Source organism: Parasphingorhabdus sp., assembly GCF_036964565.1.
Lineage (GTDB): Bacteria > Pseudomonadota > Alphaproteobacteria > Sphingomonadales > Sphingomonadaceae > Parasphingorhabdus.
This window is the reverse complement of the sequence record NZ_JBALTN010000006.1, coordinates 285,966-328,673: the sequence shown is the minus strand read 5'-3', so window position 1 is coordinate 328,673 and position 42,708 is coordinate 285,966. Positions and strand designations below refer to the sequence as shown.

At 58.0% G+C, this 42,708-nt stretch carries 39 protein-coding genes (1 of these 39 cut by a window edge); 16 read left to right on the top strand and 23 right to left on the bottom strand.

Going from position 1 to position 42,708, the window contains the following annotated elements:
- Window positions 1-527: 527 nt before the first annotated feature.
- From V7650_RS11000 to V7650_RS10985, 4 genes are all read right to left on the bottom strand, one after another.
- Window positions 528-1,277, bottom strand: coding sequence for a hypothetical protein (locus tag V7650_RS11000; protein ID WP_335656293.1), 750 nt, complete (start codon window positions 1,275-1,277; stop codon window positions 528-530).
- Between the two features lie 460 nt (window positions 1,278-1,737).
- Window positions 1,738-2,073, bottom strand: a complete 336-nt coding sequence (locus tag V7650_RS10995; protein WP_335656292.1) for a hypothetical protein — start codon at window positions 2,071-2,073, stop codon at window positions 1,738-1,740.
- A gap of 556 nt (window positions 2,074-2,629) precedes the next feature.
- Window positions 2,630-3,478, bottom strand: coding sequence for an NYN domain-containing protein (locus V7650_RS10990; RefSeq protein WP_335656291.1), 849 nt, complete (start codon window positions 3,476-3,478; stop codon window positions 2,630-2,632).
- A gap of 278 nt (window positions 3,479-3,756) precedes the next feature.
- Complete coding sequence (locus V7650_RS10985) at window positions 3,757-4,200, bottom strand: hypothetical protein (RefSeq protein ID WP_335656290.1); 444 nt, start codon at window positions 4,198-4,200, stop codon at window positions 3,757-3,759.
- A gap of 73 nt (window positions 4,201-4,273) precedes the next feature.
- On the opposite strand from V7650_RS10985, the gene V7650_RS10980 reads away from it, so the two are divergent.
- Genes V7650_RS10980 through V7650_RS10970 form a run of 3 tightly spaced genes read left to right on the top strand, consistent with a single transcriptional unit; the run spans window position 4,274 to window position 7,642 of the window.
- Entirely contained in the window at window positions 4,274-5,857 is a 1,584-nt protein-coding gene (locus V7650_RS10980) for a recombinase family protein (protein WP_335656289.1), read from the top strand.
- Window positions 5,854-6,771 (top strand): plasmid partitioning protein RepB C-terminal domain-containing protein, encoded by a 918-nt coding sequence (locus tag V7650_RS10975; protein ID WP_335656288.1) that lies wholly within the window; start codon window positions 5,854-5,856, stop codon window positions 6,769-6,771. Before V7650_RS10980 ends, V7650_RS10975 begins: the two co-directional genes overlap by 4 nt.
- Window positions 6,746-7,642, top strand: a complete 897-nt coding sequence (locus V7650_RS10970; protein ID WP_335656287.1) for a plasmid partitioning protein RepB C-terminal domain-containing protein — start codon at window positions 6,746-6,748, stop codon at window positions 7,640-7,642. The genes V7650_RS10975 and V7650_RS10970 overlap by 26 nt, the downstream gene beginning before the upstream one ends.
- A 214-nt stretch (window positions 7,643-7,856) precedes the next feature.
- Here the strand turns inward: V7650_RS10970 and V7650_RS10965 are convergent, their stop codons facing one another.
- From V7650_RS10965 to V7650_RS10940, 6 genes are all read right to left on the bottom strand, one after another.
- Window positions 7,857-9,032 carry a hypothetical protein gene (locus V7650_RS10965; protein ID WP_335656286.1) on the bottom strand — a complete coding sequence of 392 codons (1,176 nt, stop codon included), beginning with the start codon at window positions 9,030-9,032 and terminating at the stop codon, window positions 7,857-7,859.
- Window positions 9,029-10,057: a PGN_0703 family putative restriction endonuclease gene (locus tag V7650_RS10960; protein WP_335656285.1), complete on the bottom strand. Its 1,029-nt coding sequence runs from the start codon at window positions 10,055-10,057 to the stop codon at window positions 9,029-9,031. Before V7650_RS10960 ends, V7650_RS10965 begins: the two co-directional genes overlap by 4 nt.
- 18 nt (window positions 10,058-10,075) lie before the next feature.
- Window positions 10,076-11,095: a helix-turn-helix transcriptional regulator gene (locus V7650_RS10955; RefSeq protein WP_335656284.1), complete on the bottom strand. Its 1,020-nt coding sequence runs from the start codon at window positions 11,093-11,095 to the stop codon at window positions 10,076-10,078.
- Window positions 11,088-12,464 carry a DUF2779 domain-containing protein gene (locus tag V7650_RS10950; protein ID WP_335656283.1) on the bottom strand — a complete coding sequence of 459 codons (1,377 nt, stop codon included), beginning with the start codon at window positions 12,462-12,464 and terminating at the stop codon, window positions 11,088-11,090. Before V7650_RS10950 ends, V7650_RS10955 begins: the two co-directional genes overlap by 8 nt.
- A gap of 456 nt (window positions 12,465-12,920) precedes the next feature.
- Window positions 12,921-14,987, bottom strand: a complete 2,067-nt coding sequence (locus V7650_RS10945) for an AAA family ATPase (RefSeq protein ID WP_335656282.1) — start codon at window positions 14,985-14,987, stop codon at window positions 12,921-12,923.
- A 300-nt stretch (window positions 14,988-15,287) separates the two neighbouring features.
- The gene (locus tag V7650_RS10940; RefSeq protein ID WP_335656281.1) at window positions 15,288-15,503 is read right to left on the bottom strand and encodes a hypothetical protein; all 216 of its coding nucleotides are present in this window, start codon (window positions 15,501-15,503) and stop codon (window positions 15,288-15,290) included.
- Window positions 15,504-15,881: 378 nt separating this feature from the next.
- Here V7650_RS10940 and V7650_RS10935 point away from each other — a divergent pair, with 378 nt between their 5' ends.
- Together V7650_RS10935 and V7650_RS10930 are read left to right on the top strand one after the other, a co-directional pair.
- A complete protein-coding gene (locus V7650_RS10935; RefSeq protein ID WP_335656280.1) occupies window positions 15,882-16,793 on the top strand; it encodes an IS1595 family transposase in 912 nt (303 codons plus the stop codon).
- 480 nt (window positions 16,794-17,273) lie between these two features.
- Entirely contained in the window at window positions 17,274-17,495 is a 222-nt protein-coding gene (locus V7650_RS10930; protein WP_335656279.1) for a hypothetical protein, read from the top strand.
- A gap of 74 nt (window positions 17,496-17,569) precedes the next feature.
- On the opposite strand, the gene V7650_RS10925 is transcribed toward V7650_RS10930, so the two are convergent.
- Genes V7650_RS10925 through V7650_RS10915 form a run of 3 tightly spaced genes read right to left on the bottom strand, consistent with a single transcriptional unit; the run spans window position 17,570 to window position 20,313 of the window.
- Complete coding sequence (locus V7650_RS10925) at window positions 17,570-18,043, bottom strand: DUF5681 domain-containing protein (protein ID WP_335656278.1); 474 nt, start codon at window positions 18,041-18,043, stop codon at window positions 17,570-17,572.
- Window position 18,044: 1 nt separating this feature from the next.
- Window positions 18,045-19,409, bottom strand: a complete 1,365-nt coding sequence (locus V7650_RS10920) for a site-specific DNA-methyltransferase (RefSeq protein WP_335656277.1) — start codon at window positions 19,407-19,409, stop codon at window positions 18,045-18,047.
- 55 nt (window positions 19,410-19,464) lie between these two features.
- Window positions 19,465-20,313 carry a hypothetical protein gene (locus V7650_RS10915; protein ID WP_335656276.1) on the bottom strand — a complete coding sequence of 283 codons (849 nt, stop codon included), beginning with the start codon at window positions 20,311-20,313 and terminating at the stop codon, window positions 19,465-19,467.
- Between the two features lie 517 nt (window positions 20,314-20,830).
- On the opposite strand from V7650_RS10915, the gene V7650_RS10910 reads away from it, so the two are divergent.
- Window positions 20,831-21,268: an FKBP-type peptidyl-prolyl cis-trans isomerase gene (locus V7650_RS10910; protein ID WP_335656275.1), complete on the top strand. Its 438-nt coding sequence runs from the start codon at window positions 20,831-20,833 to the stop codon at window positions 21,266-21,268.
- 88 nt (window positions 21,269-21,356) lie between these two features.
- On the opposite strand, the gene V7650_RS10905 is transcribed toward V7650_RS10910, so the two are convergent.
- Window positions 21,357-22,187, bottom strand: coding sequence for an alpha/beta fold hydrolase (locus V7650_RS10905; RefSeq protein ID WP_335656274.1), 831 nt, complete (start codon window positions 22,185-22,187; stop codon window positions 21,357-21,359).
- A gap of 39 nt (window positions 22,188-22,226) precedes the next feature.
- Window positions 22,227-23,030 (bottom strand): alpha/beta fold hydrolase, encoded by an 804-nt coding sequence (locus V7650_RS10900; protein ID WP_335656273.1) that lies wholly within the window; start codon window positions 23,028-23,030, stop codon window positions 22,227-22,229.
- Window positions 23,031-23,177: 147 nt separating this feature from the next.
- Between V7650_RS10900 and V7650_RS10895 the strand changes: the two genes are divergently transcribed.
- Entirely contained in the window at window positions 23,178-23,645 is a 468-nt protein-coding gene (locus tag V7650_RS10895) for a MarR family winged helix-turn-helix transcriptional regulator (protein ID WP_335656272.1), read from the top strand.
- 141 nt (window positions 23,646-23,786) lie between these two features.
- A complete protein-coding gene (locus tag V7650_RS10890) occupies window positions 23,787-23,966 on the top strand; it encodes a hypothetical protein (RefSeq protein ID WP_335656271.1) in 180 nt (59 codons plus the stop codon).
- 43 nt (window positions 23,967-24,009) lie between these two features.
- Here V7650_RS10890 and V7650_RS10885 read toward each other — a convergent pair whose 3' ends face one another.
- Window positions 24,010-24,990: a DUF1702 family protein gene (locus V7650_RS10885; RefSeq protein ID WP_335656270.1), complete on the bottom strand. Its 981-nt coding sequence runs from the start codon at window positions 24,988-24,990 to the stop codon at window positions 24,010-24,012.
- A gap of 210 nt (window positions 24,991-25,200) precedes the next feature.
- Here V7650_RS10885 and V7650_RS10880 point away from each other — a divergent pair, with 210 nt between their 5' ends.
- Entirely contained in the window at window positions 25,201-26,310 is a 1,110-nt protein-coding gene (locus tag V7650_RS10880; RefSeq protein ID WP_335656269.1) for a glycosyltransferase family 4 protein, read from the top strand.
- 40 nt (window positions 26,311-26,350) lie between these two features.
- On the opposite strand, the gene V7650_RS10875 is transcribed toward V7650_RS10880, so the two are convergent.
- From V7650_RS10875 to V7650_RS10860, 4 genes are read right to left on the bottom strand one after another with little or no spacing between them, the layout of a single operon-like run.
- A complete protein-coding gene (locus V7650_RS10875) occupies window positions 26,351-28,876 on the bottom strand; it encodes a TonB-dependent receptor (protein WP_335656268.1) in 2,526 nt (841 codons plus the stop codon).
- 56 nt (window positions 28,877-28,932) lie between these two features.
- Window positions 28,933-29,331, bottom strand: a complete 399-nt coding sequence (locus V7650_RS10870; RefSeq protein WP_335656267.1) for a nuclear transport factor 2 family protein — start codon at window positions 29,329-29,331, stop codon at window positions 28,933-28,935.
- Window positions 29,331-29,762, bottom strand: coding sequence for a nuclear transport factor 2 family protein (locus V7650_RS10865; protein ID WP_335656266.1), 432 nt, complete (start codon window positions 29,760-29,762; stop codon window positions 29,331-29,333). The genes V7650_RS10870 and V7650_RS10865 overlap by 1 nt, the downstream gene beginning before the upstream one ends.
- Window positions 29,763-29,767: 5 nt before the next feature.
- Window positions 29,768-30,505 (bottom strand): aspartate/glutamate racemase family protein, encoded by a 738-nt coding sequence (locus V7650_RS10860; protein ID WP_335656265.1) that lies wholly within the window; start codon window positions 30,503-30,505, stop codon window positions 29,768-29,770.
- 90 nt (window positions 30,506-30,595) lie between these two features.
- On the opposite strand from V7650_RS10860, the gene V7650_RS10855 reads away from it, so the two are divergent.
- Window positions 30,596-31,297, top strand: a complete 702-nt coding sequence (locus V7650_RS10855) for a GntR family transcriptional regulator (protein ID WP_335656264.1) — start codon at window positions 30,596-30,598, stop codon at window positions 31,295-31,297.
- A 3-nt stretch (window positions 31,298-31,300) separates the two neighbouring features.
- Here the strand turns inward: V7650_RS10855 and V7650_RS10850 are convergent, their stop codons facing one another.
- Window positions 31,301-32,482 carry a CaiB/BaiF CoA transferase family protein gene (locus V7650_RS10850; RefSeq protein WP_335656263.1) on the bottom strand — a complete coding sequence of 394 codons (1,182 nt, stop codon included), beginning with the start codon at window positions 32,480-32,482 and terminating at the stop codon, window positions 31,301-31,303.
- Between the two features lie 64 nt (window positions 32,483-32,546).
- On the opposite strand from V7650_RS10850, the gene V7650_RS10845 reads away from it, so the two are divergent.
- From V7650_RS10845 to V7650_RS10825, 5 genes are all read left to right on the top strand, one after another.
- Window positions 32,547-33,467 (top strand): hydroxymethylglutaryl-CoA lyase, encoded by a 921-nt coding sequence (locus V7650_RS10845; RefSeq protein ID WP_335656262.1) that lies wholly within the window; start codon window positions 32,547-32,549, stop codon window positions 33,465-33,467.
- A gap of 30 nt (window positions 33,468-33,497) precedes the next feature.
- The gene (locus tag V7650_RS10840; protein ID WP_335656261.1) at window positions 33,498-35,552 is read left to right on the top strand and encodes a hydantoinase/oxoprolinase family protein; all 2,055 of its coding nucleotides are present in this window, start codon (window positions 33,498-33,500) and stop codon (window positions 35,550-35,552) included.
- Window position 35,553: 1 nt separating this feature from the next.
- Window positions 35,554-37,419 carry a hydantoinase B/oxoprolinase family protein gene (locus V7650_RS10835; RefSeq protein ID WP_335656260.1) on the top strand — a complete coding sequence of 622 codons (1,866 nt, stop codon included), beginning with the start codon at window positions 35,554-35,556 and terminating at the stop codon, window positions 37,417-37,419.
- Between the two features lie 85 nt (window positions 37,420-37,504).
- Entirely contained in the window at window positions 37,505-39,133 is a 1,629-nt protein-coding gene (locus tag V7650_RS10830; protein ID WP_335656259.1) for an FAD-dependent oxidoreductase, read from the top strand.
- Between the two features lie 23 nt (window positions 39,134-39,156).
- Entirely contained in the window at window positions 39,157-39,930 is a 774-nt protein-coding gene (locus V7650_RS10825; protein ID WP_335656258.1) for an SDR family NAD(P)-dependent oxidoreductase, read from the top strand.
- A gap of 9 nt (window positions 39,931-39,939) precedes the next feature.
- On the opposite strand, the gene V7650_RS10820 is transcribed toward V7650_RS10825, so the two are convergent.
- On the bottom strand, window positions 39,940-41,256 hold the full coding sequence (locus V7650_RS10820) for a spinster family MFS transporter (protein ID WP_335656257.1): 1,317 nt from the start codon (window positions 41,254-41,256) through the stop codon (window positions 39,940-39,942).
- A gap of 65 nt (window positions 41,257-41,321) precedes the next feature.
- On the bottom strand, window positions 41,322-42,095 hold the full coding sequence (locus V7650_RS10815) for an SDR family NAD(P)-dependent oxidoreductase (RefSeq protein ID WP_335656256.1): 774 nt from the start codon (window positions 42,093-42,095) through the stop codon (window positions 41,322-41,324).
- Window positions 42,096-42,182: 87 nt separating this feature from the next.
- Here V7650_RS10815 and V7650_RS10810 point away from each other — a divergent pair, with 87 nt between their 5' ends.
- On the top strand, window positions 42,183-42,708 hold the 5' portion of the coding sequence (locus V7650_RS10810; RefSeq protein WP_335656299.1) for an SDR family NAD(P)-dependent oxidoreductase. It continues 212 nt past the right edge of the window; the window shows 526 of its 738 coding nt (coding positions 1-526); the start codon lies at window positions 42,183-42,185; its stop codon lies beyond the right edge, outside the window.

Sequence of the window (42,708 nt, the reverse complement as noted above, 5' to 3'; positions counted from 1 at the left end):
GTATCAACCAACCAGATGGAACCAAATACTCGCTTATTTTAAACCGCCATATGTCTCAAATTATCTGACGACGGACAGCCCGGACCGAATCTTGGAATGAGCGACCGCCATAGATTTCTGCAGCCTCATATTCGGCCGACGCCTTGCGCAGAAGCGTGCACCAAGTCTCCGCAACTGACTCAAGATCACCTTCCGACAATTCCGAAAAATGAAGATCATTTGAAATGGACTTCCGCTTCCGGTTTGTGCAACTTGTGATCACTAAATACATAAATTAAGCACTTTCCAGCCTCTATCTATAGCATTTAATTTACACTAATTCATTCCATAAGTCAGCATTTAATTGAAATTAATGAGGTTGAGAATTATGCTTATAGCCACGTCGACTATAGCCCAAATAACAGCATAAAAACGGCTTTAAAGCTCGGAAAGGTGATATTGACAGATCAATTGACGTGATTGGTCGGATCGCCTGCTCTTGCGCCGCTTGCGAGTGCGGATACGCAGGAATGCAATGCTAGTTTGTTTCAACGGACCGCCGTTGGCCTCTCAAAACCATAATCCGCTTCAAGCATTTCGATCACGCGTGTCATGGCTCGGAAGATACTCAATGCGTTTGTATCTAATTCGAAAAGACCATCGACAAGTTTTTCGCGTTGAAGATCAGCAACATCAGATTGATGTTTCTGAGCCTTGCCGTCTTGGATGAATGTTACCAGATCACGGAATGAAGAATGGCCCTTTCCGGATTCATACCATTCCCCCCAGATGTTGTGGTTAGTGCGATAATTCTGGTAGCATTCCCGCCCGATGATTTCTTCCATGCGCACCAAGAGATCGAGGATGGGCCTGACCTTCTCGCGGTCCCGATACACATAGCGATAGCCATCGATCGCTGCATTGAGTTCATCGAGCTCAACATCATAGTAACCCACACCTGAGCAATCCGCCTTACGCTTCATTTCCGCGAAGATTTCAGATGGGATGTCCATTGTGTCTAATGCCTGAATTTCGGAATAGGCCGCAATTTGACCCTGTAACTCAGAAGCCCGCTCTTCCCAGGTTAGGCCGGGGTCCATTGCTCCAGCAACTATTGACGCTTTGGCAGGTTGAGCCGCGCCGAAATCGGCGGAATGGAATGCCAGGTACCCATTCAATTCTGCTTCGATTAATTCATCCTGCAGTTCGCGAATATTGGGCCAGACGGCTTTAGCTGTGGCCCGGATTTCAGCGATAATATCAGCTGGAATCAAAGTTAGATCTATTTTGTTGGTCATTCACAGGTTTCCATTCTTATTATTCGTTCTGACCTTGCTCCCCAACCGGACCTGCAGGAGGATATGAGGAAAATCCGCTACGTGATCCAAGCACAAATCTAACAGATTTAATTGAAGTAACGGCGAGAGCCATTTCCCCTTTTTGTTGGCCTTTGATACTTTCCACAGGTCCAAGGCAATCCGCCCATGAAGGAACTGCGTCGGTCAAGCTTCTGAAGACTATAGAAGCGCTTTGATTTATGACAGCAAGTCCATTACGCAACCAATACCACGACATCTGCAAGAGAATCATATGCGTGCGCCCATTACGCATAAAACTTCGCAAATTCTGTCAGGAAAGGATTACTATACCTTTCATCCCATTTTGAAAGTGGAGTGCTGGCATAGGCGGAGTCTAATGCAATCAGCCAGTCAAACGGATGTTGATCACTCGGAATTTCAACTGATGAAAACTTCACATTCATGGCATCCGCTTGGCATTTGGGACGGCTAGCTGGATCAATCTGGCCAAATCCTCAAGTGAATTAACTGGACAAGAGGAGCCTGAACTGAATTTTTCCCTCGCCACTTTGAGATCATCGTCACTCGGCTTGCCTGCAATTTTCGTGCTTACATCATGGAGCATCATCAATGGGTCAATAAACCCATGAGGGGCTGATGGGTCCTCATTTTGCCAAGCTTCGGTCCAATTTGAATGATCCGATAATTCGGTATCGTCAAATTCCCCGAACTTCACCTCTATTTGCCCCTGCTCAGATGTGACCCAATATCCTGGAAACTTCAAATTGCCCTCCATTTTCCGATTTCAACTCTTTCAAGAACATAAAACAGGAGAGCAAAGCTTGTCTCGATCTATTTTCCGTGCCCCCCCCTTTTTGCTTAATTCACTGCTTCGTCACCTAGGAGGCCGAGCTGAGACTTAACAAGCTTCCTAATGTTATAGATTTTGCAAGCCATCCGAATCGGTAGATCTAAAACCCATTCCGGCAACATACTGGCAAACCCGGATCTGATTGAAGAAGCAAAGGAAGCCGCTTCTCTAGCATTAAAACATTGTAATCGTTATGGAACATTGCAGTAGCGTTTGAGGTCAATTGTGACACACATATTCAACCAAATCGTCGAATAGCTCTCTTTCATCCGCGTCCCGTGGCTTTTGACCGCTTTTTTGCGGCCCTCCATTGCCCTATTAAGCACGCTTGAAGCGGTTCTCATTAGCTGGCTTCCGGACATCATCGATCCAGTCGGTGATTGTCACTTCCGGAGGCTTGCCTTGATCGAGCGTTTCTTTTCCTTGCAACTTAAAAATGGAACGAATGCTCTCGGGCGAAAGCAGAAATGCTGATGTCAATTTAACGGTCTGGACGGGGTAAACGATCAGTGTTGCGTTTGTCCGCAACGTAGCTTTGACCGCTTTCCGCTTTGAAGATTTCGAATAGACCAGTTGCCTCAAAAAGACCGGGAAAGTTCTTCACGCCATAGTTTCGAGGGTCGATCGGCGCCTGTCGTTTCACAGCGCTCCCCGCTGCCGACATTGCGGCCCAACCATCGTCATGAGCAGAAGCTTCGACGGCTCCGCGCAAGATGGTGACAAGCGTCGTATCCTGCGAAAGCGGCGCAGCGAGAGCTTCAGGTGGAATGGCCCCTGCCTTTGCGGGCTTTTTTGGAATTCGCTTTCCCTTCACCTTGGAAGCATTCGCTACTTTTGCCGAGCTTTTGTCTCCGGCATCGCAACTGACAGCATCGTCGAGGCTGTCCAGAAAAAGGAAGGTTGTGCAAGCATTGATAAACGGCTCAGGTGTCTTGCGTTCACCGAAACCATATACTTCATGCCCGTTGGCTTTGAGCTGCATGATGAGCGGTGTAAAATCTGCGTCGCTGGACGCGATGCAAAAAGCGTCAAGCTTTTGGGTGTAAAGCAATTCCATTGCATCGATGACCAGCGCAATATCCGTGGCATTTTTACCGGTCGAATAGCTGAATTGTTGAATTGGGCGGATCGCAAATTCGTGAAGTTTGGTCTTCCAGCCTTTTAAGCCGGAACTCGCCCAGTCACCATAAGCACGGCGGATATTGGCCGTACCATATTTTGATAATTCCGCGAGCATTGCCACGACTTTTGTATGCGAGACGTTTTCTGCATCAATTAGCAGGGCGATGCGTCGATCGAGCGAGTTGCTCATAGTCTGGTCGGGTTCCATGTTAGTTCCTTGGAAAGAGCCAGATCAAATGAAGAGACCTTGCCTGAATGTGCCAGTTAATGCCGCGACAGACGAAATGTCCACAAGTATATCGGCTTCATTAATGTTGAAAAATGCCTGGATTTCTGTGCACTGCGAGAAAGGTACAGGAATGAGGTTAGCCTAAATACTGCGGCGCCACGGGTACTGCGCTATATGGCGAATTGTTTGAATTCTACCATTCACATACCAGTTGGCTGCTTGATTGATCATCACTTTGCAGGACATGATGCCACTACCTACAACTTGCCTTCCTTGTCGCCGGTAAAGACTGATGCGCGGTTCATATTACCATCTTTTGAATTGTCGGCCTGGGTTCGCGATCTATCAAACCCTCGTTTTAGCCGCTCGAGATGCCCCAATGCCCGCGATAAAGCGACCTCGGCAGCATGCAGGTCATTTACAAGAAGCGCTTCCTCATGACTACTGATGGAGAGCACGACCTCCCATACCGACGGCGAATGTCGCGCGAGTAAAAGAAGATTCAAGCCGCCCGGTGCTTTGTCCGCGCTAAGCCAGTTTCTGGCGGTCCGGTTCGATACATTAGCCCACTTCATGATCGTTTTCGCAGATCTGGCGGTTGCGCCCACATCACAAATGAGAGCCTCCGATATTGCTTTGGCATAGGATGCATCATCGTGATTTAACGGAAATGGCACTTTGGTGCCCTTATTCAGAACCATGTTTCCACTCCTTTTGCGTTAGGCACAAAATAGAGCCGAAGCGTTGATTCTTTTTGTTTATCGGGATTGGTTTATGATCATCAAATGGGATCGAGAGGGACGCAGCGGAGACCGTGACACGGCCCAAGCCGAGCAAACATGCAAACGCGCCGCCCAATATGTCCGCATGTCCACCGAGCATCAGCAATATTCGACCGACAACCAGGCCGAGGCGCTAGCTAAATATGCTGAAGCACGTGGCTACGTCATCGTTAAAACCTATGCTGATGATGGAAAAAGCGGGCTCAACATTGCCGGACGCGGCGCTTTGCAACTCTTGCTGCAAGACATTCAATCGGGTGCTGCGGACTTTGAAGCCGTACTGGTCTACGATGTCAGTCGCTGGGGGCGTTTCCAGGATCCCGACGAAGCTGCCAGTTATGAACTGAGCTGTCGCCGCGCGGGCGTGGTTGTCCATTATTGCGCAGAGCAGTTCGAAAATGACGGCAGTATAGGTTCCTCAATCATTAAAACGGTAAAGCGCGCGATGGCCGGTGAATATAGCCGCGAACTGTCGGTCAAGGTTTTTGCCGGCCAGGCCAATCTCATCCGTCTGGGCTTTCGTCAGGGTGGTCAGGCGGGTTTTGGCTTAAGGCGTGTGCTCGTCAATCAGGATGGTGAACGTAAGGGAGAGCTTGGAGCTGGCGAACATAAAAGTATTCAGACCGATCGGGTTTTGCTGGAACCGGGCCCAGAATCCGAACAGGCAATAGTTCGGGAGATATTCAGTCGTTTTGTCGCAGGCGAGACCGAGAACGAAATTGCGAGTGACCTTAATCGCCGAGATGTCCGGTCCGAAGGTGACCGAAATTGGAACCGGGCTATTATCCATCATATGCTTATCAATGAAAAATATGTCGGCCATAATGTCTGGGGGCGGACATCGTTCAAACTGAAGCAGGCTCATAGACAGATTTCTCCCGACGAATGGATACGCTGCGATAACGCATTCAGTCCCGTAATCGAGCAGTCCAAATTCAATGCCGCAAAAGCGATTATCGAGGCACGCTCGGCAAGTTGGAGCGATGACGCCATGCTCGATCAGCTGCGAGTGATCCTAGCTGGCAACGGATCGCTGACTGGGCTCATAATCGACGAATATGACGATTCGCCCTCCAGTGGTTGCTATCGGTCGCGGTTTGGAAGTCTCTTAAGGGCCTATGCCTTAGTCGGGTTCAAGCCCGATCACGATTATCGGTATATTCAGATCAATCGCTCACTAAACGCAATGTACCCGCAAATTTTAGAGTCTTGCATGACAGGCCTGCGTCGAAGAGGAAACCGGGTCGATGAAAATGATGCTGAATCGATATTGACTCTGAACAACCAGGTCCGGTTATCGGTCAGCATTGCACGGTGCATGCAAACCGGTGCAGGGTCCCTGCGCTGGAAACTTCGGCTGGATAATCGCGCAGCGGTCGATCTGACCCTGTTGATCCGGATGGATGCGGCCAACGTCCAAGCGCTTGATTATTATGTGATCCCTAAAATCGCAATTGCTGACGCGATTCTGACTCTTTGCGAGCATAACGGTCTGGGGCTGGATGCTTATCGACGTAAAACACTTGACCTGTGTTTTGATATATTCCGCCGCGCGGCGTTGCGGAAGGCTGCATGAGCGGAGTCTCAAACGCCCAGTCGATAGAATGGCTGCCCATTGACCGGGTCAACATCGTCAATCCACGCGATCGCAATCAACCCATATTCAAGGAAATCGTCGACAGTATCGCTAAGATCGGCCTCAAACGCCCCATCACCGTAACAAGACGAACCGAGGCGGATGGTGAGTGGTTCGATCTGGTTTGCGGACAGGGCCGTTTGGAGGCCTATCAGGCTCTTGGACACAGCCTCGTACCGGCAATGGTTGTGGAAGCCGATCCCGAAGATTGTCTGATTGCGAGCCTTGTCGAGAATTGTGCGCGGCGTCACCATAAGGCGATAGATTTATTGAAGGACATTGGTGCCATGCAAACACGAGGAAACTCGTTGGCTGATATTGCCCGCAAAACCGGGCTCTCAATGGAGTATGTACATGGCGTCACGCATTTGCTCAACAAAGGCGAGCAGCGATTGCTCCAGTCAGTGGAAGCACGCACGATCCCATTATCGGTAGCGATCGATATTGCCGAAGCCGATGACGAAGGCATCCAGCGTGCTCTCCACGAGGCCTATGAGAATGGATTGTTAAAGGGCAAAAAGCTGCTTGCCGCCAAACGATTAATCGAGCTTCGCAAACGGCGCGGTAAGTGCGTGGAAGGTTCGTCCAATCGCGCTTCGCCAAGGATGACAACGGCAAAATTGATCAAAGTTTACGAGGAAGATGTAGCTCGCAAAAGTGCGCTGATAAAGCGCGCACGCAATGCACATGATCAACTCATGCTAATCGTGCAGAGCATAAGCCGGCTCAGCGACGATGAAGGTTTTCTGGCACTGGCAGAAGACGAGGACCTCTATCATCTTCCTTCCGGGATCACGGAGCGTATGGCACAACCGGAAAGGAAAAACGATGCGCAAGGATCAATTGAAGCCTGATCTGGGGTTTGAGGAAACCAGCCTGTGTATTCCTATAACCAGCATATTGCCGTTGCGAGCGGTGACGGACAGGATCAAAATGTCGGTTAAATACGCACAGATTGCAGCGTCGATTGCCGAGGTCGGAATTATCGAGGCGCCCGTGGTGGTCCGGTCGGCTGATGATCCCGACAATTTTGCGCTTCTCGATGGGCATCTTCGTCTTGCCATTTTGCGTGAACGCGGCGAGACCGAGGTCATCTGCCTCGTGGCTAAGGAAGATGAAGCTTACACATACAATAAGCGCATTAGTCGCATGGCTATCATTCAGGAACACAAGATGATCCTCAATGCGGTTCGGAAAGGCGTTTCGGAAGAACGCCTCGCCAAGGCGCTGAATGTCAATATCTCCAACATCCGCACCAAGCGCAATCTGCTCACCGGGATTTGTCCCGAAGCGGTAGCTCTGCTCAAGAACAAGCATATTGCAATCCACGTTTTTACAGAATTGCGGTTCCTAAAGCCCGTTCGGCAGATAGAGGCGGCCGAACTGATGATCGCGATGAACAGGTTTTCGGTAAGCTATGCAAAATCAATCGTCGCAGCAACATCACCGCAAATGCTCGCCGAAAATCGCAAGCGCCGCGGCAAAAGTTTGAGCGCAGCGCAGATTGCCTTAATGCAACACGAGTCAGAAAATCTCGAACGCGAATTTCGGGCAATCGAAAAAAGCTATGGCGCCGATCATCTCGATCTTACGCTTGCATTAGGCTATGTCGGGGGCCTGATGGAAAGTGCCGCCATGGTGCGGTATCTTGCCCATAAATGGCCTGACATCCTTGCGGTTTTCCAGAAACTTGCCGATGACGATAAATCTCCATCCATTTTGTAACCAATATTCCTTGTGGCAACACCTCTCAATGGAAATCGCATTGCCCAATACCTCGGAATGCAGTTCGGTTGGTTCTATGATGGTCACGATGCGCTAACTGATTGCGAGGCTTGCTTGGCGCTCCTCACTCGGTCCCTCCCTAAAACGGGGCAACTTGTGATGAACGTGCTGCGCGAGAGTGCGCAACAGCAGAAGCACCTAGTTATGGATTAAGTCAAGAAGCTAGGATAGCCTTGAGTTTCGCGCCTTCGGTTTCGACCCAGGCAAGAATTTCCCTTGCTCGATCACCCGGTTCAGGAAGAAAGCTGGAAACGTCACGAAAAATGAAAAAGTCGGAATTGATCCGGTACCAATCCCCCTCCGGCGTTCCCTTAATAGCCGTGAGTTCACCGTCCACGTCATTGGCGAACTGTATGTAAACTTTTGGCGCAAATGAAATCGGCCGACCTGTCTTATTTTCAATCTCTTCCGAATATAACCCCTCGCCGCGATCGGGGAACCAGATACCTGTCGCCAGATAGGTATGTTCATCATAGCGGTCGTCCTTCGCGAGATAGCGAAACGCGCTATATGTGCCTTCCTCCTCATGTGCTGCAGCCCAGACGACTCGACCATAAAAGGGTGCCAATCCGTCGAGTTTGCCAATCATCTCGTTTACAAGTTTCGAGAAGGGTTGAACTATTTCCACAAAGCCTGCGAGGGCCGCGAAGTCTCGATATTCGGGATAAGCGTCGTCCATACTATGATCCTCCAAAAATGATTGATAAGCCGTAATTAGCGCGCAGAAATGAAGTCGGTCGTCGCAGTCTTTGCTGACTTCCTTCAACATGTCCGCAATTTTGCCCCACGTGCATGGGTTTCTGCCCAGATCACCGTAAGGTGAGGGGGTAAGAGTGTTAGCCCTCTCCGGGAAATCTGTAGGTACCGGAGTTCGATGAGTTACAAATATGAGGGACTGTTTCAGTCCTAGTCTACTGAATTTCTGTTTCTGTAGCCAGCGCCCGTATCGATGGAGCTGGCTCTCAACGTCACCAGTCTCCAATTCCTGCTCATCGACATGATGTGCTATCTTGTTCTCGAACAGTAGCCACGGTTGGCTGGGTTCTCGTTTTTCTTCCTGTTTCGGAGCGGCTATTGAGATAATCAGATCAGGCCGTTGCAACCCCAAGTCCTCACGTTCAATCGTCACCTGCGTGGCAATCGAAATGTAGGGATGTATCTCCGCAATTGCGTCAGCTGACTGGCCCGTCAATCGGGACGTGAAATTCGCAAAAATCTCTGCGGGCAGGGACCGTAAAATAGCTGCGAGACATTCGGTCAGCCAGTCTTCATAATTGTTCTTCCTCTCGCGCTCACGATAGCGATAGAGGTCCGAGAAAAGGTCGCTCATTGGTTGACATCATCGCGGGAGGAAGATGGGTGGAGAACCGGATAACGCTGGGACAACCAAGGTGACCAAGTTGCGTCCGGCCAGGAGCGAAGACAGGAAAACGCTTCGCTGGTGTCCATCGAGATGAAGCGGTCGCGAAATGCAGGATCAATCATCTCTTGAAACACATCGAAAGCATCCTCGCCAAAGCGTGCGAGTTCACCTTTCGCACTTCTCAACGCGATATTGTCCTTTGGCGAAATATGCAGCAGCGTAGCGCGATCGAAAATGCTCAGTGGATCGATTTCCGCGTGATAGGCAGTCATCTGTTGACGGAGCAGTTGATACCAGGGTTCAAGAAAAAACTCTTCCAGCCTGACATCCAGATCGGCACGGATAGGGCCGTGCGGCCGCTGCCAGATTTTCTGATAACGTGCGATGCGGGTCAGGTCGCCTGACATGGCTGTGGAACCTCGCCTGGAAGGATAGCTTTCGGTGTATTTCCACTCGATCAGAAGCAGCCGCATCTCATCCCCCAATCGATAACGAACAGCGGCATCGACCGAGGTTGAATTGCTTCCTCTACTGCGCTTTCCATCCTTGCTGGCCTCGTTGAGATAATCCGTCTCGGGAAACCACTCGAAGGCGACGTAGTGATCTTCACCGTTTCGTCTTTCGATGACTTCGGGCTGAGCGCCCTTAATGCCGAGTACATGGCCAATCCAGCGTCCCAGTAGGTCCGGCCGGTCGACGAATGGGAAAAGAAAATTCACGCAGCAAACTTGTGATGATGCACCATGATTTGCGTGTGTATGCCACCCGATCAGCTGCGTCTCGTCGTCCGAGAACGAAAAGCTGTCGGCAATGCGTTTTCGATAGTCGGGGTGAAAATTGGCTTCATGGCAATGCGGCATGAGCCGGACGGCCTGACCGCGATAACCGGTTTCAGCCTCTGCGCAGCCTGCGAAGAATTGCTCCTGCTGCAGATATTCTCGCTTCGCAAAGCGTACCGAATCAGTCGGTTGGCGTTGTTCATTATTGCTCATGCCAGTCTCATATCCTGCCTATACGTCATTTTTGGACGCACTGATCGCATTGGAGCCGATTGCGGTCTGCGCTGCAGCGAGTTGCCGAGCCATAATGTCCCGCAACTCCTCGGGCGCTTCAATGGCGAGATCGCCGGCCCACGTGAAAAGATGATTTGCGAGTTCGAGCAGCCCGCCGGATGCAAAGGACACTCTGACCGACCCATCCTCGAGCTCGCTCAACTCCTGCCTGGGATGAAAGCGCCAGGACCTGGCCCGATGTGCGGCCTCTGGCAGAATAAGCAGGCTAATTTTATATGCCTGCTCGCGGAACATGCCGAAGCTTTCTGCCAGCCATTCATCGAGATCGAAGGTTTCCGGCGCTGCTCCTGCAATGTCAGACACCTTCGTGTCGGACATCCTGTCCAACCGGTACGTTACAAGACCGAAACCCCCTTTGGGAAATGCCCCAACCAGATAGCTGACCGTCCCATGCAAGAGTCCATGCGGGATAACACGGCGCCAGACGGTTTCTTCCTCCCCGTCCCGCCGATAGTCGAATTCCAGGCAGCGCCCGGCGATAATCGCCTCGGACACAGCGGCGAGCGTTTCTGGCGCGACCATCGCAACTGCGCCCGGGCCAACCAGTGTGCGCTGCAGCCTCGCCAGTTCGGCAAAATCAGGATCGAGCCTGTGCTTTTCACTGGAATCAAAGCTTGCGCGTAGTTTCACCAACAGATTCTCTAGTATCTGTGCACGCGGCGAGCTTGCCTTCTGGGCCGCCTGGACTTCGGTTTGCAGGGCTGCAAGTTCCGTGGCAGTCGGACGCACGTAATGTCGCCGCAATGAATCTCGAATGCGAAACCGCTTTTTACGCCCATCCTCAACCTCGTCGAGATCGAAATGCAGCGCAATCGTATCGCGTGCACGCTCCGCAGACCTTCGCTGTTGACCAAGGACACCCGCCATTTCATCAAGTGTCAGACCTTCCACACTATCGGCCAGCGCGCGGACGAGGGTCAGCATACGATCAAAAGGGGCCTTGCGCCGCTCAGTCATCGGACGCACCGCTCACTAGCTTGCGGTAAATTTCCAGCATCGCGAAGGTATCCCGTGCACAATATTCTTTCAGGCCTTTCTCCAGCTCGATCTTTCGGTCTGGTGTGCAATCAGGCGATGTGGCCTCCAGATAAGCGAGTTGAGCGTCACCTCCATCCGCAACATCAAGATCGTCATATGCGAGTTCTGGACAGAGCGTGGGAAGGACCGCCTTGATCGAGAAACTGCCGCGCTGGTCGCGGTGGTAGTAGTGAGCCTTTGTAACAGGCAGCAGATCAACCGTCCTTTCGGCAAGGGAGGAGAGGGCAGCGTGAAACTGTGGGAAGGAATCTGCCAAAGTCCGTAGACAACGTCTTTCGAAGCTTGCATTCCAAGCGATGACCGCGCCGGTTGCGGGCAACTGCGCCAAGCGCCTTGCAATATACTCCCGAGGATCGTCGCCAGCAAGATCGAGGGCCTCGATATGCTCCAGAACACCGTTTTGGTGTTCAACATGGGCGGAGAACTGGAACGGCACCTGGCCATAGGGCGATGTTCCGACCCACCGGGGAATCGCAAATCCGATCGTTTCGAAATCGAGCCAGATACGCGGATATGCCCAATCTGCCGTTGCCTTTTTGACGCCGGCGGAATCTATGAACGCTTTGCCGCTATGCACCGCTTGCTGAATACGGCTATGAAGCGCATTCAGGCCAGCGTTTTGCGGTAAATCGGCAATTTCGAATATGCCTTCGGCTGCCCATTTCTCGGCAAGCCGTGAACCGGTATTTGGAAGTTCTGAAACCGGCCATTCCGGTCCATCAGGTTCGAAACTCGCGCAATGTTCCGTGAATTCGCAGGCAAAAGGTGAGTTGCAGTGCGACCCGGTCGCGCAAACGGGCTCATCTCCTGCAAGGACCTGCCGAATCTCATCCACCAGTCGGCTTCTGTTTTCGGCGATCTCGCTGATTTCCTCCAGTAGAGGGGTGTCGCGGAAAATTCCCTCATAATGCCCGTGTTTCTCGAGAACGAAGCTGGTATCGATATGACGGATCGAAGCATTTGCCAGATTGAGTCCGCAGCGCGCGATGACCCAGAATTGGGTGGCAAGATCGCCAACATGGTAGGATTTCGCACTGCCCGAGCTTTTGACTTCGAATATATGCCAGGACATTTGTTTTTTGGTTTGCCGGGGGACAAGAATATCGACGCGCACGAGCACTCCATCATGCTCGAAAGTAGCCTCAAAGATTGGCTTGTCGGCCTTGTCTACCAGTGCCCGCGTCCGCTCCAGTGCAGCTTTGAGGTCGGGCTCTGCGTCGACCATTATGCCGCTCGGAACCTGCAAACAGGCAAGATCACCCACTTCATGCCCGGCTGCAAAGCTCATTCTGGTCCTATTATCAACCACAGCGCGCCCGTTTGCATGTACTTGCTGCCAAAGCCGCCGTGGACATTGCTCGAACGCACTAACCCGCGACTTTGAAAGGCCGATCTGGCGCGGCATTTGTCCGTTCACATCAACCTCGCGAGATCAAGATGGTGCGTGGCAGGTTCCCGTGCTCTGCCTCCAGGTGCTTGAATGCCTGGCCCGAATGTTTAACAATAGCTTCGAAAAAGCCAACAGATGGCGTTTCGACAGCACCGTGATTCAGGGCTCGTTGAATATCGGCATCCCGCTTTTCCCGCATGGCTCTATTCAATTCCTTTCCCTTCTTGTCGCCCCGTTCCCGTACTATACTGCTCCTCCGAGCATCTGGATAGACTTAGCATTGCCATTGAAATGCAACGATGAAAGTGTGTAACGCGCAGCACTTCGCGGTTGCCTTCAGCCTGCACCGCAGACCTAGAATCCTATTGGGCCACGCCGGTTTCCGCGCGCCTCGGCCTCATCGCGAAGCCAGCGAACCAGCGTTTGCGTATCGGTGATACCGAGAAGCCGCGCACGTTCCGCAACGACTGCAAAATCTCCTGGCGTCTGTCCGTCCAATGGCTGGCAGTCTGCAGGAAGTGACAAACGGAAGTAGCGTGTGAACAGATCTCCGGCATGGTCAGCACTCAATTCCTGAAAAGATACGCGAATGGTGAAACGCCGTTGGCTTGCGGGATCGAGCAATTCGGCATAATTCGTCGTAGCGATAAAGGGACTTTTCAGAGCTTCCATCTGGCGAAGCATTCCATTGACCATTGTCCGCTCCCAGCTTCGCTGTGCATCGGTGCGATCGCTCAGAAAATCGTCGGCCTCGTCAATAAGCAGCAAGGCTCCCCTTCGCGCGGCGGAATGGAAGGCTTCAGCGATCGCTTGTTCGGTCCCGCCGACAAAGGGGTCGAGAAGATCCGACCCTCGCTTCTCGATAAGCTCAATACCGATTGCAGCAGCAAGATAACGAGCAAATGCTGTTTTTCCTGTTCCTGATGGCCCGGACAAAAGCAGGCTCCAACGGTTTGATGGTGCTTCGACAAGCTGTTTAGCGAGCGCAGCCAGATCGGTATTCGCGGTGGACAGAGAAGCGTCATACTCGGCGCGGATTTGGCAGTGAGCAGGCCGGCGTCCGCTGATAACGAACGCCAGTTCCTCTCCGATCACTATGGCTTCGCGTTCTCCGCCACCCGCTCGCTTTGCGCCCCTGATAGCTGAGGACAGGATTGCTGGCGGAGCGCCCAGATTGGCAAGCGTAACGACCGCTTGATCAGAAAGTCCGAGCCGTTCTTTCCGCATATGACGGCGGATGACTTTCTCGCGCACTTCCATCGATGGAAGAGAGAACTCGATTGCTAGATCCATGCGCCTTACCAGCGACTCCTCGAGACTGCGCGGCTGATTGAGAATCCAGATGGTCGGGGTATCGCAATGCTCAACAAGGTTGTTGAGCCACAATTTTGATCTATGTCCGCGATCTTCGCGGTCGAGTGTCAGAACGTCGTCGGCTTCGTCCATTACGATGACATGTTTACCAGGTCCTCGCGTAAGAGCGCGCAAGGCCATCAGGTGCGCCAGACGTTCGTGGCGGCGTGGCTCCCTCCCCTCGTCGTCAGCTTCGCCTGCGAAGACCGCCGTGAGCCTAGTTCTCTGGGCAATAATTTTGGCGAATTCGGTCTTGCCGGTTCCGGGCGGCCCGTACAGAAGAATTGAGGAGCCAGCACCGCTCGCGACCAGTCGCTCGGCTATCTCACGAGGCATCCCCAAATGATTAAAATCGTCCCATGCCAGAGAAGAAGCGGACGCCTTAGGCATAAGCGTGCGCTGCAACTGCTTTTTGGTGCGGGCCCCGGACCTCGAGACACGCAGCAGGAAATTCGAGGCAGAATATTCGCCGTCAGGATCCCTTTCGACCAGGCCGGCTCGACAAATGGGTGACGAGGCAACCAGGCGCTGCTCAACGTCGAACGCCCGCAATCCGATAATCGGCGCTATTGAGGCGGGGGCAAGATGGTTGCCCCGATGACCAGGCAACGCGTCCGCCAGTTCTTGCCATTCTTCAAAAAGGCTAACGCGGGCAAACAGGCAGACGATTGCTGCGTCTGTCTCGTCAAACCGGACCAGTTCGCTTAGCCATCGGATCGTCTTTTCAAGATTGGTAGCTTTAGTTCGTCCAATCCCTTTGCGACAGGCTACGGCCAGTTCCCGAAGCAACCACGGCCGGTCAGCAGGCTTTATTTCGCTGGCATCAACATCCGGCAAGTCCTGATCGTCGATCTTGACGTGCGAAAATGTGCTCAGCAGTGCTTCGCCGTGACGGCTGATCAGCAGAGGGGACAAGCGGCTGACAACCTCTGACCAGGCCAGCCGAAAGCGAACTGCTTCGCCATCTGTTGCATCAGTGGGTTGATGCATGCCGTAAGAATAGTTGTTCTTGCTACGAAGTGCGTGTCGGTTCTTCATGGATCCCGAGTTAAACTTCAGCTGCGTCAAATCTGGACGCCAATCGCCGCCGATAGTTTCGCGGCCTACGCAAAGCGTGACGACCGTTCTGCCCGCTAGTGCTGGCTAAACAAAAACGGCTGAAGCCTGATACCAACTATAAACTGATAGGTTTACTCGAAAGCTGCAGCACGTAACCATAATATAATGGTCGAAAGGCGATTGGCCTCCTCGGTTCATTCTCGCCCCGCCAGCAGGCTAGGCAGCGCCAATACTGCTGCAGACCGAGCGGGCTTGCGATCGGATGTAATCCGGACGCAGCGAGGGAGAATCTGATCTGACGGAAATGATTCAGCTCACTGCCTTCCGAATAACGAGCTTTTCTAAGCCGCAGATGGAACATACATCCTTCCGGCGTTCAAACCCGGATTTACCTGCAATCTCGCGAGTCTTGTGGTTGGCGTGCTGCCGAACAGAAAGCCCTAGGCGATCGGCAATGCAATCGTCGCAAATGGGCTCAGGAGCGAGCCGAATCACGAGCTTCGTCACGTCGTCAAGAACCGTCATAGTCGTCCTCCAAGCATGGTCGTGCATCCCACCTTACAAAATAGGACTGCGGTCCGTTGAGAATTGTAACTCGTACGCGCCTGATCAAGTTGCTTCAACGTCCTTTTCTTGAATTTAGACAATTTTTCCCGGAAAGCGAAAAGGGCAAGCAAAGGAGCACTGATCATCTGACTTATAGGTTTGGGAGCCGCCTCTACCCAAAAGCGCGTCCGTTTCAGCGGTTTAATAGGTCACTTGTTTCATGTTGCTGGGTGACTTTCGATAATGTGCCGCTCGCAGCGCATAGAAGTTTCGCGGGACATCTTCACCAGAGGAAATTATATACTTTACTTAGCAGATCAATTTTGATATAAGGCTGTATCACAAGGAAAACAGCCAATGACGAACCTCACAGACCCCATTTTTCACAACGAAAAAGCAGCCGAGAAACATATCGAAGTATCGCGCTGGAACGGAGAGCCATTTTGCGCTCACTGTGGTTCAACCAATGTTACCCGCATGAAGGGCAAAACGCAGCGCGGAATGTTCCAGTGCAACGATTGCCGCGACAAGTTCACGGTCCGCACTGGCACAGTAATGGAACGCTCCCATGTTCCCCTTCATAAATGGCTTCTGGCCATGCATCTGCTTGCATCCAGCAAGAAAGGCATTTCAGCCAGCCAGATCGCTCGTAACATCGGCGTGACCTACAAGACCGCGTGGTTCCTTTGCCACCGCATCCGCGAAGCAATGGACGGTGCTAACGGTAACGGCCCTCTAGGCGGTCCTAACCGCGTTGTGGAAGCCGATGAAACCTTTGTAGGCGGCAAGGCCAAGAACCGTGCACACCGCAAGCCTCGCGCCAAGCAGCCCGATGTCGCACTGGTTGACCGCGAAGGCCATGTTCGCAGCTTCCATGTTGCCAACGTCAATGCAAAAGACCTTCGCAACCTTATCGTTACCAACGTGCACCGCGCCAGCCACCTTATGACTGACGAAGCTACCGTATATACCCGCGTTGGCCGAGAATTTGCCGGCCACAGCGTAGTCAATCACTCCGCTAAGAAATATGTCACCACGGGCGGTTTCAAGCACTCCAACACCGCTGAAAACTTCTTTTCTATCTTCAAGCGCGGCGTGATCGGTGTCTATCACCATATGAGCGAAGCCCAACTTGGCCGCTATACCAAGGAATTCGATTTCCGTTACAACACCCGCGATATTACAGACGGTGAGCGCGCCGCCGTTGCTCTTAAGGGCATCGAAGGCAAGCGCCTGACCTATCGGCGGACTGACAAACTCGCCGCCTAAATACGTTTTGACAGCCCGTCAAACAGGGGAGAGGAGGAAGCGTTATTATGGGTAATTCTAGCGATAAGCACTATGGACAATGGTTTATTGCCGTTGAACCAGCGCCTGTTTTAAGCGCGGGTCGTATAATGGGCGTCCATGTATCACACGACCGACAGGGTCAGCCTGATTTTGTGGAGATACAGTTTCAGTCTTTGGATGATCAGACGTTCCAAAGTGTGCGGATGGATTACTTGAACGCGCTGTTTCTATTGTCATGCCTGAAGTCCCTACAATTGGACGAAGGAACGCCGTTTCCTGACGACCCTAGATCTCCGCCCTAGCGGTAATTAACACATTTACTTCTTGCGAGACTCCTTGCCCTTTCCCTTGCTAGACTTACGGGGCTTAGGCGGAGTCATAAGCAGATTCTTTAACGTGGCTTCACGCCGCGCATCTGTCTCCGCTTCGGTATAGGTTTCATTGTGTGAGTTGTCGGAAATGAGAGATTCTCCTAAAATTCAAACTGAAAAATTCATGTCGGCGGTCGGGCGCGGCCTGCGCACATGGACGAAGATCGAGAATGCAATGTTTTTACTGTTTACGCAAGTTTCAGGGACGGATCAGCACAGAGCCACCCTCATCTTTGCGGCAATCATCAGCCTCGAAGTACGCCTCAGTATTTTAAACACCCTTAGGCAAACTGATAAAGCGGAAGTCTAGCCTGACCCGGAATTGATGGACTGCTGAAGGAATCCCCTGTCATTTCGTTAGGGGCGGTTGCACTGCCCTCGCGTCTATTGGCTCTTGGGTTTCTTTGCGCGACAATCGAGTTGCTGCAGCCTGCGAAGTTCATGCTTGTCAATATATTCAACGCCATTGAACACGTCCCGTAGCCATACTCGCTGTTCAGCTGTGAATTCGCTGAAATCGAGTACATATGCATCGTCGACTTGATCAACCGGGCCGTACTTTTTGACAAGCTCCAATGCCATCTCGAGCAGGCGCGGAGATCCCGTGAGGATTTCCTTTTTCAGCCTCTCGACTATGGCCTCTGTCATGTGCATTTCCCGAATTTCTCCATTCTGAGAAACCTGGACCGTACTAGCAAACATTTTCCGCAACGCGGCGTCCGCGGAGGTCATGCCCTTCGGCCGTCCTGGGCCACCCTTGCCGCCGGGTTTGAACTGGTGGCGAACAGGCGGGTTGCCAAAGCCGCCGGCATTATTACCTCTAAAGTTCGATGAAGGTGGATTCTTTCTCCGGCTCATTTCATGTCTCCCGCTCGTTGTGGGAAGCATTTTGAGCTTCGGCCGCTCGGTCTGATCGCACCTCGTCGTATGAGCGGCCATCGCTTAGTATCGGCAATGATCCTGTCACTTCGGCAATACGCTGGATGGCGACATCGACATAGTGCGGGTCAAGCTCAATGCCCAACCCGGTTCGGCCTGTGCGCTCGGCAGCCATGACGGTGGTGCCGGAGCCGAGGAAAGCGTCAAGCACCAGGTCATTGCGGTTGGTGCAGTCCATGATTGCATCGGCGATCATGTCGACCGGTTTGCAGGTCGGGTGCGCTTCAAGGTCTTTCATCCGGTCGCTACGGAAGCTATTGGCCCCAGCATATTCCCAGACATTCGTCCGGTTGCGACCGTGCTTGCCCAGCATTACGTTGTTCTGGTGCTTGCCGCCCTTTGTCCGAAACACGCAGACCAACTCGTGACGGCTACGCCAAAGGCTGCCCATTCCACCGTTTGGTTTTACCCATACGCACAGGTTCACAAGCGCATCATAGACGCCTTCGCCGGCACGGATCATGTCAGCTACAGACCGCCAGTCGATGAACTGGAAATGGAGGGCGCCCGGCTTTGAGACCAACGCTTGTTGCTCGAGAACCGTCTGCATGAAGCCGCTAAATTCTGCGCTGCTCATTTCGCCGGACGCCATCATGAATTCTTCATGATGGACGTTGCCAAGGCCGCCGATATGCCCGGAGTAGGGTACATTCCAAGGCATATCGCTGATCACCGCATCGGCCTTTTTGCCTCCAAGCAGTTGTTCGTATACGTCCGGGCTTCGGGCATCTCCGCAAATTACCGAGTGTCGGCCGATGCGCCAGATGTCGCCTGGTCGTGAAACAGGTGGTTCGCTGCGATCAGGGTCAGAAATTTCTTCGTCAGCATCAAGTCCGCCTTCGCTGTCATTTGAATTTCGGCCAATGATAAAGTCTATTTGGCCTGTCTCGAACCCAATTGCATCGGGCGAAATATCGAACGCGACCCGAGTTACAAATTCCAGCTCGCTGGCCAGCAACTCGAGGGACCATTCGCCTTTGAGCATGATGGCGTTGTCAGCGATACGATAGGCTCGCTGCTCGGCCTCGCTTAGATGCGGCAGGATGATCGCTGGTATTGCGTCGACGCCGAGACGCTGGGCAGCCAGTAGCCTGCCATGACCGGCAATCAGCATATGATCGGGCGTTATCAGTACAGGATTGTTGAAGTTGAATGTCTCGATGCTCGTCGCAATCATCGAAATCTGCTGATCGGGATGTGCTCGCGGATTATCGGAGTAGGGCTTGATACAGTCTGGGGAGAGATACACCAACTCGAGTGCGGCAATGTCGGTACTTGGTTTCATTAAAATGCTCCAATCATGATTGATGAAGCATTCTCGAGTATGCAATTTCTGAATTTCAGGGTCGTAATAGATTGGGCACGTGCCTCGCCGGTCCCTGGCTTGGTGTGGATCGAGAGCGCCTGCTTGAAAGATATTTCTTCAGCGAGTTTGCCGGCTTTGACGGCGCCATGCGGGGGTCAACAATCCCAAAAAATGCGATAGTAAACAGACTACATGCCGATGCCGGCGCACTGCCCGGTTCATTGCTCTTGTTCCTCCGCTTGCCCAAGGTCGAATAGGTCGCCCATCCACCGGTGTACTTTTCGTAAAAAGCGACGAGGTCTTGCACTGTTAGTGCCAAATCCATGTCGGGATAGTCGCCCCTGCTGCTGACGGGTAAAAGCGATTGTGCACATTGGCCGATGAACGTCAGGTCGATGTCTTCCTGCGTTAGATATTCAAAGGCTGTCTTGCCTCCCGCCACGTCAAGCCCGGCAATGATATTCGGCCAGTCGGAATGATTCTCGATAGCATACCACAGCATGGAATGTGCCAGGCCGTTCAGGCCCATCACGCTCTGCATCATATCCTGCCTGACCTGATCTTCACTTGCCTGTTGGTCATCCAGCTTCCGGGCAAGATGCGCCAGAAGTTCGATCTGGAATTTTGCTACACTTTTCGATGGTTGGGGCTGCTTTCGCCAACACAAATACTGGCTGGCGATATGTTCCAGCCATACACCCAAATCGAGATCGTTGTCCGCACGTTTGCCAAGGACGGATTGCAGGTTAGCAATTTGATCCGGCCTTAGACAAAAGGGTTCGATCTCGATCGGTTCGGGGTGATCCCCGAGGTCCGCAACATTTCGATAGTCGCTGCGTTGCCTTGGTGGCCTGGGGCGCCGGTTGAATGTCTTGCCAGTCATGCTGGAGGGCTACTCAATTCCCATCTACTCGTTTGTCCAATCCCATTTACCACGTGCCGATTCCCGTTTATGCCTTTTGGAGTTCCCGTTTATATTCCCGGGATTTTGCCCGCGTCAACCGAAAGTCCCTGAGAATCCGCGGGTTTACGTCTCATCGCCGGCAGCATCTTGCGAGCTTCTCCCGTTATTTTCCCGTTTTTCTGGGAAAGCAAGTGGTGAGCACTGTTCGCTTCAGACTGCGTCGCGCACCAGTATCGGGGTCCTGCCGCCCAGTCGGCGCAAACAGGACCCGATGGACGCCGTTCCTCCGGCCCTTGATCTCCCGATTTACAGAAGTTGCCAGGCCGCGGCAAACTGCCGGTTTTGCGGCCCGCTCGGCCGCGTCCGGCCGGCGACGGGCAAAGACTGTGTTTGACTAGCGGGCTCGCGTTTGCGACAATTGGGCCATCGCGCGTCGAGGGACGCGCTGTTTCAAGACGGTGGCAAGACGCCGTTTCCCCCTTCAGAAAGGATGAATATGCAGAATGCGAAACAAGGTCATACGGTTGTAATCGACTATTCCGTCCGGACCGGCGATGGCAGGGTCGTCGGAGATACCAAGGAATCCGGTCCCCAGGCGATCAAGCTCGGCGACGGCGCGATCTTTCCCCAGGTCGAAGCCAAGCTGGCCGACATGGCGGTTGGCGATCAGGAAACGGTCGCAATCGCGTGCGACAATGCCTTTGGTGCCCGGCGCGAAGAGATGGTCATCGATATTCCCCGCGAAAACCTGCCGCCCGAAGCAGACCCGCAGCCGGGTATGGCGCTGCAGGCGCAACAGGCCGACGGTTCCGCGGTCACGCTCTACGTCGTGGCGGTGGGTGAGCAGTCGGTGAAGGCCGACGGCAACCACCCGCTTGCCGGCGAGGACCTGTCCTTCGACGTAACGCTGCGCGAGATCAGGGACGCAGCCTAGAATCCAGAGGACGGGCGGGGCAGCTTGCGGCTGCCCCGCCCGTTGCTGTCCCTCTGGCGACAGCAAAATCGTTGGATCGGCCGCCCGCTCAGCGCTCGACAAAGGCCAGCAGGTCGGCGTTGATCGCATCGGCATTGACGGTGGCCATGCCATGCGAGAAGCCCGGATAGACCTTGAGTTCGCCCTTGCGGAGCAGGTCGATCGCCAGTTTTGCGCTGTTGTCAATCGGAACCACCTGGTCGTCATCGCCGTGCAGGATCAGGGTCGGAACCGCGATTGCGCGGAGATCCTCGGTGAAATCCGTCTCGGAAAAGGCCTTGATGCCGTCATAATGCGCCTTGGCGCTGCCCATCATGCCCTGCCGCCACCAGTTGTCGACCACTGCCGGCAGCATTTCGACGCCCGGCCGATTGAAGCCGTAGAAGGGGCCTGAAGCAAGGTCGCGGTAGAAGCTGGACCGGTCCGCGGCCAACGACGCGCGGAAGCCGTCGAACACATCCATTGGCAATCCGTTCGGATAGGCCTCCGTCTTCAGCATGATCGGCGGCACCGCGCCGATCAGCACGGCCTTCGCGACCCGGCCGGCTTCGGCCCCCGCGACATAGTGCGCGACTTCGCCGCCACCGGTGGAATGACCGATATGGACGACGTCGCGCAGATCGAGCGCTTGGACCACCGCAGCAACGTCGGCCGCATAATGATCCATGTCGTGGCCTTCGGACACCTGCGCCGACCGGCCATGGCCCCGGCGATCATGGGCGATGACCCGATAGCCCTTGCCGACGAAGAACAGAAGCTGCGCGTCCCAGTCGTCGGCGCTGAGCGGCCAACCGTGATGAAACATGATCGGAGGGGCATTCTTGGGGCCCCAGTCCTTGTAGAAAATTTCGACGCCGTCGGTGGTGGTAACATATGCCATGATATTTCTCCTTGTTGTCAGTCGTGGTGGTGGTGGTGGTCAGTTGGCCGGTTTCGCCGGCTGCGAGATCTGGCGCGCGGCACCGTCGATCACGTCAGCGACAGCTGCCGCCTGGGTGATGAAGGCGGCATGGCTGCCGGCGACTTCAACGATCGTTGCACCGATCCGGCGCGCCATGCCGTGCAGCATGCCGTCGCCGAAGGCGCGGTCGTCAGCCGGGATGATCGCCCAGCTCGGTCTGGTGCGCCACGCAGCCTTGGTCAGGCGGGTCTCGAAGGCCGCCATGTTGACGGGAATCTGTGAATCCCTCAGGAACGCTGCATCGGCGTCGTCCATGTCGGCGGCGAAGACGGACTGGAACCGGTCCGGGCGCACCACACCAAAGCCATCCGGCGTCACGTCGATGGCAAACTCGCTTGCGGCAGGATAGGCTTCATATTGCCGGGCGGTCGTCTCGCCGGCATCGGGGGCCAGGGCGGCCACATAGACGAGGCCGGCGACCTTCGGATGCGTACCCGCCTCGGTGATCACCGTCCCACCCCAGCTGTGGCCGACCAGAATGGCAGGACCAGTCTGGCGATCGAGAACGCGGGTGGTGGCTGCGACATCGTCCTGCAGCGAGGTGAGCGGGTTCTGGACGATACTGACCCGATAGCCCCGCGCGGTGAGATCGTCATAGACCCCGCGCCAACCGGACCCGTCGACAAAGGCGCCGTGCACAAGCACGACGTTGCGGACGGACGGATTGTCGGGAACGGTTTGTTCTGCCTGGCTGTGGGCTGCGGTTGCCAGGCTTGTCGCGGCAAGCGCTGCGATGGCCAGTTTGCGGGCGTGAGCAATCATGAAGCACCTCCTTTAGATAGGGCACGATTAGATCGTACACGACATATATATCGATTCGCCGTCCCGTTGTCAATCGCTTGCGATTATATCGTTTGCGATCTATATCGGGGTGACCATTCGGAACACGCAAAAGGAAAAGCCCGACCTATGGAAGAACAAGAAATCTCGTCCAGCAGCGAACTCGCTGCCTCGCTGCCGGACTTTCTCTGCTTTGCCGTCTATTCGACCAACCTGGCCTTCAGCAAGGCCTACAAGCCGCTGTTCGATGAGCTCGGTCTCACCTATCCGCAATATGCCACGCTGGTTGCCCTCAACGAGCAGAGCGACCAAACCGTGGGCGAACTGGGCGCAACGCTGTTTCTCGAGTCCAGCACGCTCACGCCGATGCTGAAGCGGCTGGAAGCATCGGGCTATGTCACCCGCCAGCGAGACACGCGCGACGAGCGCCAGGTGCGAATCAGCCTTACCCCTCAGGGCAAGGCGATTTTCGACAAGGCCTTCTGCGGCCGGGAATCGGTGATAGCGGCGACGGGACTGGATCAGGAATCCTTCGTCCGCCTGCAGCGCGACCTGATCAAATTGCGCGACCATTTGCTGGCCGCATCGAAACAGTGACTTGCCCCGCTTCTGGCAGCCGGTCCGGGACCGGTTGAACCTGACGTCGCCAACCGCGCGCGGCGCGGGGACGTGAACCTGACACCAAGGAACCTTCCCCCGGATGGCACGTTGATTCCCGTAACCAGAAAAGGAAAGATCATGCTGAAATTAGCTGCCTTCGGGGCCATGGCCTATGCCGGATATAAATATTTCCGATCGAACCCCGACCGGGGCGAGAATGACAATGCTGGCGGACCGCAAAAAAACCTGGCGGCCGTGCGGGCCAACGGCAACACGCCGGTTCAGCCGACGGTACCTATGCCTGCCGGCGGGCGCTAGCCAACCGTCCGTGAAAAGGACAGCACTGGCAAGCTAGCGAGGATCATCGCCCCGAAAAGTCCTGGGCAATGGCTACTCGCCATGCTCCATAACCGTCGGCTTGCGCTGTTTCCGACACGGTCTGGCGGATCGCTTCAACCCGTTCCGCCAGCGCTTCCGGGCTGATGCCCCATAAGGCTGCAATGGCTTCGCGCGTTTCCGGGAGGAGCGAATCGTCCTTTACCCGCGCGGTGCAGGCGATGGCCACACCGGTTGCCATATCGGCAGCGGAACCTGCGGACAGATCCCTGGCATCCAGGAAAGCCTGCGATCCCCCAGGCCCTGCATAGCATAGCGCGAGACCGACACCGGCCCAGAGGTCGGCGTGGCGGTCCACGTCCATCGCAGCAATGGTGGCGGCGGCCTTTTCGACATCGGCACCGCTGGTGAACCAGATGCCCCGCCCGGCCCCCTGGTCATAGGCGCGCGACGCATAGCCCTCCAGAACGCGCTTTGGCCCGGTGAGCGTTTTTTCCGGTTCGAAATACATGTTGTGATAGCCGAGGCCGTCATAGGCGAGCCAGCGGTAGAACGGGTCCAATTCCGCCAATATGCCCTTTTCCCGCCAGGACAGCTTCGAGATCGTCAGGCCAACGCCCGCATGCACGAGGATCGGATATTGCGCGCCGTAGAGGGCCAGGTAGCGGGGCAGCATCGGTTTGCGAAGCGGCAGGCTGTCGACCAGCGCGCAGCCCATCGCTCCACCCTCAACGAAGAAACCGCGCAGCAGGTCGGTTTCCTGCGCCATGGCGTCGGTAAACTGGTCGAACGAGCGGGCGGAAAGTGTAAGATTATAGCCGCGCAGGAAGGCCTTGCCGATCGATTCCAGTCTTTGTTCGTGGCTTTTGTCCGCCAGATCAAACCCGCGGACCCGGAATTCCACGCGCCGCGGATCGAGGGCGAGAAATTTGCGAACGAACGCCGGTGGAGGTCTGAGCCGGTCGGCCGCTTCCCCTGTTGAACGGTGTCGACTGTTCCCGCTCATCGCTGGCGCTCCCTGATTTGCTGCGTTGCTCCGCATCGCATAGCCCAATCCAGGCCGCACGGCAAAATATCTCGCGCCCTTTCGAACGCCGGAGAGGGCTGTCGAGCCGGATATTTATCTTAACCGGCCAAACCGGGGGGTGAAAATTGGATTTCTTAACCCTGTTGGCGCGATAGGTCGGTCAATCACACCGGCAACAGGGGGGAGGCAATGAAAACGATATTGGTCGTCGGCGTTCGCGGCGTTCCCGAAGTCGAGGGTGGCGTGGAAAAACATGCCGAGCGGCTGTTTCCCCTGATTGCTGATCGCGGCTGGAGGATATGCATCGCCGGGATGCGGCCGTTTCTGCAAACCGGCGAATATCGTGGCGTTGCCCTGTGGCGCGCGCCCTCGTTCGGCATCCGTCGAATCGACCGTTGGCTCTATGCCGCGGCAACCCTGTTCAAGGCGATCCGGATGCGGCCTGACATCGTCCATTTCGCGCGACTGGAATCGGCTGCCCTGCTGCTCGCCTACAAGTTGATCGGCTGCAAGACGGTGGTCCGCTATGGCGCCGACTGCGACGCCCATCCATGGACCGGGCCGAGAAAATGGGCGATGCGATGCGCGCAATATCAGTTGCGCTGGGCAGACAGCATCATTGCCCTGACGCCGGCGCTGGCCAGGAAATTGCCGCCGCCGCACAAGGGCAGAACCAACCATGTCATCGGCAATGCGCTGGACAGGCCGGAACGCCTGCAGAAAGGCGCAGGGCCTGTGATAAGCGGCGACTATATCCTGTTCGTCGGGCAGATTTCGCAGAAGAAAAATGTTCACAGCCTGATTACCGCCTTCCGGACATTTGCCAAGCGCCATCCGCAGGTGAAGCTGGTGATTGTCGGCAGGTGGGGGAGAAACGCCCGGCGGCGACAGATCAGCGCCCTCAACGATGACCGGATCGTGATGCTGGGCGCGCTGCCCCGATCGAAACTGGCGCCACTTTATCAGGGTGCGCGATTCTTTGTGAACCCTTCGATCCGCGAAGGCCATTCCAACACCCTGCTCGAGGCGATCAGCTTCGGCTGTCCGGTGCTGCTGAGCGACCTGCCCGAAAACCGCGACCTGCGGCTTGATTCCAAGCATTATTTCAATCCCGGAGACATTCACAGCATGGCCAGCGCACTGCACCGGGCCCATGCCAATCCCGACATGTTCCGGGTCGCCAGGGACCGATACCCGCAGTGGGACGCGATCGCCGACCGGACGATCCAGGTCTATGAACAGCTGTTCGCGGCAGACACCGGCCTGCCGGCTTCGCCGGCGGCGCGCTCAAGCATCTAGGCCTGACCAGCACCCCGGCGCAGGACATTCCATGCCCCCGTCAGAATTTATAGCCGACCTCGACACCGATGCGGCGGCGACTACCCGGCGATATGAAGGACCCGCCAAATTCGACCGCGGTGATCACCTCGTTGAGATATTTTCTGTCGAGCATGTTGTCGGCAAACGCGGTCACGTTCCAGTTCTCGCCCTCGAGGCCGAAGCGCAGGTCGAGAACCCCATAGGCGTCGCGCTGGGTGATCGACGTGTCATTGTCGCCGACAAAGGCCGGCAGCCCCAGCGCCGACCCCGGCAACAGGCCGCTGAACAATGTGGGGCCGGTATCGTCCTGAACCGTGTGGAACCAGGTCGGACCGGTGATCCGGTAGTCGGCGCGCATCACCAGATCGAAGCTGCTGGCAATCGGGGCAACCATCTGGGTGCCGAGGTTGATGGTATAGTCGGCGGTATGCGGCGACTTGTTGCCCACGGTATAGGGTCGCGACGCATTCTCCTTGATCTCGCTCTCGGTGAGGTTGACCGATCCGAAAATATCCCAGCCGTCGACAATTTCGGCGTTGGCGTTGAATTCAAGGCCGTAGATTTCGACCTCGTCGATATTCGAAACGACGCGGAGCAAACCGAAGGAGCCGACGAAAAACTCGAAAAACTGCATGTCGTCGACTTTGGTATAATAGCCCGCCAGATCGAAAGTGATCCTGCCATTCGCCGCCGATCCCTTGAAGCCGGCTTCAAACGCGCTGGAGGTCTCCTTGCGGTAGATATCGTTGATCAGGATATTGGTGCCGATGAACTGGTTGAAATTCTGATCGACAATGGCCGCCGAGCCCTGGTTGTTGAATCCGCCCGACTTGAAGCCGATTCCCCAGTTGGCGTAGAAGTTGAGCGTGTCGGTCAGGCCATAGCGCAGCGACAGTTTTGGCTGCAGTTCCTTGAACGTCTGCTGCTGGTCGGGGATCGCGCCAGCGGTCTGGCCCGGATTGATCGGCCCCCCGGTGATCGGGTCGAGGACCAGCGGCACGCGGTTCGACACTTCCCGTTTCTCGATATCGTAGCGCAGAGCGAGGCTGACGTCGAAATTGTCGGCGACCTCATAGTCCACCGAACCGAAGGCAGCGTAGACATTGGTATTGAAATTGTCGGAGAACAGCTGCGAGGTCGGGTTACTGCTGCTCGGATCATTGTACAGTTCGCGGATGATGCCCTGACCGAGATCCGCGCCCAGGCTGATGCCCACGTCACGGTCAATGTTCAGATAATAGGCGCCGATTTGCCAGTTGAGCGGGCCGTCGCCGTTGGAGGCAAGCCGGAGCTCCGCGCTGATGTCGGTCTGGTTGCGGATCTGATACTGGGTGCCGTCACAGGTGGCCGGGCTGTACGGGCCGAAGGTGGAGCCATTGACCGGATCGAAAATGAACGGGATCGGGTTGTTGCCGATGAAGGTCGGCGCATTGAGCGGAAAACCGGTCAGCGCCGCGGTCGACGCGAAGCAGCTGTTCGAGGCCGCGACCGAGGCCGGCGTGGCGCCCGGGAAGGTGTAGCGGGCAAAGTCCGCCGATGTGCCGTCGGCGGTCAGCGACTGGTCGACGTCGCTGTACAATGCCCAGGCGGTGAGCGTCATCGCTTCGAATTCATGGGTCAGCTTGACCGAGGTTTCAAAGGTGGTCTGGTCGTTGGTCGGCCGGATATTGGAATAATAGTTGAACGGATGATCGTTGACGTCCTCGAAAAAGGCCGGGTCGACAGCGGCAAAATTGGGCAGGTGAAAGGCGGCGTTGAAGTTGATCGAGGCGCCGGTCAGATCGGCATAGCGGGCCTTGACGTCCACTTCGGTTGCGTCACCCAGCTGGGCGACAAACCGTCCGTCGACCGACCATGTTTCCTGGTCATCAACCACCTTGGCATTGTTCAGGAAGCTGTTGCGGTAGAAACCGTCGGTGGTGTTGTAGGAGCCGGACAGCACAAGCCCCGCGCTCTCTCCCACCGGCATCGACACATAGGCCGATGCCTTGTAGGTCTGGTCCTGGGCGGCGCTGACCTTGATGCCGCCTTCCAGCGTATCGCCCGGCTTCAGCGTCTGGACGACGATCGCGCCGGCCGCGGCGTTGCGCCCGTAGAGCGCGCCCTGCGGCCCCTTCAGGATTTCGATCTGGCGCAGCGTGCCCTGGTCCTGGTTGAGCTGGGCGGTGTTGGTCTTGAGAATACCGTCGACGACCAGCGCGACCGAGCTTTCCGCGTCGCGCGCACCATTGATGCCGCGGATATTGATCTGGGTGTCGCCCGCTTCGGCGGTGCCGCTGACGATGGTGACGCCGGCGGTCAGCTGGACAAATTCGTCGGCCTGCTGGACGCCGGTGCGGTCGAGCATGTCTTCGGTGAACACGGTGACGGACGCCGGAACATCGGCGAGCAGTTCGTTCTGCCGCCGCGCGGTGACGATGATGACATCGGCGTCGTTGCTTCCGCTCGCCTCCTGTTCGCCGCCGACCTGGGCGGTTGCGGGATTGAAGCCGAGCAGCGCGGCGACGCCTGCCGATAGTGAAAGTGCTGTTTTGATGCGACGCATTTTTCTTCCTTCCCTGATGGAATGATCCGCGGGCCTTTTGACCCGTCAAATATCGGTTAAACGAGCACGTTGGCTCCGCTCATATAGACGTAGACTTCCTGAAACTTGCCGTTCAAAACTCTCCAGAAATTGGTGTTGTTGAGCAGGGTGACCCCGCCATCGGCGTCGGTCAGCTCGGCGACAAAGCTGGCGGCAATCCGGCCATTGGCTTCGTCGACGGTGCAGGTGAAGTCGCGGTGGACGATGGTCTCGTAGGCGCCGAAAAAATCCTCGAACATGCGGCGGATCTCATCCTTGCCGCTGTGCCGGGTGAAGGCGGTCTGGACACAGAAAAGCGCGCCGTCGTGGAAGCAGTCGAGCGCCGCGTCCATGTTCTTGGCATCGACATTGCCGAAATAGGTTTTCGTCGCCAGTTCGATCAGTTCTGCGCGGGAGAGGCCGGGTTCATATTGCATCAGGCGTCTCCCTCTTTCAGCAGATTGTCGCCGCTCATGTAGACGAAGACATGCTGGAACAATCGGTCCCTGCAGTAGAAGCGGTTGCAATTCTCGTAGCGCAGCTGCTCGCCGCCATTGGGGGTGATCAGCACGGTGAACTGCGAGCAGATCGCGTTGCTGTCAGGATCGGCGGTGTGGACGAAATTGCCGTGCCAGATCTGCTCGAAGTCGGCGAACAGCTTGGTGAACATCGCCTCGATCGCGTCGCGGCCCTTGTGAATCGTGTCCGAGGTCGCCTCGTGCAGGATCGCGTCGGGCGCGAAACAGTTGAGCACCTGGGTCATGTTCTTGTTGTCGACACCGTCGAAATAGCGCTTGGTGACGATGTCGATGTAGAAGGGATAGGGGAGCGCCACCTGTCCTGTCATCCCTGGAGTCCAGTCCGTCATCAATACTATCCCTTCCGGATATCCGCGTCTTTCGGCACTTCGGGAGCCGGAAATGCCTTCTTGCTGTGGGTCAGCCCGAGTTCGATCAGCGTCTCGAGAAATTTATAGGCGACCTGTCCGGGATTGAGCACCGGGATCGGCAGATGGTCGGCGAGATATCGGGCCGACTGGTGCATGGTCGTCGAACCGAGGACGATGACATCGGCCCCGTCCTCCTCGATCGCCAGCATCGCCTCTTCCTTCAGCTTGTCGAAAATCACCTCTTCCTTGCCGGCGAGCAGTTCGGTGACGTCGGGCCGGGTCTCGATGGAGCGCAGCGAGGCGACCCGTTCCCACCAGCCATATTCGGTCAGCGTCTTCTCGTAGAGCGGGAACCATTCCGGCCACATGGTCAGCACGGTGAATTTCTTGCCGAGCATCATCGCCGCGGCAAAGGCCGCCTCGCCGGGACCGACAACCGGAATATTGAGTCGCGAGCGCAGCGCGCGCAGGCCGCTGTCGCTGACCGTGTCGATCAGCACGCCGGCATAGCCCTCTTCCTCGGCCAGGATGCCGGCCTGGAACACGGTCCAGTCCATCAGCAATGTATCGTGATAGCTGTCGCCGAGCGCCGCGCCCCAGGGCACCGCAACAAATTCGGGCTGGAAGCCGGACCGGACAAAATCTGCCGGCAATTGTTGCGCGCGGGCGGCCACGCCGGCGTCATCCATCGGGATGGGGACGATGACCTTTATCCGCTTCATTGCAATATCGGTTCGGGCATGATGATGTTAAAACTCCCTCCTCTCCTTCTATTGTATACAATTGCTCTGCGTCAAGCGGAAACTGCCGCTATGCCGGATGACTTGCCCAATGCGGTTTATTCCGCCAATAGCCTGTTCATGAGCCGCGCATCCGACACCGCCTACGAAAAAATCCGCAGCTTCATCCTGTACGGTGAGGCGCGGCCGGGTATGCAATTGACCGAGGAGCGGTTGTCCGAGATTGCCGGGGTTTCGCGGACACCGGTGCGGGATGCCGTGCAACGGCTGGAGAACGAGATGCTGCTGGTGCGCAGCGCCTCCAAGCGGCTGTCCGTCGCCGACTGGTCCGACGACGAAATCGACGAAATGTTCGCGCTGCGGGCGATGCTCGAATGCCATGCCGCCGAGCGCGCGGCGCAGCGCATGGATGGGGGCGGCCTGGCTCGGTTGCGCGAGGTGAACGGCCTGCTCACCGCAGCGGTCGACAGGGCCATGCCGGATGTCGGCACCTTTCTCGAAGCCAACCGGCAATTTCACGACCTGATCCTGGAATATGCGCAGTCGCCGCGGCTGAGCAAATTGCTGCCGGCGCTGGTCGAACAGCCGGTGGTGCGGCGGACCGCCAATCAATATTCCGGCGAGGACCTGATCCAGTCTGCCAAGGATCATGACGAGCTGATCGCCGCCTTCGCGGCACGCGACCAGGACTGGGCGGGAGCGGTGATGACCAGCCACATCCGCCGCGCGTTTCACAGCTTCAGCCTGGCCACGAGGGACAGCGACGCGGCCTGACGGTCAGATGATCCCGCGGCTCTCCAGATCCGCCATGGTCTTGCTGTCCATGCCGAGCAACTCGCCGTAAATGGCTTCGTTATGGGCACCGAGCTCGGGCCCGACGCTGTCGATATGCCCCGGCGTCCTCGAAAGCTTCGGGGCGACATTCTGCATCACGAAATTGTCATGCTGCGGGTGATCGACCCTGACCAGCGCCTCGCGCGCCTGGAAATGCGGATCGGCCAGCATTTCAGGCGCCCGATAGACATTGCCGGCGGGCACGCCATGTTCCTCGCACAGGTCCAGCAGGTCCTGGCTGGCGATGTTGCGGGTCCATGCCATGATCAGCTCGTCGAGCTCGGCCTGATTCTCGCCGCGCGCGACATGGGTGGCGTAGCGCGGATCCTCACCCAGTTCCGGACGGCCCATCATCGCTGCCATCCGCTTCCAGACGCTGTCCTGGTTGCCGCCAATCAGAACGCTGCCGTCGCTGGTCGGATAGACGTTGGAGGGCGCGATTTTCGGCAGGATCGAACCGGTCCGTTCGCGGATATGGCCAGCGACCGTATATTCGGCGACGGTCGATTCCATATTGGCGAGCACCGCTTCGTAGATCGCCGAATCGACCACTTGCCCCTCGCCGGTCATGTGCCGGTGCTGCAGCGCCATAAGGGCGCCGAGGCAGGCGTAGGTGGCGGCGAGCGAATCACCGATCGACAGGCCGGCGCGGCTGGGCGGGCGGTCGGGTTCGCCCATGATATAGCGCATGCCGCCCATCGCCTCGCCGATGCCGCCATAGCCGGCGCGATGCGAATAGGGGCCGGTCTGGCCGTAACCGGACACCCGGATCATGATCAGCCCCTTGTTGATGGCGCTCAGCGTGTCGTAATCCAGACCCCATTTTTCCAGCGTGCCGGCGCGGAAATTCTCGAGCAGGAAATCGGATTTTTCGACCAGCCGCTTGACGATTGCCTGGCCTTCCTTTTCGCGCAAATTGAGCGTGATCGACTTCTTGTTGCGGCCGACAACCGAAAACCAGAGCGGGATTCCCTGCCCCCAGCTGCGCATCGCGTCGCCGACTTTCGGCGGCTCGATCTTGATCACCTCGGCGCCATGGTCGCCCATCAGCTGACCGCAGAACGGCCCCGCTATCAGCTGACCCATTTCGATCAGCCTCAATCCCGTCAACGCCCCTTGCGTCATGAAAAATACTCCCGCATCATGGTTTCTCCTATACAAAGCACCAACAGGATTGTATACAATTTATATGAGCAGCACCAATCAAGCAGCGGTCACCATACTCGAAGTCGGTCCCCGGGACGGGTTGCAGAACGAATCCGAGATCATTTCCACGGCCGACAAGCTGGGCCTGATCAGCCGCATGCTGGATGCCGGAGTCACCCGTATCGAGGTGGCCAGCTTTGTCCATCCCGGCCGCGTCCCGCAAATGGCCGATGCCGAAGCGGTGATCGCCGGACTGCCCGACCGCAAGGATGTCTCCTATATCGGCCTGTGCCTGAACAAGCGGGGCGTGCTGCGCGGCCTGGCGACGCGGGAAGGCAACAAGCGCGGCATCGACGAGGCCGGCTGCGTGGTGGTGGCGAGCGACACGTTCGGACAGAAGAATCAGGGCCAGACCATCAAGGAAGGCATAAGGGAAAATCGCGAGATGATCCGTTTTGCCAAGGCCGAGGGACTGAAGGCCCAGGTCACCATTTCGGCGGCCTTCGGCTGCCCGTTCGAGGGGTCGGTGGACCCCGAGACGGTGATGCACATTGCCGAGGAAATGGCCGCCGAGGACCCGATGGAAATCGCGCTGGCCGACACGATCGGCATTGGCGTTCCGGCGCAGGTCACCGACCTGTTTGGCCGGCTGAAGGAATTGCTGCCCGACCATATCACCATGCGCGCGCATTTTCACGATACCCGCAACACCGGCATTGCCAATGCTTGGGCCGCGTTCGAAGCCGGCGTCGAGACGCTGGATTCGAGCCTCGGCGGCCTTGGCGGCTGCCCGTTCGCGCCCAATGCCACCGGCAATATCGCGACCGAGGACCTGATCAACCTGCTCGACCGCTCCGGCGTCGGGAATGGCGTTGATCTGCGCAAGGCGATCGCCGCCAACCAGTGGTTCGCCGGCGTCATGGGGCGTCCGCTGCCATCACTGGTCGCGAGGGCCGAAGCCTGAATGACCGTTACACAACAGAAAGAGTGAACTATGGGGTATCGATTGGGTGTCGACGTCGGCGGAACTTTTACCGATCTGCTGCTGATTGACGAAGCCAGCGGGCAGACGTTCCGCGACAAGGTCCCGTCGACCCCGAGCGACCCCTCCCAGGCAGTGATCAACGGCGCCCGCGGCCTCTGCGAACGCCAGAATATCGCGCCGCAGGATATCGACCTGTTCCTGCACGGCACCACGGTGGCGACCAACGCGATGCTGGAAAAGAAGATCGCCAAGGTCGGACTGATCGTCACCGAGGGCCATCGCCACCTGATGCAGATTGCCCGCAGCCTGGTGCCGGGCGGCCTCGCCGCCTGGATCATCTGGCCCAAGCCGGAACCGATGGCGGCGCTGCAGCGGACGATCGAGGCACCCGAGCGGATGGATGCGAAGGGTAACACCGTTCGTGAACTGGACGAGGCCGAGATGCGCAAGCGGCTGGAAATATTGAAGGCATCGGAAGAAGTGGAGGCGCTGACCATCTGCCTGATGAACAGCTATGTCGACGGCCGGCACGAAAAAGCGGTCGCCGCGATCTGCGCGGAAGTCTTTCCCGATATCCCGATTTCGATTTCCTCCGACATCCTGCCGGAGATGCAGGAATATGAGCGCGCGCTGACCACCGTCGCCAACAGCGCCGTCCGTCCGGCAGTCGCCCGCTATGTCGGCAATCTGGAAAAGGAACTGGCGTCATGGGGCACCAGGGCCAAGCTCAACCTGCTGCGCTCCGACGGCGGCCTGATGTCGGCCGAGAAAAGCGCGGAAGCGCCGGTCAACCTGCTGATGTCCGGGCCGGCCGGCGGCGTTGCCGGTGCGGTCTGGGTGGCTAAAAGCGCCAATGTGAAAAATGTCCTGACCCTCGACATGGGCGGCACTTCGACCGACGTGGCGCTGATCGAAAATGGTTCGGCGCGGTTGCAGCGGGAAACCTCGGTTGGCGATCTCAATGTCCGCGCCTCGTCGATTGACGTCAAGACGGTTGGCGCCGGTGGCGGCTCGATCGCCTTCGTCCCCGAACTGACCAAGGCGCTGCGGGTCGGGCCGGAAAGCGCCGGCGCCGTGCCCGGACCGGTGGCTTATGGCAAGGGCGGCGAGCTGCCGACCGTGACCGACGCCAATGTCGTGCTTGGCTATCTACCCGAATCCTTGCTTGGCGGCAGCTTCACGCTCGACCGCGAGGGGGCCCAGAACGCCGTGCAGACGATTGCCGATGCGCTCGGCATCGAGCTGATGGAGGCGGCGGCCGGGATCATCGATATCGTCAACGAGAACATGTTCGGCGCGCTGCGGCTGGTGTCGGTGCAGCAGGGCTATGACCCGCGCGAATTCGCGCTGATGGGCTTCGGCGGCGCCGGACCGCTGCACGCCAACGCGATGGGCAAGCTGATGAACAGCTGGCCGGTGATCATCCCGCCCTCGCCTGGCGTGCTCTGCGCTTATGGCGACGCCACCACGAGGCAGCGGGTCGAGACCCAGCGCAGCTTCAACGAGATGGTACAGAACACCAGCGACAGCGAGCTGACCAGCTATCTCGACAGTCTCGGCGCGCAGGTGAAGCAGGAGCTGGAAATCGAAGGGGTTGCCCCGGGGGATATCGAACTGCTCTACGAGATCGATATCCGCTATGCCGGGCAGGCCTTCGAAATCCCGCTGTCGGTGGAACCGGAGGGCCTGTCGATCGGGAGCCTGATCACGCGCTTCGATACCGAGCACGAGCGATTGTTCACCTTCAACCTCGACGAGACGCCGCACGAGATCGTCAATGTCCGCGCCGTGGCGCTGGGCAAGTCGGCCGACGTTGCGCCGCCGGTGATCGAAAAGGGCGATACCGACCCGTCGGGCGCAAAGACCCGCGATCACCAGCTCTACATGGACGGCAGGATGCAGGATGCGGTGATCTATGACCGGGCGCTGCTGAAGGCCGGGAACCGCATTGCCGGGCCGGCAATCGTCACCGAAATGGACAGCACCACGCTGGTGCACAGCGGCTGCGAGGCGCTGGTCGACGCGCACGGCAACCTGATCATCAACCTGTCGGAAGGAGCGTAACATGCCCGCACAGATCATCGAAACCAACAGCGCTCCGTTCAACAAGGTCGCGGTCGACCCGGTCACGCTCGACATCATGGAAAATGCCCTGCGCAACGCCCGGATCGAGATGGACGCGACGCTGGTGCGCACCGCAATGTCGCCCGGTATCCGCGAACAGGGCGACGCCTTTCCGCTGATCGCCGACCGCCAGGGCAAGATGGTCGTCGGCCAGTTCGGCAGCTTCATCGATGGCTTCCTGCGTGCCTATCCCGGCACCATCGAGGAGGGCGACATGATCTTTCTCAGCGATCCCTACAGCTGCGAGGGCGCGGTCAGCCACAACAACGACTGGCTGGTGCTGCTGCCGGTCTATCGCGGCGGCCGGCTGGTCGCCTGGACCGCGATGTTCGGCCACCAGTCCGACATCGGCGGCAAGGTCGCAGGCTCGATCCCGATCGACAGCAAGAGCGTGTTCGAGGAAGGCGTGCGGATTCCGCCGGTCAAGATCTACCAGAAGGGCGTTTATAACGAGGAGATGGTCAAGGTCGTGCTGCACCAGAGCCGCAAGCCCGACTGGTGCGCCGCCGATCTCAACGCGCTGATCGCCTCCTGCCGGGTCGCCGCCCGCCGCGTCGACGAGATGTGCGCGCGTTTCGGCGAGGACGAATTTGCCAGCGCCACCGATCTGCTGCTGGCGCGCAACCACCGGGCGATGAAGCATCTGATCGAGACCAGCATCGGCGAGGAGCCGGTCAGCTTCACCGACTATATCTGCGACGACGGGGTCGGCTTTGGTCCGTACAAGATCAGCTGCAAGATGTGGCGCGAGGGCGGCAAGGTGATCCTCGATTTCGAGGGCACCGATCCGCAGGCGCCGAGTTCGATCAACTTCTATCTCAACGAGAATATGTTCAAGATGTTCTTCGGCATCTACATGATCATGGTGTTCGACCCGCAGATCCTGTTCAACGACGGCTTCTACGATCTGGTCGACGTGCGGATTCCGGAAGGCTCTTTGCTCAAGCCGAAATATCCCGCCGCGCTCGCCGGCCGCACCCATGCGCTGGGCCGGATTTTCGACATATTGGGCGGCCTGCTCGGCCAGCGCCAGCCCGAATTCCTCAACGGTGCCGGATTCTCTTCCAGTCCGCACCTGATGTATTCCGGGTTCGACAAGTCGGGCGATTGGTTCCAGCTGTTCCAGATCGGCTTTGGCGGCATTCCCGGACGGCCCTTTGGTGACGGACCCGATGGCCATTCGCTGTGGCCCGGTTTCACCAACGTGCCAAACGAGTTTCTCGAGAAATATTTCCCGCTGCGCATCGAGCGCTACGAGGCCAAGCCCGACAGCGGCGGGGCCGGCCTGTTCCGCGGCGGCAACGGCATCCACATGACCTATTGCTTCCTCGAACCGGGCACGGTGGCGATCCACGACGACCGCTGGTTCACCTATCCCTGGGGCGTCAACGGCGGCCAGCCGGGCGAGCGGGCAACCAAGATCCTGGAGCGGGCCGATGGTTCGAAGGAAGTGGTCGGCAACAAGCAGGACGGCATCGAGGTGCGCGAGGGCGATCTGCTCCACTTCATCACCTGGGGCGGCGGCGGCTGGGGCAATCCGCTGGAGCGCGATCCCGAACTGGTGGCGCTGGAAATCCGCCAGGGGCTGGTGACCGTTCAGGGCGCGCGCGACTATGGGGTGGTGATCACCGGAGACGGCAGCGTCGACGGTCCGGCGACGGAGAGCCTGCGCAGGGAGATGGCAGAGAATATTGTCGAGACGGACGGGCCATTCAACTTCGGTCCCGACATCGACACGCTGCGCGCCAATTGCCTGGAGGAGACCGGCTTGCCGGCACCGGTGCAGCCCGGCAGCATCGCCGCCTGAACGCGGCCCGCTATCCAAAGTGCGGTTTGTGACGACATCCGCAAGGCCCTAGTCTCCTCCCGGATTGATAAGCGGGAGAGGCACCATGACCGACAGCGAGGCGGATGTCCTGATCATCGGTGCGGGGGCAGCAGGCCTTGCCGCCGCGCTGGCCGCGCACGAATCGGGCGCCTCGGTCCGGCTGATCGAAAAGCAGGACCGGCTGGGCGGCACCGCGGCGATTTCCGGGGGTGTGGTCTGGCTGCCCGATCACGAGCAGATGGCGGCGGCCGGCAAGACCGACAGCGCCGCCGACGCAGAAGCCTATTTCCGCTCGCTCGACCATGGCGAGATGGACGAAGCGGTGCTGCGCGCCTTTGCCGCCGAGGCCCGCCAGATGCACGCCTTCCTCACCGGCCTCGGCGCGCTCGCGCTGACGATGATGCCGGACTATCCGGATTATTATGGCGAGCGGCCCGGCGCGAAGGCGGATGGCGGACGGTCGCTGGACAATGAACTGTTCGATTTCAAGACGCTGGGTGCATGGCAGGACCGGGTCTTCCAGAATGGGCCTGCACCGCGGATGATGCTGCGCGAGACACCGCTCGGCGGCAGCAGCGGGATGGTCGATCCGGCGACCCTGCAGCAACGGGCCAAGCAGGATTTGCGCGGCTGGGGGCAGGCGCTGGTCGGGCGGCTGCTCAAGGCCTGTCTCGACCGCGGCATCGAACCGCTGCTCGGTTGCGGCGGCTACCGGCTGTGCGTCGAGCAGGGCCGGGTGACCGGCGCGATCGTCGATCGCGGCGGCGAGCAAAAGTTCATGGCGGCGCGGCAGGGCGTGATCCTCGCCACCGGCGGGTTCGAATGGAACGAGGCGTTGAGACATGCCTTTCTGCGCGGGCCACTGGACGCGCCGGCGTCGCCGCCGACCAATGTGGGTGATGGCCTGAAGATGGCAATGGCCGCTGGCGCCGGCCTCGGCAACATGACCAGCGCGTGGTGGGTCCCGACGCTCGCAGTCCCGGACTCGCAGTGGCAGAGCGGCGAGACCCGCAACATGCCGGTGCTGATCGAGCGGACATTGCCGCACGGCATCATGGTCAACCGCGCGGGCAAGAGATTCTGCAACGAGGCGGCCAATTATTCGGCGCTGGCCGGGGCCTTCCATGCCTTCGATCCGGCGACCTATGGCTATCCCAACCTGCCCGCCCATCTGGTCTTCGATTCGCACTATCGCGAGCGCTATCCGCTGGCTTCGTTCATGCCCGGAACGCCGCTGCCGGACTGGGTGGCGCGGGCGGAGACGCTGGCGGCGCTGGCGGCAAAAATTGGGGTCGATGCGGACGGTCTTGGCGCCACGGTCGAGCGCTTCAACGGCCTCGCCGAGCGGCTTGACGACGAGGATTTTGGCCGCGGCAAGGCCGATTATGACCGCTTCTATGGCGACCGCTCGCGCAACGGCGCAGCGGCAACCCTCGGCGCGCTGACGAGGGCGCCCTTTTACGCGGTGGAAATCAACATGGGGGCGCTCGGCACCAATGGCGGTCCGAAAACCAGTGCCGAGGCGCAGATCCTGGATGTCGACGGCCAGCCGATCGCCGGGCTGTTCGGCGCCGGTAACGTGATCAGCGCGCCGACCGGCAGCGTCTATGCGGGGGCAGGCGGTACGCTCGGGCCGGCGCTGACCTTCGGCTATATTGCGGGCCGTGCAGCGGCCAAGCGAATCAATCAATAGCAGACCGATCAAGGAGTGAACCGATGGGCATACTGGATCAATTCAGACTGGACGGCGAAGTCGCGGTGGTCACCGGCGCCGGCAAGGGGATCGGACGAGCGATTGCGCTGGGACTTGCGGGAGCCGGTGCGGATGTCGCGGTCGCCGCGCGCTCTGCGGGTGACCTGGAAAAGGTAGCCGACGAGATTCGCGCCCTGGGTCGCCGGGCGATCGCGGTGCCGACCGATGTGACCAGCCGGACGGCGCTGGAGAATCTCGCCCGTCGCGCGGTCGAGGAGCTGGGCCGGCTGAGCATCTGGGTGAGCAATGCCGGCGGCCTGCCCGACGGTACGCCGCGCTATCTGACGCGGACGCCGGAAGACAGCTGGGACGCGCAGATCGAGCTCAACCTGAAAAGCGTGTGGATGGGTGCCGTGGCGGCCGCCGCGCAGATGGGCGACGACGGCGGCGCGATCATCAATATCTCCTCGCGCGCGGCGCTCGGTGGCCAGGTCAAGAATGGCCCCTATGGTGCATCCAAGGCCGCGGTGAACAGCCTGACCGCCAGCCTGTCGCTGGAACTGGCACCGAAGATCCGGGTCAATGCGGTGGCGCCAGGGCCGATCCCGACCGAGAATTTCGACGAATCGATGGGCATCGATTCCGAGGAGAAACGCGCGGCGCTGCTCAAGCAGTTCCAGATCCCGCTGGGCCGTTTCGGCCGGGAAGAGGATATTGCGGCGGCCGTGGTCTATATGGCATCGCCGGCGTCCAGCTGGGTGACCGGCCAGTGCCTCTATGTCACCGGCGGCAAGTGACCGGCGAGACTAGATCCGCTTCTGCTTCATCCACACCCAGACCCGCCAGTAGTGGAATCCCGCCCAGATATTGAACAGGGCGAGGATCGCCAGCGCCTTTTGCAGCGCACTGGCCTCCAGAGCGCGGTCGCCGCCGGCAAAATAGTCGGACAGACCGCCCACGAAAACGGGTCCCAGGCCCAGCCCGATCAGGCCGGCGAGCATCAGATAGATGGCCACGGCCATCGCCCGGGTGCGGTCGCTGGCCAGCATCTGCACCGCCGCAAAGCTCGGTCCGAAATAGAAGGTTGCCGAGAAGGTCGGGAAGCCGAGCAGGATGATGGCGAGATTGGCATTGCCGGCATAGATGGCAGCGATCATGCCGGGAGCGGCGATCAGAAGCACGATGCCACTGACCAATAGCGGCAGCACCGGGTCGCGCTTGCCGATGATATCGCCGACCTTGCCCCCGAACCAGGCGCCAAAGCCACCGGTGACCCCCACCAATACACCGAGTTTCCAGCCGAGTTCGGCATAATCCATGCCGTGCACGCGGACGAACAGCCCACCGTAGAAACTGGCCAGCCCGTAGGAGATGAACTGCACCAGGATGCCGGCGGCCACGAGATGCCAGTAGGCCGGCTTGCGCGACAGTTCGAGCAGCGCCACGCGCAGGGTGATCTCACCCGGTGTCGGCTGGAAGGCCTTGGCCAGACTGACCTTGCCGCGGGGGTCGGGCACGGTGAACCAGACCAGCACGGCGATCAGGATGCCGGGCACGCCGGCCAGCATGAAGGCCGCCCGCCAGCTGAACATTTCGGTGATATAGCCGCCGCCGGCATAGGCGAGAAAGGCCCCGACCGGAACGGCTGCGCCCATGATCCCGAGCGCGCCGGCGCGCCGTTCGGGCGGGAACAGATCGGCGATCAGGCTGTGCGAGGCCGGTGCCGAACCGGCTTCGCCGACGCCGACGCCGACGCGGGCGAGAAACAGCTGGATGAAACTGCCGGCGAGACCGCACAGGATCGTCATCAACGACCAGACGGCGATGGCAATGCCGATGATCCGGCTGCGGTTCCAGCGATCGGCCAGTGCCGCCAGCGGAATCGCGAGCGTGGTGTAGAACACGGCAAAGGACAGGCCGGTCATCAGTCCAAGCTGGGTATCGGACAGGCCAAGGTCGCGCTTGATCGGCTCGGCGACGATCGAGATCACCTGGCGGTCGAGAAAATTGAGCATGGTGACGATGAAAATCACGGCCAGCGCATAATTCGCTCGCCGTCTGGAGGCAGATTCAGAATCTGCCGAAATATCAATGCCCTCGCTGGGGCGAATGTCCTCTGCCATGGCCAAGCTATGACAGGTTTATTTTTGACCCGGCACCCTTTGTTTGGATAGGGGCCGCCTGCCTGTCAGAGCGACTGGCCATCGTCGACGATGATGTCCGAGCCAGTCACCATGCGCGAAGCATCGGAACAGAAATAGAGCATCATCGGGTCGAGCGATTCGATATCCTGCAGCCGCCTGCGGTGAAAGCCGGCGATCTGGGCTTCGCCGCCCGGGGTCTGGTACCAGTCGCCCTGGATTTCCGTCGGGATGTAGCCCGGATGGATGGTGTTGACGTTGACGCCCTGGCGCACCCATTCGCGCGCAAGATTGCGGGAGAGATGGGTCACGCCGGCCTTGCTCGCGGCATAGGCGCTATCGCCTTCGCCGGTCAGGCGCGAGGTGATCGAGCCTATGATCACGATCCGGCCATTTTCCTTTTCGCGGCTGCCGCTGGCGATCAGCCGTTTCGCGCCCTCGCGGGCAACCAGATAGACACCCTTGAAATTGGTATCGAGCAACGCCTGCAACCGGTCCGCCGCGACGTCGGTCGAGCGACCGGCAACCGAAACACCGGCATTGGCAACGATGGTGTCGACGGTACCGAATTCGGTTTCGGCGGCGTCATAGGCGGCGATGATCGAGGCTTCGTCGGTGACGTCGAGCGGCACAGCCAACGCCTGCCCGCCGGACGCCCTGATCCGGTCCGCCAGTTCAGCGGTCCGGTCCGTCCGCCGGGCACCAAGAACCGCGCGGGCACCGGCCGCCGCGAACAGTTCCGAAAAGCGGGCGCCGAAACCGGAAGAGGCGCCAGCGATCAGCGCCGTGCGGCCTGCCAGGGAAAAGGGTATGTCCATCATGATGCTCCGTGCGATGCCTTTGGTGCGGCGGGTCTAGACGAACAGCAAATGCTCGGCCAATAGTCAATTGCATAGGAGAAGAACATGATCGACACGTCCCTCGACTTTACCGGCAAGACCGTCTGCATCATCGGCGGCTCGAGCGGCATAGGCAATGCCACCGCCCAGGCCTTTCGCGGCTGCGGCGCGGAGGTCCATGTCACCGGTACCCGCGCCAGCGAGAATGACTATGACAAGGCGGACGGGTCCGATCTCGATGGCCTGGCCTATCACCAGCTGGACGCCGCCGACGATACCGCGATTACCGCGCTGCGGCAGCGTTTCACACGGATGGACGTGCTGATCTGCTCGCAGGGCATGGTGCTGTACAAGCGGGCCGAGTTCGAACCGGAGAATTTCGCCAAGGTGGTGCAGGTCAATCTCAACAGCCTGATGACCTGCGCGGGGCAATTCCACGATCTGCTGAAGGAAGCAAAGGGTTCGCTGATCATCATCAGCTCGACCGCCGCCTTTCACGCCACCGTCGGCAACCCCGGCTATAATGCGTCCAAGGCCGGTGCCGCCGGGTTGACCCGGACGCTGGGCAAGGCCTGGGCGCCCGATGGCATCAGGG

Excerpts from the sequence above, each read along its gene's own strand:
- V7650_RS11000 (WP_335656293.1), bottom strand. The coding sequence starts at position 1,277 with ATGACCAACAAAATAGATCTAACTTTGATTCCAGCTGATATTATCGCT.
- V7650_RS10995 (WP_335656292.1), bottom strand. The coding sequence starts at position 2,073 with ATGGAGGGCAATTTGAAGTTTCCAGGATATTGGGTCACATCTGAGCAG.
- V7650_RS10990 (WP_335656291.1), bottom strand. The coding sequence starts at position 3,478 with ATGGAACCCGACCAGACTATGAGCAACTCGCTCGATCGACGCATCGCC.
- V7650_RS10985 (WP_335656290.1), bottom strand. The coding sequence starts at position 4,200 with ATGGTTCTGAATAAGGGCACCAAAGTGCCATTTCCGTTAAATCACGAT.
- V7650_RS10980 (WP_335656289.1), top strand. The coding sequence starts at position 4,274 with ATGATCATCAAATGGGATCGAGAGGGACGCAGCGGAGACCGTGACACG.
- V7650_RS10975 (WP_335656288.1), top strand. The coding sequence starts at position 5,854 with ATGAGCGGAGTCTCAAACGCCCAGTCGATAGAATGGCTGCCCATTGAC.
- V7650_RS10970 (WP_335656287.1), top strand. The coding sequence starts at position 6,746 with ATGCGCAAGGATCAATTGAAGCCTGATCTGGGGTTTGAGGAAACCAGC.
- V7650_RS10965 (WP_335656286.1), bottom strand. The coding sequence starts at position 9,032 with ATGAGCGACCTTTTCTCGGACCTCTATCGCTATCGTGAGCGCGAGAGG.
- V7650_RS10960 (WP_335656285.1), bottom strand. The coding sequence starts at position 10,057 with ATGAGCAATAATGAACAACGCCAACCGACTGATTCGGTACGCTTTGCG.
- V7650_RS10955 (WP_335656284.1), bottom strand. The coding sequence starts at position 11,095 with ATGACTGAGCGGCGCAAGGCCCCTTTTGATCGTATGCTGACCCTCGTC.
- V7650_RS10950 (WP_335656283.1), bottom strand. The coding sequence starts at position 12,464 with ATGAGCTTTGCAGCCGGGCATGAAGTGGGTGATCTTGCCTGTTTGCAG.
- V7650_RS10940 (WP_335656281.1), bottom strand. The coding sequence starts at position 15,503 with ATGACGGTTCTTGACGACGTGACGAAGCTCGTGATTCGGCTCGCTCCT.
- V7650_RS10935 (WP_335656280.1), top strand. The coding sequence starts at position 15,882 with ATGACGAACCTCACAGACCCCATTTTTCACAACGAAAAAGCAGCCGAG.
- V7650_RS10930 (WP_335656279.1), top strand. The coding sequence starts at position 17,274 with ATGAGAGATTCTCCTAAAATTCAAACTGAAAAATTCATGTCGGCGGTC.
- V7650_RS10925 (WP_335656278.1), bottom strand. The coding sequence starts at position 18,043 with ATGAGCCGGAGAAAGAATCCACCTTCATCGAACTTTAGAGGTAATAAT.
- V7650_RS10920 (WP_335656277.1), bottom strand. The coding sequence starts at position 19,409 with ATGAAACCAAGTACCGACATTGCCGCACTCGAGTTGGTGTATCTCTCC.
- V7650_RS10915 (WP_335656276.1), bottom strand. The coding sequence starts at position 20,313 with ATGACTGGCAAGACATTCAACCGGCGCCCCAGGCCACCAAGGCAACGC.
- V7650_RS10910 (WP_335656275.1), top strand. The coding sequence starts at position 20,831 with ATGCAGAATGCGAAACAAGGTCATACGGTTGTAATCGACTATTCCGTC.
- V7650_RS10905 (WP_335656274.1), bottom strand. The coding sequence starts at position 22,187 with ATGGCATATGTTACCACCACCGACGGCGTCGAAATTTTCTACAAGGAC.
- V7650_RS10900 (WP_335656273.1), bottom strand. The coding sequence starts at position 23,030 with ATGATTGCTCACGCCCGCAAACTGGCCATCGCAGCGCTTGCCGCGACA.
- V7650_RS10895 (WP_335656272.1), top strand. The coding sequence starts at position 23,178 with ATGGAAGAACAAGAAATCTCGTCCAGCAGCGAACTCGCTGCCTCGCTG.
- V7650_RS10890 (WP_335656271.1), top strand. The coding sequence starts at position 23,787 with ATGCTGAAATTAGCTGCCTTCGGGGCCATGGCCTATGCCGGATATAAA.
- V7650_RS10885 (WP_335656270.1), bottom strand. The coding sequence starts at position 24,990 with ATGAGCGGGAACAGTCGACACCGTTCAACAGGGGAAGCGGCCGACCGG.
- V7650_RS10880 (WP_335656269.1), top strand. The coding sequence starts at position 25,201 with ATGAAAACGATATTGGTCGTCGGCGTTCGCGGCGTTCCCGAAGTCGAG.
- V7650_RS10875 (WP_335656268.1), bottom strand. The coding sequence starts at position 28,876 with ATGCGTCGCATCAAAACAGCACTTTCACTATCGGCAGGCGTCGCCGCG.
- V7650_RS10870 (WP_335656267.1), bottom strand. The coding sequence starts at position 29,331 with ATGCAATATGAACCCGGCCTCTCCCGCGCAGAACTGATCGAACTGGCG.
- V7650_RS10865 (WP_335656266.1), bottom strand. The coding sequence starts at position 29,762 with ATGACGGACTGGACTCCAGGGATGACAGGACAGGTGGCGCTCCCCTAT.
- V7650_RS10860 (WP_335656265.1), bottom strand. The coding sequence starts at position 30,505 with ATGAAGCGGATAAAGGTCATCGTCCCCATCCCGATGGATGACGCCGGC.
- V7650_RS10855 (WP_335656264.1), top strand. The coding sequence starts at position 30,596 with ATGCCGGATGACTTGCCCAATGCGGTTTATTCCGCCAATAGCCTGTTC.
- V7650_RS10850 (WP_335656263.1), bottom strand. The coding sequence starts at position 32,482 with ATGACGCAAGGGGCGTTGACGGGATTGAGGCTGATCGAAATGGGTCAG.
- V7650_RS10845 (WP_335656262.1), top strand. The coding sequence starts at position 32,547 with ATGAGCAGCACCAATCAAGCAGCGGTCACCATACTCGAAGTCGGTCCC.
- V7650_RS10840 (WP_335656261.1), top strand. The coding sequence starts at position 33,498 with ATGGGGTATCGATTGGGTGTCGACGTCGGCGGAACTTTTACCGATCTG.
- V7650_RS10835 (WP_335656260.1), top strand. The coding sequence starts at position 35,554 with ATGCCCGCACAGATCATCGAAACCAACAGCGCTCCGTTCAACAAGGTC.
- V7650_RS10830 (WP_335656259.1), top strand. The coding sequence starts at position 37,505 with ATGACCGACAGCGAGGCGGATGTCCTGATCATCGGTGCGGGGGCAGCA.
- V7650_RS10825 (WP_335656258.1), top strand. The coding sequence starts at position 39,157 with ATGGGCATACTGGATCAATTCAGACTGGACGGCGAAGTCGCGGTGGTC.
- V7650_RS10820 (WP_335656257.1), bottom strand. The coding sequence starts at position 41,256 with ATGGCAGAGGACATTCGCCCCAGCGAGGGCATTGATATTTCGGCAGAT.
- V7650_RS10815 (WP_335656256.1), bottom strand. The coding sequence starts at position 42,095 with ATGATGGACATACCCTTTTCCCTGGCAGGCCGCACGGCGCTGATCGCT.